The sequence below is a fragment of the Aeromonas popoffii genome, assembly GCF_000820025.1.
GTDB classification, from domain to species: Bacteria; Pseudomonadota; Gammaproteobacteria; order Enterobacterales; family Aeromonadaceae; genus Aeromonas; species Aeromonas popoffii.
Genome location: NZ_CDBI01000074.1, coordinates 57,672 through 115,342 on the forward strand (window position 1 = coordinate 57,672; position 57,671 = coordinate 115,342).

The 57,671-nt window shown below is 59.4% G+C and carries 48 protein-coding genes, 1 pseudogene and 1 other annotated feature (2 of these 50 cut by a window edge); of the genes and pseudogenes, 30 read left to right on the plus strand and 19 right to left on the minus strand.

The window, feature by feature from the left end; genetic code table 11:
• The 5 genes in view from hisH to hisG are tightly spaced (at most 15 nt apart) and all read right to left on the minus strand, a layout consistent with a single transcriptional unit that may run on beyond the window.
• On the minus strand, positions 1-205 hold the 5' portion of the coding sequence (gene hisH, locus BN1129_RS15495; protein ID WP_042037663.1) for an imidazole glycerol phosphate synthase subunit HisH. The gene continues 437 nt to the left of window position 1, outside the view; only the first 205 of its 642 coding nucleotides appear in the window; the start codon lies at positions 203-205; its stop codon lies beyond the left edge, outside the window.
• Positions 205-1,329: a bifunctional histidinol-phosphatase/imidazoleglycerol-phosphate dehydratase HisB gene (hisB, locus tag BN1129_RS15500; RefSeq protein WP_042037665.1), complete on the minus strand. Its 1,125-nt coding sequence runs from the start codon at positions 1,327-1,329 to the stop codon at positions 205-207. The genes hisH and hisB overlap by 1 nt, the downstream gene beginning before the upstream one ends.
• A 15-nt stretch (positions 1,330-1,344) precedes the next feature.
• Positions 1,345-2,415 carry a histidinol-phosphate transaminase gene (gene hisC, locus BN1129_RS15505; RefSeq protein WP_042037666.1) on the minus strand — a complete coding sequence of 357 codons (1,071 nt, stop codon included), beginning with the start codon at positions 2,413-2,415 and terminating at the stop codon, positions 1,345-1,347.
• Positions 2,412-3,737, minus strand: coding sequence for a histidinol dehydrogenase (gene hisD, locus BN1129_RS15510; protein WP_042037669.1), 1,326 nt, complete (start codon positions 3,735-3,737; stop codon positions 2,412-2,414). Before hisD ends, hisC begins: the two co-directional genes overlap by 4 nt.
• 12 nt (positions 3,738-3,749) lie before the next feature.
• Positions 3,750-4,646, minus strand: a complete 897-nt coding sequence (hisG, locus tag BN1129_RS15515) for an ATP phosphoribosyltransferase (RefSeq protein ID WP_042037671.1) — start codon at positions 4,644-4,646, stop codon at positions 3,750-3,752.
• A gap of 25 nt (positions 4,647-4,671) precedes the next feature.
• Positions 4,672-4,800, minus strand: a sequence feature (His leader region).
• A 186-nt stretch (positions 4,801-4,986) separates the two neighbouring features.
• On the opposite strand from hisG, the gene BN1129_RS15520 reads away from it, so the two are divergent.
• From BN1129_RS15520 to rnd, 7 genes are all read left to right on the plus strand, one after another.
• Entirely contained in the window at positions 4,987-5,229 is a 243-nt protein-coding gene (locus tag BN1129_RS15520) for a hypothetical protein (RefSeq protein WP_042037673.1), read from the plus strand.
• 67 nt (positions 5,230-5,296) lie between these two features.
• On the plus strand, positions 5,297-7,207 hold the full coding sequence (yoaA, locus tag BN1129_RS15525) for a DNA repair helicase YoaA (RefSeq protein WP_042037675.1): 1,911 nt from the start codon (positions 5,297-5,299) through the stop codon (positions 7,205-7,207).
• Between the two features lie 90 nt (positions 7,208-7,297).
• The gene (gene tsaB, locus BN1129_RS15530; RefSeq protein ID WP_042037677.1) at positions 7,298-7,999 is read left to right on the plus strand and encodes a tRNA (adenosine(37)-N6)-threonylcarbamoyltransferase complex dimerization subunit type 1 TsaB; all 702 of its coding nucleotides are present in this window, start codon (positions 7,298-7,300) and stop codon (positions 7,997-7,999) included.
• Between the two features lie 107 nt (positions 8,000-8,106).
• On the plus strand, positions 8,107-8,622 hold the full coding sequence (locus tag BN1129_RS15535) for a Slp family lipoprotein (protein ID WP_042037678.1): 516 nt from the start codon (positions 8,107-8,109) through the stop codon (positions 8,620-8,622).
• An 8-nt stretch (positions 8,623-8,630) separates the two neighbouring features.
• The gene (locus BN1129_RS15540; RefSeq protein WP_042037679.1) at positions 8,631-9,482 is read left to right on the plus strand and encodes an alpha/beta fold hydrolase; all 852 of its coding nucleotides are present in this window, start codon (positions 8,631-8,633) and stop codon (positions 9,480-9,482) included.
• 198 nt (positions 9,483-9,680) lie between these two features.
• A complete protein-coding gene (gene fadD / locus BN1129_RS15545) occupies positions 9,681-11,357 on the plus strand; it encodes a long-chain-fatty-acid--CoA ligase FadD (RefSeq protein WP_157013433.1) in 1,677 nt (558 codons plus the stop codon).
• 81 nt (positions 11,358-11,438) lie between these two features.
• On the plus strand, positions 11,439-12,551 hold the full coding sequence (gene rnd, locus BN1129_RS15550; RefSeq protein ID WP_042037843.1) for a ribonuclease D: 1,113 nt from the start codon (positions 11,439-11,441) through the stop codon (positions 12,549-12,551).
• A 47-nt stretch (positions 12,552-12,598) separates the two neighbouring features.
• Here the strand turns inward: rnd and BN1129_RS15555 are convergent, their stop codons facing one another.
• From BN1129_RS15555 to dusC, 3 genes are all read right to left on the minus strand, one after another.
• On the minus strand, positions 12,599-13,330 hold the full coding sequence (locus BN1129_RS15555) for a substrate-binding periplasmic protein (RefSeq protein ID WP_422614020.1): 732 nt from the start codon (positions 13,328-13,330) through the stop codon (positions 12,599-12,601).
• Positions 13,331-13,451: 121 nt separating this feature from the next.
• Positions 13,452-13,820 (minus strand): TraR/DksA family transcriptional regulator, encoded by a 369-nt coding sequence (locus tag BN1129_RS15560; RefSeq protein ID WP_042037682.1) that lies wholly within the window; start codon positions 13,818-13,820, stop codon positions 13,452-13,454.
• A 97-nt stretch (positions 13,821-13,917) separates the two neighbouring features.
• Positions 13,918-14,862 (minus strand): tRNA dihydrouridine(16) synthase DusC, encoded by a 945-nt coding sequence (gene dusC / locus BN1129_RS15565; RefSeq protein WP_042037683.1) that lies wholly within the window; start codon positions 14,860-14,862, stop codon positions 13,918-13,920.
• Between the two features lie 176 nt (positions 14,863-15,038).
• Here dusC and BN1129_RS15570 point away from each other — a divergent pair, with 176 nt between their 5' ends.
• The 4 genes from BN1129_RS15570 to BN1129_RS15585 all read left to right on the plus strand — a co-directional run bounded on the left by BN1129_RS15570 (position 15,039) and on the right by BN1129_RS15585 (position 19,288).
• Positions 15,039-15,416 carry a YbaN family protein gene (locus BN1129_RS15570; protein WP_042037684.1) on the plus strand — a complete coding sequence of 126 codons (378 nt, stop codon included), beginning with the start codon at positions 15,039-15,041 and terminating at the stop codon, positions 15,414-15,416.
• 133 nt (positions 15,417-15,549) lie between these two features.
• Positions 15,550-16,095: an adenine phosphoribosyltransferase gene (apt, locus tag BN1129_RS15575; protein ID WP_042037686.1), complete on the plus strand. Its 546-nt coding sequence runs from the start codon at positions 15,550-15,552 to the stop codon at positions 16,093-16,095.
• Positions 16,096-16,274: 179 nt separating this feature from the next.
• On the plus strand, positions 16,275-18,833 hold the full coding sequence (gene dnaX / locus BN1129_RS15580; RefSeq protein WP_042037687.1) for a DNA polymerase III subunit gamma/tau: 2,559 nt from the start codon (positions 16,275-16,277) through the stop codon (positions 18,831-18,833).
• A 125-nt stretch (positions 18,834-18,958) separates the two neighbouring features.
• Positions 18,959-19,288 carry a YbaB/EbfC family nucleoid-associated protein gene (locus tag BN1129_RS15585; RefSeq protein ID WP_042037688.1) on the plus strand — a complete coding sequence of 110 codons (330 nt, stop codon included), beginning with the start codon at positions 18,959-18,961 and terminating at the stop codon, positions 19,286-19,288.
• Between the two features lie 317 nt (positions 19,289-19,605).
• On the opposite strand, the gene BN1129_RS15590 is transcribed toward BN1129_RS15585, so the two are convergent.
• Entirely contained in the window at positions 19,606-20,928 is a 1,323-nt protein-coding gene (locus BN1129_RS15590) for a YjiH family protein (RefSeq protein WP_042037689.1), read from the minus strand.
• Between the two features lie 598 nt (positions 20,929-21,526).
• Here BN1129_RS15590 and BN1129_RS15595 point away from each other — a divergent pair.
• The 5 genes and pseudogenes from BN1129_RS15595 to rplY all read left to right on the plus strand — a co-directional run bounded on the left by BN1129_RS15595 (position 21,527) and on the right by rplY (position 28,603).
• Positions 21,527-22,597 (plus strand): helix-turn-helix transcriptional regulator, encoded by a 1,071-nt coding sequence (locus tag BN1129_RS15595; RefSeq protein WP_042037691.1) that lies wholly within the window; start codon positions 21,527-21,529, stop codon positions 22,595-22,597.
• An 85-nt stretch (positions 22,598-22,682) separates the two neighbouring features.
• A complete protein-coding gene (locus BN1129_RS15600) occupies positions 22,683-23,093 on the plus strand; it encodes a CBS domain-containing protein (protein ID WP_042037692.1) in 411 nt (136 codons plus the stop codon).
• 222 nt (positions 23,094-23,315) lie between these two features.
• Positions 23,316-27,255: pseudogene (gene hrpA / locus BN1129_RS15605) on the plus strand (ATP-dependent RNA helicase HrpA).
• Positions 27,256-27,351: 96 nt separating this feature from the next.
• Positions 27,352-28,209: a hypothetical protein gene (locus BN1129_RS15610; RefSeq protein WP_042037694.1), complete on the plus strand. Its 858-nt coding sequence runs from the start codon at positions 27,352-27,354 to the stop codon at positions 28,207-28,209.
• A 106-nt stretch (positions 28,210-28,315) separates the two neighbouring features.
• Positions 28,316-28,603, plus strand: coding sequence for a 50S ribosomal protein L25 (gene rplY, locus BN1129_RS15615; RefSeq protein ID WP_042037696.1), 288 nt, complete (start codon positions 28,316-28,318; stop codon positions 28,601-28,603).
• 143 nt (positions 28,604-28,746) lie between these two features.
• Here rplY and BN1129_RS15620 read toward each other — a convergent pair whose 3' ends face one another.
• The 6 genes from BN1129_RS15620 to BN1129_RS15650 form a co-directional block, all read right to left on the minus strand.
• Complete coding sequence (locus tag BN1129_RS15620; RefSeq protein WP_042037698.1) at positions 28,747-29,391, minus strand: MBL fold metallo-hydrolase; 645 nt, start codon at positions 29,389-29,391, stop codon at positions 28,747-28,749.
• 31 nt (positions 29,392-29,422) lie between these two features.
• Positions 29,423-30,538: a tRNA 2-selenouridine(34) synthase MnmH gene (gene mnmH, locus BN1129_RS15625; protein WP_042037700.1), complete on the minus strand. Its 1,116-nt coding sequence runs from the start codon at positions 30,536-30,538 to the stop codon at positions 29,423-29,425.
• A 13-nt stretch (positions 30,539-30,551) separates the two neighbouring features.
• Complete coding sequence (gene selD, locus BN1129_RS15630) at positions 30,552-31,589, minus strand: selenide, water dikinase SelD (RefSeq protein WP_042037702.1); 1,038 nt, start codon at positions 31,587-31,589, stop codon at positions 30,552-30,554.
• Positions 31,590-31,988: 399 nt separating this feature from the next.
• A complete protein-coding gene (locus BN1129_RS15635) occupies positions 31,989-33,173 on the minus strand; it encodes an acyltransferase family protein (RefSeq protein WP_042037706.1) in 1,185 nt (394 codons plus the stop codon).
• 341 nt (positions 33,174-33,514) lie between these two features.
• A complete protein-coding gene (locus BN1129_RS15645) occupies positions 33,515-34,708 on the minus strand; it encodes a class I SAM-dependent methyltransferase (protein WP_042037710.1) in 1,194 nt (397 codons plus the stop codon).
• Positions 34,709-34,822: 114 nt separating this feature from the next.
• Complete coding sequence (locus BN1129_RS15650; protein ID WP_042037713.1) at positions 34,823-36,253, minus strand: methyl-accepting chemotaxis protein; 1,431 nt, start codon at positions 36,251-36,253, stop codon at positions 34,823-34,825.
• A gap of 85 nt (positions 36,254-36,338) precedes the next feature.
• On the opposite strand from BN1129_RS15650, the gene yccX reads away from it, so the two are divergent.
• Positions 36,339-36,611 carry an acylphosphatase gene (gene yccX, locus BN1129_RS15655; RefSeq protein WP_042037715.1) on the plus strand — a complete coding sequence of 91 codons (273 nt, stop codon included), beginning with the start codon at positions 36,339-36,341 and terminating at the stop codon, positions 36,609-36,611.
• A 69-nt stretch (positions 36,612-36,680) separates the two neighbouring features.
• On the opposite strand, the gene BN1129_RS15660 is transcribed toward yccX, so the two are convergent.
• Positions 36,681-37,316, minus strand: a complete 636-nt coding sequence (locus tag BN1129_RS15660; RefSeq protein WP_042037718.1) for a glutathione S-transferase family protein — start codon at positions 37,314-37,316, stop codon at positions 36,681-36,683.
• A 205-nt stretch (positions 37,317-37,521) separates the two neighbouring features.
• Positions 37,522-39,555 (minus strand): methionine--tRNA ligase, encoded by a 2,034-nt coding sequence (gene metG / locus BN1129_RS15665; protein ID WP_042037720.1) that lies wholly within the window; start codon positions 39,553-39,555, stop codon positions 37,522-37,524.
• Positions 39,556-39,741: 186 nt separating this feature from the next.
• On the opposite strand from metG, the gene apbC reads away from it, so the two are divergent.
• The 4 genes from apbC (at position 39,742) to BN1129_RS15685 (ending at position 44,138) form a co-directional block, all read left to right on the plus strand.
• On the plus strand, positions 39,742-40,824 hold the full coding sequence (apbC, locus tag BN1129_RS15670; RefSeq protein WP_042037722.1) for an iron-sulfur cluster carrier protein ApbC: 1,083 nt from the start codon (positions 39,742-39,744) through the stop codon (positions 40,822-40,824).
• Positions 40,825-40,933: 109 nt separating this feature from the next.
• Complete coding sequence (udk, locus tag BN1129_RS15675; protein WP_042037723.1) at positions 40,934-41,578, plus strand: uridine kinase; 645 nt, start codon at positions 40,934-40,936, stop codon at positions 41,576-41,578.
• Between the two features lie 63 nt (positions 41,579-41,641).
• Positions 41,642-42,223, plus strand: coding sequence for a dCTP deaminase (gene dcd / locus BN1129_RS15680; protein ID WP_042037725.1), 582 nt, complete (start codon positions 41,642-41,644; stop codon positions 42,221-42,223).
• A gap of 442 nt (positions 42,224-42,665) precedes the next feature.
• Complete coding sequence (locus tag BN1129_RS15685) at positions 42,666-44,138, plus strand: inorganic phosphate transporter (protein WP_042037726.1); 1,473 nt, start codon at positions 42,666-42,668, stop codon at positions 44,136-44,138.
• Positions 44,139-44,859: 721 nt separating this feature from the next.
• On the opposite strand, the gene rne is transcribed toward BN1129_RS15685, so the two are convergent.
• Complete coding sequence (gene rne / locus BN1129_RS15690; RefSeq protein WP_042037728.1) at positions 44,860-48,027, minus strand: ribonuclease E; 3,168 nt, start codon at positions 48,025-48,027, stop codon at positions 44,860-44,862.
• Positions 48,028-48,440: 413 nt separating this feature from the next.
• Between rne and rluC the strand changes: the two genes are divergently transcribed.
• On the plus strand, positions 48,441-49,385 hold the full coding sequence (gene rluC, locus BN1129_RS15695; RefSeq protein ID WP_209418522.1) for a 23S rRNA pseudouridine(955/2504/2580) synthase RluC: 945 nt from the start codon (positions 48,441-48,443) through the stop codon (positions 49,383-49,385).
• Positions 49,385-50,032, plus strand: a complete 648-nt coding sequence (locus BN1129_RS15700) for an HAD family hydrolase (RefSeq protein ID WP_042037731.1) — start codon at positions 49,385-49,387, stop codon at positions 50,030-50,032. Before rluC ends, BN1129_RS15700 begins: the two co-directional genes overlap by 1 nt.
• A gap of 80 nt (positions 50,033-50,112) precedes the next feature.
• Here the strand turns inward: BN1129_RS15700 and BN1129_RS15705 are convergent, their stop codons facing one another.
• On the minus strand, positions 50,113-50,694 hold the full coding sequence (locus BN1129_RS15705; protein ID WP_042037732.1) for a Maf family protein: 582 nt from the start codon (positions 50,692-50,694) through the stop codon (positions 50,113-50,115).
• A 269-nt stretch (positions 50,695-50,963) separates the two neighbouring features.
• Between BN1129_RS15705 and BN1129_RS15710 the strand changes: the two genes are divergently transcribed.
• The 7 genes from BN1129_RS15710 to BN1129_RS15740 all read left to right on the plus strand — a co-directional run.
• Positions 50,964-52,193: an MdtL family multidrug efflux MFS transporter gene (locus tag BN1129_RS15710; RefSeq protein WP_042037734.1), complete on the plus strand. Its 1,230-nt coding sequence runs from the start codon at positions 50,964-50,966 to the stop codon at positions 52,191-52,193.
• Positions 52,194-52,195: 2 nt separating this feature from the next.
• Complete coding sequence (yidZ, locus tag BN1129_RS15715) at positions 52,196-53,164, plus strand: HTH-type transcriptional regulator YidZ (RefSeq protein WP_042037735.1); 969 nt, start codon at positions 52,196-52,198, stop codon at positions 53,162-53,164.
• A gap of 99 nt (positions 53,165-53,263) precedes the next feature.
• Entirely contained in the window at positions 53,264-53,929 is a 666-nt protein-coding gene (locus BN1129_RS15720; protein WP_042037737.1) for an START domain-containing protein, read from the plus strand.
• A gap of 1,298 nt (positions 53,930-55,227) precedes the next feature.
• Entirely contained in the window at positions 55,228-55,749 is a 522-nt protein-coding gene (gene yceD / locus BN1129_RS15725) for a 23S rRNA accumulation protein YceD (RefSeq protein ID WP_042037738.1), read from the plus strand.
• 19 nt (positions 55,750-55,768) lie between these two features.
• Positions 55,769-55,936: a 50S ribosomal protein L32 gene (rpmF, locus tag BN1129_RS15730; RefSeq protein ID WP_005311492.1), complete on the plus strand. Its 168-nt coding sequence runs from the start codon at positions 55,769-55,771 to the stop codon at positions 55,934-55,936.
• A gap of 9 nt (positions 55,937-55,945) precedes the next feature.
• A complete protein-coding gene (gene plsX, locus BN1129_RS15735; protein ID WP_042037740.1) occupies positions 55,946-56,965 on the plus strand; it encodes a phosphate acyltransferase PlsX in 1,020 nt (339 codons plus the stop codon).
• A gap of 7 nt (positions 56,966-56,972) precedes the next feature.
• Positions 56,973-57,671: the 5' portion of a beta-ketoacyl-ACP synthase III gene (locus BN1129_RS15740; RefSeq protein ID WP_042037741.1), read on the plus strand. It continues 261 nt past the right edge of the window; 699 of the gene's 960 nt are visible here — the first part of the coding sequence; its start codon is at positions 56,973-56,975; the stop codon falls past the right edge of the window.

Consider the following 57,671-nt stretch of genomic DNA (forward strand, 5'->3'; position numbering starts at 1 on the left):
GCACCAGCCCCCGTTCGTTGAGGTTCTTCATGGCGGCCACCGCAGTGCCGACACCGGGCAGGATCAGCTTGTCGGCCTGCTCGATATCAGCCGCTTGGCTGGAGACCAAGGGCCGTACGCCGAGGCGCTCGAACGCCATTCTGACCGAGGCCAGATTTGCACAGCCTGTATCGATAATGACCAGCTTCTGCTTGCTCACCTCCATCACAGCACTCCCTTGCTGGAGGGGAGGTCACTCCCTTCCACCCGAATGGCCTGACGCAGGGCGCGGCCAAAGCCTTTGAACAGCGCCTCCACCTGATGGTGGGTGTTGCCGCTGCCCACCTTCATTTGCAGGGTGATGGCCATGGCGTCCGAGAGAGAGCGGAAGAAATGGGGCACCATCTCGGTGGCCATCTCGCCCACGTTGTCGCGGCCAAAGCCGCTCGGGCAGTCAAACACGAAGTAGGGGCGACCGCTGAGATCCAGCGCTGTGCTCACCTCCTGCTCGGTCAGCGGGCGGGCATCGATCACCGCCTCTACCTCGTCCATCGCCAGCACGAAGCCGAAACGGCCGATACCGCGCTTGTTGCCTAGGGCCTGACGCAGCGCCTGGCCGAGGGCCAGCCCGACGTCTTCTACCGTGTGGTGATCGTCGATATGCAGATCGCCGCTGACGTTCAGCTTGAGCTGAAAACCGGCGTGGGTCGCTATTTGATCCAGCATGTGATCAAAGAAGCCGATGCCGGTGGCGATCTGGTTGCCGCCGCTCTTGTTTGTGGCAGAAGGGTCCAAGTCAACCCCCACCTGAATGCGGGTCTCTTTGGTGTAGCGTTCCACCTCGGCAGTGCGGCCCTTGGACAGTAGCTGATCACGGATGGCGAGCCAGTCGTGATCCTGCGGGTGGTAGCGAATACCGCCAATGCCCATGTTCTCGGCAAGCTGCAGATCGGTCTGGCGATCGCCAATCACGAAGGAGTTGGCAAAGTCGATGCGACCCGAGGCGAGATACGCCTTCACCAGCCCGAGGTGGGGTTTGCGGCAGCTGCAACCGTCGGTGGGGAAGTGCGGGCAGATCAGCACCTGCTCCCATTTCACCCCTTGCGATTCAAATAAATGCATCATCAGGTCGTGGGGTGGCTGGAAGTTCTCCAGCGGCAGGCTGGCGGTGCCCAGCCCATCCTGATTGGTCACCATCACCAGTACGTAACCAGCGGCCTGCAGCTCGCGCAGCACCGGAATGACCATGGGCTCGAAGCGCAGCTTGGCGAGGCTATCCACCTGCTTGTCGGTCACCGGCTCTTCAATCAGGGTGCCGTCGCGGTCGATAAACAAAAACGGGGTCTTCATCGCTACATCCTTGTCTTACAAAGTGGGAGAGGGCAGATCACGCAGTACGGCCAGCACGGCGTCCATCTCGCCCTGATAGCCGATGGTGACGCGAATGCTGTTGTCCAGACCCGGTTTGCTGGAGAAATCCCGCAGTATGATGCCGGCGGCCTTCATGGCGGCAAAGACGGCGGCGCCATCCACAAAGCGCACCAGCACGAAGTTGCCCTTGTCCTCGAATACTTCCTTCACGCAGGCAAGCCTAGCCAGCTCTGCCTTGAAGGCGGCTTTTTGCTTGTTGAGCTCCATCACTCGCTCGCGCATCAGCGCCAGCCCCATGGGGGAGAGGGCCTGCGCCGCGATCTGGGCGATGGGCTCGGGGATGGGATAGGGGGCGATCACCTTGGCCAGCATGGCGATCACCTCGGGATGGCCTAAGGTAAAGCCGCAGCGGATCCCCGCCAGGGCAAAGGCCTTGGAGAGGGTGCGGGTCACCACCAGATTGGGGAAGCGGGCCAGCAGGTCCACCACGGACGCCTCTGGGCAGAATTCGATATAGGCCTCGTCCACCACCACGATGGCGCGATTCCGGGCCTTCTCCAGCAGGGCAATCAGGCCATCGCGACCCACCAGATCCCCGGTGGGGTTGTTGGGGGAGCAGAGAAATACCAGCTTCACGTCGCCGAGGCGATCGGCGATGGCGGGCCAGTCCGGCTGGCGGCTGGTGGTGAGCGGTTGCTCGACGATACCGACGCCACAGGTCTCGGCGCTGATGGCGTACATGCCGTAGGTGGGCGGGCAGATGAGGATCTGATCTTCACCCGCTTCGCAGAAGGTGCGAATAAGCAGCTCGATGGCCTCGTCGGCGCCGCGACTGACCAGCACCTGATCGGGGTTGACTCCGGCGTAGGCGGCATAGCCGCTCACTACCTCGGCCGGTTGGCACTCGGGGTAGCGGTTGAGGCGGCTCCCCTCGATGGTAAAGGGATAAGCCTGCGGCGCCTCGTTGGCGTTGAGCCAGACGTGGCCCTTGCCGCCAATGCGGCGGGCGGATTGATAAGGGGTGAGAGCCCGCACCACGCGGCGCGCCAGATTGGCAATGCTCATGACAAATCCTTCTGCTGTGCTGTTTGTTGGGGCGAGGCGGCCAGGGCGTTCAACCTGAGGGTGACGGCATTTTTGTGGCCATCCAGTCCCTCTGCCTGGGCGATGCGCTGAACGATGGGGCCGAGCCCCTGAATGCCCTCGACGCTCAGCTCCTGCACCGTGTAGCGGCGCTGATAATCCGCAAGGCCCAGGCTGGAGCAGGTGCGTGCGTAGCCATAGGTGGGCAATGTGTGGTTGGTGCCGCTGGCGTAATCGCCGACCGACTCGGGCGTCCACTGGCCAAGAAAGATTGAACCGGCGTTCTCCAGTTTATCCAGCAGATCGCGAGGCGCCTGGGTCTGCACAATCAGGTGCTCCGGCGCGTAAGCGTTGGAGATGGCGCACGCTTCGGCCAGATCGTCACAGAGGATCACCAGACTGCTGCCAAGCGCCTGCGCGGCGATATCCCGGCGGCTCAACTTGGCCAGCTGGCGCTTGATCTCCCCTGCGATGGCATCGGCCAGCAGGGGCGAGGTGGTCACCAGCACCACCTGACTGTCGGGGCCGTGCTCGGCCTGGGAGAGCAGATCTGCCGCCACGAAGGCCGGATTGGCGCTCTCGTCCGCAATCACCAGCACCTCGGAGGGGCCGGCTGGCATGTCGATGGCCGCGCCGCGCCAGTCGCGGGAGACCTGCCCCTTGGCTTCGGTCACAAAGGCGTTGCCCGGGCCAAAGATCTTGTCCACTTTGGGAATGCTTTCTGTGCCGTAAGCCATGGCGGCGATGGCCTGGGCACCGCCGATAGCGAACACCTTTTCGACCCCGCAGGCGCGGGCGGCGAACAGGATCTCGTCGCTGGCGGGGGACGGGGTGCAGAGCACCACTTCACGGCAACCGGCGATAGCAGCCGGAATGGCCAGCATCATCACGGTGGAGGGGAGCGGTGCGCTGCCCCCCGGCACATAGAGACCGACCCGGCTGATGGGTTGGGTGCGCAGCTCGCACACCACCCCGGGCTGGGTTTCCACCCGTACCACTGGCTGCACTTGGGCCGCGTGGAAGGTGCGAATGTTGGCAATCGCCGCTTCGATGGCGCTTTTGATGTCGTCATCCAGCCGCGCGCAGGCAGCTTCAATCTCATCTTCGCTGACGCGCAACCGCTCACGGGGGGCGCGCTCGAAGCGCAGGCTGAGCTCGCGCAGGGCCTCATCGCCACGGCTGCGCACCGCTGCGATGATCTCTTTGACCACGGCGCCGATATCGGCCTCGTCATTGAGGGCGGGGCGGGTCAGCACGTCGGCCTGCTGGGCAGGAGAGAGGGTCTTCCAGATCAGGGTCTGCATGATATCCCTTCCTTATTCCATCATTTTTTCGATGGGCAGCACCAGAATGGAGCTGGCGCCGAGGGCCTTGAGCTGCTCCATGGTCTCCCAGAACAGGGTCTCGCTGGAGACGACGTGCAGGGCCACCTGATTGGTGTCTCCGGCCAGCTGCATGATGGTGGGGCGCTCGGCACCCGGCAGCAGATCGGTGATGGCATCGAGCTTGTCTTTGGGGGCGTGCAGCATGATGTACTTGCTCTCGCGCGCCTGCTGCATCCCCTGAATACGGGGCAGCAGTTTGTCGATAAGCTGCTGCTTGGCATCGGACAAGGGGTTGGGGGCCTGTACCAGTACCGCCTTGGAGCGGTAGATCACCTCGACCTCTTTGAGGCCATTGGCCTCCAGCGTCGCGCCGGTGGAGACCAGATCGCAGATGGCATCGGCCAGCCCGGCACGGGGGGCCACTTCCACCGAACCACCCAGCATGACGCTCTTGAACGCGAGCCCTTTTTCGTCGAAGAAGCGCTTGAGCAGCCCCGGATAAGAGGTGGCGATACGCTTGCCTGCCAGACTCTCTGGCCCTGTATAGGTCACATCATCCGGCACCGCCAGCGAGAGGCGGCAGCCGCCGAAATCGAGCTGCTTGAGGGTTTTGACCTGTGCAGGCAATCCTTGTGAAGCGCGAATAAGCTGTGCCTCTTCCAGCACGTTCTCACCGATGATGCCAAGGTCGACCACCCCTTCCATCACCAGACCCGGGATATCGTCATCACGCACCCGCAGGATATCGATGGGCATGTTTTCCACATGGGCGATAAGACGCTGCTCGCGCAGGTTGATTTTCAGGCCACAGCTCTTGAACAGGGCTTGGGAGTCCTGGCTCAGACGACCGGACTTTTGCATGGCGATACGCAGGCGTTGTGTTTCCATTTGCTCGATTTCCTTCTAGTCAAAAACGAAAAAACCCTCGGAAGTATGTGCTTCCGAGGGTTTATGAATCTTGCGGTCCTTTTGGAAGTCACCAGTTAAGTGTCTTCCAGCAGTCAACCTCCTGAAAGACTAGTCGGGATGATGATGGTGGTGATGAGTCTTCAGGGTGGTGAACTGCATGTAATCAATCCTTTACAAATAAGATGTCGTAGTTGACGCCTGATTTACACTACCTGCCTTGACAGAAAATGCAACCGGAAACTGTAATTTGATCGATTAAAGTTGAGGAAACGGTTTTCTGGTCGATAACTAGACAATACCCCCTACAGGAGTCGCTATCATGCCCAGCCAGGACCTGTTGTTCCCCATTTTGCCGCGGGCGCCAGCGACCCCGAGTCCTGACGACATCAAGCGGGAAGTGACCCAGATCAGTCAGAAGCACCAGCTGCGCAAGACCAGCACCGACAACGGTGAGTCCCAGCAGCGTCAGCAGGCCTATCCCTCTGCCAAGCGTGATCAGTCAAAGCCTAAAGAGGACGATCACAAGCCGGATCCCGAGCACCAGATCGATCTCTTCGTCTGAACGCATTATCAGTCCCGTTTTAACCGCATTTTTGGCATAATGCCCGCTTTTGCTGCGGGACGCCCTTTTGACCATCCAGACCCTGTTCAAGCCAGATGGCCCTCTGGCCAGCCACATCGACGGCTTTGTTGCCCGCGCCCCACAACTGGCCATGGCCGAGGCCGTCTCCAGTGCCATCAAGCGCGGTGGCCGTCTGCTGGTGGAGGCGGGGACTGGCACCGGCAAGACTTATGCCTATCTGGTGCCTGCGCTGGAGTCCGGCAAGCGGGTGGTGATCAGCACCGGCTCCAAGAACCTGCAGGAGCAGCTTTTCTATCGGGATCTCCCGACCATCACGGGGGCGCTCTCATACACCCCGCCAGTGGCCCTGCTCAAGGGGCGCAGCAACTATCTCTGCATCGAGCGGATGAACCGGCTCTTGAGCGAATCCCATCTGCAAAAGCCGGAAGTGCTCAATGATCTGGTGAAGGTCAAATCCTGGTCCACCGCTACCGATAACGGCGATGTGGGGGACATTCCGGGGCTGCAGGAGAACGCCGAGATCCTCACCCACGTCACCAGCACCAACGACAACTGCCTAGGTCGCGATTGCCCCTATTACGACGACTGCCATCTGGTGGTGGCCCGACGCCGCGCCATGGATGCCCAGGTGGTGGTGATCAATCATCACCTCTTCTTCGCCGATATGGCGGTGAAAGACACAGGGTTTGGCGAGTTGGTGCCCGAAGCGCAAGTGTATGTGTTCGACGAGGCGCACCAGTTGGCGGAGATCGCCACCAACTACTTCGGCAAGTCGGTGGGCAGCCGCACCATCCAGGATCTGGCGCAGGATATCCAGCTGGCCTATCGGGCCGAGGCGCACGACATGGCCCAGCTCGGCAAGGCGGCGGACAGGCTCTCCATCGCCAGTCAGGATCTGCGTCTCGCTTTTGGCGTGGATGGCGGTCGTGGCAATACCCGTGACATGCTGCGCCAGCCGCTCTGGGGGCAGGCGTTGGCCCGTCTCAACGACGCCATCGGGCTCTGCTACGAGGTGTTGAAGTTGGCGCTCGGGCGCGGCGAGCAGCTGGATCACGCCTTCGAGCGGATCTGCGAACTGCGCACCCGCCTTGGGGAGGTGCTGACCATTAACCAGACCGGCTTCTCCTATTGGTATGATTGCTCGCGACTGCATTTTTCCCTCAACATCACCCCGCTGTCGGTGGCCGAGCGCTTTGGCGCCGAGGTACTGCGTCCCGAGGTGGCCTGGATCTTTACCTCCGCCACCCTGACGGTGGACATGCGCTTCGATCACTTTGTGGCCGAGCTGGGACTCGCGGGCAGTGCCGAGCTCATTCTCGACAGCCCGTTCGACTATGCCGAGCAGGCGCGACTATGCGTACCCCGTTTTCTGCCCGAGCCCAACGCCTTCGGGCGGGGCGAACAGCTGGCCCAGCTGATGATCCCCCTCATCAACAAGACGCCGGGGGGCTGTTTCTTCCTCTGCACCAGCCATCAGGTGATGCGTCAGGTGGCCGAGGTGCTGCGCCGCGAGATAGGCCGCACTGTGCTGCTACAGGGGGAGGACAACAAGCAGCGGCTACTCAAGGAGTTTGTCGAGAATGGCCGCGCCGTATTGGTGGCCACCAGCAGCTTCTGGGAGGGGATAGACGTGCGGGGGGCTGCGTTGTCGTGTGTTATCATCGACAAGCTGCCGTTTGCCAGCCCAGACGATCCCTTGCTCAAGGCACGGGTCGATGATTGCAAGCTCAAGGGGGGCGATCCCTTCGCCGAGCTGCAGTTGCCCAAGGCAGTGATAGCGCTCAAGCAGGGGGTGGGGCGGCTCATTCGTGATCGCAGTGATCACGGCGTACTGGTCATCTGTGATCCACGCATGGTCAACAAACCCTACGGCGCTACCTTTATCAAGAGTTTGCCCGCCATCCCTCGCACCCGGGAGTTGGGGACGCTGGGGCGCTTTTTCGATCGCGGTGAATAAGTTTGCCGCCAGATAACAGAGTTGAACAACGGGCGAGTACATCTTGCTTGCCGGTTATGTAATTGACTGATTTTATAGAGATTGGAAAGCATGAACGAGTTGAAGATCCTGGCCGTTGATACCGCCACCGAAGCCTGCTCCGCCGCCTTGCAGGTGGGTGACACGCTGTTCTCCCGCTGGGAAGAGGCGCCGCGGGATCACACCCGTAAAATCTTGCCCATGGTTCAGGCTGTGCTGGATGATGCCGGGATAACCTTGGGCGAGCTCGATGCCATCGCGTTCGGGCGTGGCCCGGGCTCCTTTACCGGGGTACGGATCGGCATCAGCGTGGCTCAGGGGCTGGCGTTCGGGGTGGGTGTGCCGCTGATAGGCATCTCGACTCTGGCCGCCATGGCGCAAGGTGCCTATCGTCTCGATGGCGCCAAACAGGTGTTAACCGCCATCGATGCACGGATGAACGAGGTCTATTTTGGCCGCTATGAGCTGATAGATGGCCGTATGCAGCGGGTGGGCGACGAGGTGGTGAGCGATCCCGCGGCACTGGTTGACGCCCGTGGCAAGCTGGCGGGTTGGGTGACCTGCGTCGGCACAGGTTTTGAAACCTATAGCGAGACCTTGAGTGGTCTTGCCGATGAGCTGGCGGTGAGCCAGGTACGCTTCCCGGCGGCCATCGACATGCTGCCACTGGCCCGCGCCGCCTGGCTGGCTGGGGAGGCAGTACCTGTTGAGCAGGCGACGCCGGTCTATTTGCGTGACAAGGTGACCTGGAAAAAATTGCCGGGTCGCGAATAAGGGCAGGAGGCGGCGTTGCATGCCTGTCGCTCTTGCCATAAACCTGCATCCCCCCTGCCGGACAGGGCCTGGTAACAGGTTCGGTATCCGGCAAAAAGGAGAGTGACATGATGAAACGTGCGATCGTGATAGGGGTGGCAGGCTTGCTGCTCGGCGGGTGCAGCACTGTTCCGAAGGAGCTGGCTTATGAGCCGGCAAACCAGCTGGTGGCCTATCAGCCCGCCCTTGGCGGGATGGAGGGCAAACCGGCCCGCTGGAGCGGCGTCATCTCGGCAGTACAGAACAAGGCGGATCAGAGCGTCATCGAGGTAGTTTATCTGCCGCTCAAATCCAACGGTGTTCCGGAGCAGACTGAGCAGAGTCCGGGCCGCTTTCTGGCCATCATGCAGGGCTTCGTCGACCCGACCCTTTACGCCAAGGGGCGCAGCCTGACGGTGCTCGGCACCATAGCCCAGCCGGTAGATGGCCAGATTGGCGAGCACAAATATCGTTTCTCGGTGATCGATGCCACCTCCAGCAAGCTGTGGCCGCCGGTGAAGGAGGTAGAGATCCGCTATATGGATCCTTACTTCTACGACCCCTTCTATGATCCCTTCTGGCCGAGACGGCCGCTGCGTCGCTAAGGTTGCACATGACAATCATCATGCAGGAAAAAATGCTCACCCTGGCCGATGGTCGTCGGGTGGCCTTGCTTGACAACGAGCAGCAGGGCAAGCCGCTGCTGATCGCCTTGCATGGCTGGCTCGACAACAGCGCCAGCTTCTTGCCGCTGGCCCCGTATCTGGGGGACTTTCATCTCATCTGTGTCGATCTGCCAGGTCATGGTCACTCCGATCACAAGACCACCCCCTATGTTTTTGTGGACTGGCTGGATGATCTCTACCAGATCGTTCAGGCGGCAGGCTGGTCGCGTTTCAATCTACTTGGCCACTCCCTCGGGGCATTGATTGCGTCTGCCTATGCCGGCGTCTTTCCCGAGCTGGTGGAGCGGATCATCATGCTGGAGGGGTTGGGCCCGCTCAGCCAGCCCGATGAGGAGGTGCCGGCGCAGTTGCGGCGGGCGATTTTAAATCGCAGTCGCACCCGGGAACGCAGTGCCAACGGTTTTGCCTCGGTTGATGAAGCGGTGGCCGCCCGTTGCAAGGTGGTGGATATCACGCCGCAGGCGGCGCGGCTTATCTGCGAGCGACAACTGGTGGAGCGGGCAGGGCGCTGGCATTGGCGCAGCGATCCCCGTTTGCGGGAATTGTCGCCACTGCGCATGGGTGAGGGGCAGGCCCAGGCGCTGATCCGTGCCATCCGCTGCCCTGCGCTGTTTATCCGGGGCGAGCAGGGCTTTGCCAGCCTGCTGGAGCAGTGGCAGTTGCGTCATGGCGCATTCGAGCAAATAGAAATGGTCGTTTTGGCGGGAAACCATCATTTTCATATGGAAAACTCGGCCGATACCGCCGTTTGTATCGAAAAATTTTGTCAAATTCGCTAGAATCACCGGCTTTCAATCATTCCAGGTTTGTTTTCCCCCTCACACGTATCCGTTGTTAATTCGCTGTTAATTGATGTGGCCCTATGTAAATATGGGTGACATTAGAGCATGAGCTTAAAACGACCGATTGAATTGGATGTGAACAGGGACGGAGGCAATACAGTGAGCGCACAGGTGCTAGTTATGCAGGAGAAGTTCGTGGAAAAAGTCTGGCTGAAGCGTTATCCACAAGGGGTTCCCGCCGAGATCAACCCAGACCAATACAGCTCCCTGGTCGACATGTTTGAGGCATCGGTGACCGAGTTTGCCGATCAGCCTGCCTTCGTCAACATGGGGCAAACCATCACCTACCGCCGACTGGAAGAGCAGTCCCGCGCCTTTGCCGCCTACCTGCAAAGCGAGCTCAAGCTCAGCCAGGGGGATCGGGTGGCTGTGATGATGCCGAACCTGTTGCAATACCCCATCGCCGTGTTCGGCATACTGCGCGCCGGTATGATAGTGGTGAACGTCAATCCGCTCTATACCCCGCGCGAGCTGGAGCATCAGCTCAAGGACTCGGGTGCCAAGGCCATCGTCATCGTCTCCAACTTTGCCCATACCCTGGAAAAAGTGGTCTACGACACCCCAATCAAGCACGTCATCCTGACCCGCATGGGCGACAACCTGGGGCTGGCAAAAGGCACCCTGGTCAACTTCGTGGTGAAATACGTCAAGAAGCTGGTACCCAAATACAACCTGCCCCACGCCAGCACCATGCGTCAGGCCCTCTCCAAGGGGCGCTACCTGCAGTACATCAAGCCCGAGATCACCAATGATGATCTCGCCTTCCTGCAGTACACCGGCGGCACCACTGGCCTCTCCAAGGGGGCCATGCTGACCCATCGCAACATGATTGCCAACGTCGAGCAGTGCCTCGGCGTCTATGGCCCCATGCTGGCGCGGGGCAAGGAGTTCGTGGTCACGGCACTGCCGCTCTATCACGTCTTCGCCCTGACGGTGAACTGCCTGCTGTTCATGCGCCTGGGTGGCTACAACCTGCTCATCAGCAACCCGCGCGACATCCCGGGCTTTGTCAAAGAGATCAGAAAATACCCCTTCACCTGCATCACAGGGGTCAACACCCTGTTCAATGCCCTGGTCAACAACGGCGAATTCCAGTCGATGGATTTTGGCAAGTTGAAGCTGACCATAGGGGGGGGCATGGCGGTGCAACGGGCGGTCGCCGAACAGTGGAAGGGGCTGACCGACACCCCGCTGCTGGAAGGTTATGGCCTGACCGAGTGTTCGCCGCTGGTGAGCGTCTGCCCCTACGATCTGCTCGACTACAACGGCTCCATCGGTCTGCCGGTCTGCTCCACCGACATCCGTCTGGTGGATGACGCCGGTCAGGTGATCACCGAATGTGGCAAGCCCGGCGAGATGCAGGTGCGAGGCCCCCAGGTGATGGTGGGTTACTGGCAGCGTCCCGAGGCCACTGCCGAGGTAATGCAGGATGGCTGGCTCTGTACCGGCGATATCGCCGTGTGTGACGAGCAAGGTTTTTTCAAGATCGTCGATCGCAAGAAGGACATGATCCTGGTCTCGGGTTTCAACGTCTATCCGAACGAGATCGAAGACGTGGTGGCGCTTCACCCCAAGGTGCTGGAAGTGGCTGCGGTTGGCGTGCCGCACAAGGTTTCCGGCGAGCTGGTGAAGATCTTCGTGGTCAAAAAAGATGCAAAACTGCAGGAGGACGAGATTATTGCCCACTGCCGCACACATCTGACTGCCTATAAGGTGCCGAAACTGGTAGAATTTCGCGACGAACTTCCCAAGACCAATGTGGGCAAGATCCTGCGCCGCGTGCTGCGCGACGAGGAAATTGCCAAGCAATAACGGGCGATCCGCCGCTGTCATGCAAAACCGTGGGTCATGCCACGGTTTTTTCTTTTGGCCCTGATCAACGCGCAGGCAAAGATGCACTATCAACTCATTTCACAGCAAGCCGAACTGGAACAGTATCTCGCTTCCCTGGCCGACGTTCCCCTGGCCATCGATACTGAATTCGTCCGCACCCGCACCTATTACCCCCAGCTGGGCCTGTTCCAGATCTATGATGGCGAGCATCTGGCCCTGCTGGATCCCCTGGCTCTGAACCTCGCGCCCCTCTGGCAACGGCTTGGCCGGGCAGGGCAGATCGCCATACTGCACGCCTCCGGCGAAGACCTGGAGCTGATCCAGCACGAGGCTGGCCATCTGCCCAATCAGATGCACGACACTCAGCTGGCGACGGCCTTTCTGGGCTATGGCGTGTCGGTCGGTTTTGGCGCCCTGGCCAAGGATTTTCTCGGCGTGGAGCTGGTCAAGGATCAGGCCCGTACCGATTGGCTGGCTCGTCCGCTCACCGAGCGTCAGCTCGAATACGCGGCGGCTGATGTGTTCTACCTGATGCCGCTCTACGAGAAGGTGATGGCCCAGCTGCACGAGAGCGGCAAGTTTGCCTGGTTCGAGCAGGAGTGCCAGAACCACTCGGCCCGCAAGACCCAGGGCTGCGATCCCCGTCAGGCCTATCTCGACATCATCAATGCCTGGCAACTGGGACGCCGTGAACTGGCCATACTGCGCGAGCTGGCTGCCTGGCGTCAGCAAGAGGCGGTGCGCCGCGATCTGGCCCTTAACTTCGTGGTCAAGGAGCTGCATCTGTTCAAGGTGGCGGAGCGCAAACCCACGTCGCTGCGCGATCTCAATGAGCTGGGGCTGGCTCCCATCGAGATCAAGATCCATGGCAAGCGGATGCTGGACATAGTCGCGACGGCCCAGCAGAGCGACCCTGCGGGCTGGCCTGATCCCATTCGCCGGCTGGTGGATTATCCCCAGTACAAGGCCGAGCTCAAGCGCATCAAGGGGATGGTGGAGGAGAAAGCCAAGGCCAGCAACATCCCGCCGGAACTGGTGGCGAGCAAGAAGATCATTCACCAGTACTTCACCTGGAGCTGGCGTATGAGCGATGAAGAGCGTGCTCGTGCTGACAAGCCCATGCTGCTACAAGGGTGGCGTCATGAGCTGGTGGGGCATCTGCTGGCACAATAAGCGACATAGTCAACAATGGGCCCAGCGGGCCCATTGTTCTATCTGCCTCACGGCTGCGGGTAGTGGTAGCGTGCGAGGATCTGCCTATATTCAGGGCTCTGCAGCAGGGCCCTGATGGCCTCGTCGAGCCGTTGCAACTGCTGTGGCGTGGTGGTGCGGCGGTTCAGCATCAAATGCACGGGTGTCTGCTGGATATAGATCAGGGTGGTCAGCTCATCGAGTGGCATGCCAAAGGGGCTCAGCTCCTCCAGCCCCATGGGGTCCAGGACCACACCCTGGATACGGCCTGCCAGCAGTAATTTCATCAACTGCTCCAGCCGTAGCCTGACGAGCAGGCGATCCTTCAGCTGGGGAGATTGCACGAAGGTGCGAAAGTCAGGGCCGTAGTCAAAGTCGCGCAGCAGGCCTATGGTGAACTCGGTGCGAGGCAGCAGATCGGAGAGCTGAGCAACCCCCTGCCAGCGTGACTTGTCCTGGCGCCTGATGAGAAGCACCGTCTCTTCATTGCGATAGGAAATGGAAAAGCGGGCAAATTGTTCCCGCAGTGGTGTCTTGTTGGCCATCATTGTCATCTGCAAGCTGCCAAATTCCAACTCGCGCAGGATCCGGGCCCAGGGCATTTCGCTGTAACGGGCGTCAAAACCGGCCCTGCTGAAGATGGCCTCCACCAAGTCGATGTCCAGCCCCTGCAACTGCTGCTGTTCATCGCGAAAGCTGAACGGATGCCAGCTTGACCAGCCCACGACCAGTGACTCCTGTGCCCAGGCGGTGCAACACAGACACCATAACAACAAGACTCTGCACACGGATATGTCCCTGTTCAGCGTGGTTGTTATTGATTATTGGATAGAAATGGCAGGCTGACCAGCCTGGAAGCGAGGATGCACACATGTGCATCCCTCAGAGTTCGTGGGCGTGGAATCCCTTGCGATAGCGGGCTTCGCAGCGTGGGCAGCGTTGCAGGGTCGGATCCAGCTCGAGTTGCTCAATGGCAAGCGGCTCTTCGCAATCGGAACAGATGCCATAGAGCCCCAGATCCATTTGACAGAGAGCGGCATCAATCCGCTTGAGGCAGGCCACGCTCTGCTCCACCTTGGGCAAGTCGAGGCGACTGGTCAGCTCTACCAGCTGATCCCGTTCGCAGTGATCTACTTTTTCCGCCCACTCGTCACGCCGACAGGCCTTGAGCTGACCTATCAGCTCTTCTCTTACTTGTGCCCAGTCAGTCAGCAGGCGCTCACGCCACACGGCCAACCGAGCTTGCGTCATTTCACACACACTAGCCCCCAACAGACGAATTACGAATCCAGGGCAGTATAGGGAGACAACAGGATTATCAAGATGATATGCGTCAAGTAAAAGACGGTTAGATCACAGCTTTCGAGGCTTGCAGCAAGGCCTCCCGAATGGGAGCCGTCTCCTTGAACAGCCTGATATCGCGAAACAGCAGGTCGGCTTGCGGGTATTCCCGCTTGAGGTAGCTGAACCACTGCTTGATGCGGCTGGGGTAATAGTCCGCTTTCTCGCTGGCCAGATCCTGCTCGGTGTAGCTCACCATCAGCTGCAACACCTGTGCCCAGCTCATGTGGGCGCAGCCTGTCTTCATCACGTTGGCCAGGTTGGGCAGGGAGATGGCACCGCGCCCCACCATGAGAGCATCACAGCCGGAGACGCTGGCGCAGGTGAGGGCATCTTTATGATCCCAGATCTCGCCGTTGGCCGTGACAGGGATGGGCAGGGCGCGGCGGATGGCGTCCACATACTCCCAGTGGGCCGGGGCTTTGTAGCCTTCGCGCTTGGTGCGGGCATGCACCGCCAGCTCGTTGGCGCCCGCCTGATAGACGGCCTGGGCGTTCTCCAGGTAGAGATCCTTGTCATCGTATCCGAGGCGGATCTTGGCGCTCACCGGCAGATGGGCTGGCACCGCCTCCCGCACCGCCTTGACGATGCGGTAGATGGTGTCGGGCTCTTTGAGCAAGACGGCGCCGCCCTTGCTCTTGTTCACCGTGGGGGCAGGGCAGCCAAAGTTGAGATCGACCCCGGGGGAGCCAAGCTCGATGGCGCGTGCCGCGTTCTCGGCCAGCCATTCGGGGTGTTGCCCCAGCAGTTGCACCCTTACCGGGGTGCCGGCGCGGGTCTTGCCACCCTGCTTGAGTTCGGGCACGAGCCGATAAAACACCTTGGCAGGCAGCAACTGATCGACCACGCGGATAAACTCGCTGACGCAGAGGTCGTAGTCGTTGACGGAGGTGAGTACCTCCCGCATCAGGTGATCCAGCACCCCCTGCATGGGGGCCAAAATAACGCGCATAGCTGCTTCCGAAGACAAGGGGAGAAAAAAGAGCGCAGATTGTAGTGGCAATGGCCGGCGTTGTCAGCCGTCAGCCCACTCATTGAGCCTCATCAGCCGGCGCTCGCAGGTCTGGGTTGTCAGCTTTTGGGTCAACTCTGTTACGCTAAGCAGAGCTGAATTGAAGAGGAGCTGCCATGAAACGTTGGTGTCTGATGGGATTGGGCTGGTTGGCATTCGTCACCGGCATCATAGGAATCGTGCTGCCCCTGTTGCCGACCACCCCCTTCATGTTGTTGGCAGCGGCGCTGTTTGCCCGTTCGTCCCCCCGCTTTCACCGCTGGCTGCTGGCTCACCCCTGGTTTGGCCCGCCCATCGTCGATTGGCAGCAGTATCGCGGTATTCGTCGTCATGCCCGTCGGCGGGCCATCATCTTCATTCTGCTCACTTTCTCGGTATCGCTGGCGGTGGTGCCGCTGCTCTGGGTCAAGGGGCTGCTGGTGGTCATAATGGTGATCCTGCTCACCTGGTTAATGCGTCTGCCGGTACTGGAGCCAGTTGCAATGGCGAAGTGAAGTCCCTAAGCTATTGCGGCAATAATGCTATGGAGTCGGCCTGTCATTTTTGCGTGACGGGCCTTTTTATTTCCCGCTGGCGGGAATCGAGAAATACGGCCACGCCTGGGCTCAAAAAATAAGCGGTCAAACAATGAATCCGGATACCCTGAAATTTATCGAAGCGAGCATCAAGACCATCCCCGACTATCCGAAGCCGGGCATTCTGTTTCGTGACATCACCAGCCTGATAGAGAACGCGGAGGCCTTCAAAGCCACTATCGATCTGTTGGCTGGGCATTATCGTGATCAAGGGATCACCAAGATCGTCGGCACCGAGGCCCGCGGCTTCATCTTCGGTGCACCGGTCGCCTTCGCCATGGGCCTGGGGTTTGTGCCGGTGCGCAAGCCGGGCAAGTTGCCCCGTGCAGTGATCGAGGAGTCCTATGCCCTCGAATACGGTACCGACACCCTGCAACTGCACACTGATGCCATCGTGCCGGGTGACAAGGTGCTGGTCGTCGATGATTTGCTGGCCACCGGCGGTACCGTCGATGCGACCGTCAAGCTCATCCGCCGGGCCGGTGGTGATGTGGCCGATGCGGCCTTCATTATCTCCCTGCCATCTCTGGGCGGCGATGCCCGCCTGACGGCGGCCGGCATCAAGGTCGTCTCACTGGTCGAATTGGCTGGCGAGTAATCCCCCCGGATGCAACGTAGGCCTCGTCAGCCTGTTGCGTGTCCCGAAACCGATGCCCATCCGGGCATCGGTTTGAAATTCAAGCGATCCCTCCCGCCCTCGCCGATAGCCGATACAGCCCGCCTGGCATTTGTGTTAGCATTCTGTCTCAATGCCTTGTCATCCCTGCATCGAGACTTATGAGCTATCAGGTTCTGGCGCGTAAATGGCGCCCCCATACGTTTGAACAAGTGGTAGGCCAGCATCATGTGCTGACCGCCTTGACCAACGCCCTGGATCAGGGACGGCTGCATCATGCCTATCTGCTGAGCGGTACCCGTGGGGTTGGCAAGACCACCATAGCCCGCATTCTGGCCAAGAGTCTCAATTGTGAGCAGGGGATCAGCAGCCATCCGTGCGGTGTGTGCGACACCTGCCGCGAGATCGATCAGGGCAACTTTGTCGATCTGCTGGAGATTGATGCGGCGTCCCGCACCAAGGTGGAAGACACCCGCGAGCTGCTCGACAACGTGCAGTATCGCCCGGCCCGCGGCCGCTTCAAGGTCTACCTCATCGATGAAGTGCACATGTTGTCGCGCCACAGCTTCAACGCTTTGCTCAAAACCCTGGAAGAGCCGCCCCCCTATGTGAAGTTCCTGCTGGCCACCACGGATCCGCAGAAGCTGCCAATTACCATCCTCTCCCGCTGCCTGCAGTTTCATCTCAAGAGTCTGGATCAGACCCAGATCGCCAAGCAGCTCGAATGGGTGCTGGATCAGGAGGGGCAACCGTTCGAGCCGCGCGCTTTGCAAGCCTTGGCCAAATCGGCTGACGGCAGCATGCGCGATGCCCTGAGCCTGACCGATCAGGCGCTGGCTCACGGCAATGGCAGTGTGCGTCTCGAGAGTGTGCTGGCCATGCTGGGGACGCTCGATCACCGCCACCTGCACCAGTTGCTGGAGGCCATCTTGCGCCAGGATGCTCCGGCGGCCATGGCCAAGATCACCGAGATCGCCACTCTGGGCCCTGATTTTGATCAGCTCCATGCCGAGCTGGAAGGGCTGCTGCATCGCATCGCCATGGCGCAGTTACTGCCCGCCACAGTGCAGGAGCAGGGGGCGGATGCCGACGCCCTGTTGCAGCTGGCTCAGGCCATGAGCCCGGAAGAGGTGCAGCTCTGCTACCAGATCGTGCTGGGGGGGCGTAAGGATCTGCCCTGGGCCCCCGATGGCCGCACCGCGCTCGAGATGACCTGCCTGCGCATGCTCGCCTTCTCCCCGCGCCGTGAGGCCGTGCACCCGGCCAACCTTGCCGCTCCGTCGCCCGTGGCTGGTGTGAGGACTGCACCGGCCCTGCCGGGAAAGCCTCAGGGGGTTGAGCCAGCCCCCGCTTCGGCCACCGCGACTGTGGCCCCACCGGCTGTCTCTACTGATGCTCCAACCCTCACGCCGGGGGTGCCCTCCCTTGTGCAGGCTGAGCCTGTCATCCCTCGCTCTGTGGATGAGCAAGAGAATGCCAGCGACGCGCTGAGCGCGCCGCTGTTTGCCGAGCAGGACGAGCTGCTGCGTGAAGCGCAGCAGATGGGCTATGAGGGATCCTCTGGCGCGAGTGAGCCAATGGCTCCCGTCAGCAGGCGTGACGACGCGCAGCAGGACGCCTCATTGACAGCACAGTTATCCCCTGAGCCTCATATAGAGGCAGCTCCCGTTGCCGAGCCGGAAGCTGCCCCCTCTGCTGCGTCCAGCATGCAGAGCCTGCTGGGCAAGCGCAATCTGCTGCGCAGCCGCCTGCGTGGTGAGCCAGGGGCAACCGCCGTTGCGTCTGCACCACCTCGTGTTGCGCCCACCAGGCCGGTGACGGCCCCCGAGGCCAGCCCGATCGTGCCGCCGGTTGCTGCGCCAGCATCCCCCGGCTGGCCACCCGCTGCCGTGGCGCCGCTCCAGAGTACTGCGGTAGCGGGCTATGAGGATCTGCCGCCGCTCGACGCCTATGACGACAGTGGCTGCGATTACGAGGAGTACCTGAGCCAGGGCTTTAGCGATGCGGTTGCCAGTGCGCCCATGCCGAACCGGTTGCCGGCGGCTCCTGCGGCCAGCGCCGGGCCTGCCTATGCTCCCGTTCCCGCCAGCGCTCGTCCCAACCCCGACGATCTGCCGCCCTGGGATCTGGACGGTACGTCGGCCGCGAGGGTACAGGTCGCGCCTGCCGTCTCCAGCCCCGCACCCGCGATGCCCCAGGTTGCTGCTGCCAGCGCACCTCAGCCGACGGCGACCTCCGTGATGGAGGCCATCGACTGGGATGAGCTGGAGAGCGACAGTCAATCCGAGGAGGGGGAAGCGGTCGCCAGATTGATCCCGTCCTCCTTGCTGGTCAACTGCGGGGATCCCTGGGCCGAGCTGATTGCCCGCACCGGGGTCGGCGGTCGGCTGCGTCAGCTGGCGATCAACGCAGTCATGAGCCAGCAGGGAGAGACAGTGCAGCTGATCCTCAAGCCTGAGCAGCGCCACCTGATCAGCGATCGGGCCCGCGCCGATCTGGCCGAGATCATAGGCCCGGAGCTGGGTCAGGCCGTGCAGGTGGAGGTGACCCTGGGCCTGGTGCCCGATAAGGAGACGCCCCTTGAGATAGAGCACCGCCTCTATTTGGGTGTGCGCGAGCAGGTAAGCCGGGATCTGGAGTTGGATCCCAATGTGCAGTTTTTAGTTCAGCGGTTTGGTGCCATGCTCCACCACGAGAGCATAGAGCCGCTAAGCAATTGAATTCGATGTTTAACACCCATGCCGGGCTCAGTGCCCGGTTGAAAAGCGGTTTGCTTGTCCCCATCTAGGACAGACAAGCCCACAGCCCGGCGCTGGATGCCGGATTTCAAGACGAGAGACGACATATGTTTGGTAAAGGTGGAATGGGGAACCTGATGAAGCAGGCCCAACAGATGCAAGAGCGCATGCAGAAGATGCAAGAGCAGCTTGCCCAGATGGAAGTGGTCGGCGAAGCCGGTGCTGGTATGGTCAAGGTCACCATGGCCGGCAGCCACAGTGTGCGTCGCATCGAGATCGACCCGAGCCTGATGGAAGATGACAAAGAGATGATCGAAGATCTGGTCGCTGCCGCCGTCAACGATGCCGTTCGTCGTGTGGAAGAGCAAAACAAGACCAAGATGGGTGAACTGACCGGCGGCATGCAACTGCCCCCGGGCATGAAGCTGCCCTTCTAAGCATGTCGACGTAAATCCAATGCTTCGATAGGGCAGCGCGGGCTAAGGGCCAGGCAGGTCTGATGTTCTCGCGATGTGACGCAGGGTGGGTGTTTCGTACGTTCCCCATCTGGCATGGCAAGCCTCATCAAGCATGACCAGGACGCAGTTGATGCAGGCACTCTGTATCAGCTGCGTTTTTTTATGGCGTGCGTGCCAAATCAGCCCCTGTTGCGGCGGGCGTTACGGCTGCTGTGCCAAAAAGTGAAGGCGCCCTCGGGCGCCTTCTTGGTTGGTGCACGTGCTTGCGCTTCATCGCCAGGGTGTTGCCACCTCGCTTAACTCAGCCAGCCGGCCGCTATGGCCAGCTTGCCGCAGAGTGCTGCCAGCACTATGCCGAGCAGGGTGCGCAAGAGCCAGATCACCACCAGCTGGCTCACGCTCACCGGGATCCTGGTGGCCAGGATGCAGGGGATGGAGGCGGAGAAGAAGAGGACTGAGCTGACCGAGATCACGGCGGTGACATAGCGCACCAGCAGATCCGCATCTTTGAGCAGGATGGCGGGCAGGAACATCTCTGCCAGCCCGGCCGAGAGCGATCTGGCGGTCTCCAGTGGCTCGCCCAGATCAAGCAACCAGGTCAGGGGCCACAGTAGCCAGCCCAACAGGTCGAACAAGGGGGTGTGCTGCGCCAGCAACAGGCCGAGCAGGCCGACCGACAATATGGTGGGCACCACGGCGGCCGCCATGCTGAGGCCATCCTTGAGGTTGTCTTGCAACTGGCGCAGCAGGGGGTCTGCCTGACTGGATTGGCTCAGCCCGGATGCCAGTGCAGCTTGCCAGCGGCGCATGCCGGCTGGCAGTGGCTCATCGGTTTCCCCGTGATGGGCCATGTTGGAGATGGGGGGCACGCGCGCCAGAATGGCGGTGATGACAAAGGTGATCACCAGGGTGGACCAGAAATAGAAGTTCCAGTGTTCCATCAGGTTGAGGGTCTTGGCCACAATGATCATGAAGGCGGCCGACACGGTGGAAAACCCGGTGGCTATGATGACGGCTTCCCGCACCGTGTATTTGCCGGCGAGGAAGACCCGGTTGGTGATGAGCAGCCCAACCGAATAGCTGCCGACGAACGAGGCTACCGCATCAATGGCGGAGTGTCCCGGTGTGCGCCATAACGGCCGCATCACGGGCTGCATCAGTACCCCGATCAGTTCCAGCAGACCGAAGCCGAGCAGGAAGGTGAGGGCCATGGCACCGATGGGCACGATGAGGCCGACCGACATGGCCAGCTTGTCGAACAGAAAGGGCAGGCGATCCGGGGTCATCAGCCAGGCCGGTCCCAGCTCGGCGACATACATCAACGCCAGACCAAGACCGAGCAGCTTGAACAGGCTCAGGAGTCTGTCGATGGGACGCGCGCGCCAGCGGCCATCCAGCAGCGGAGTCACGGCCCCATAAGCGATCAGTAACAGGATCAATCCCAAAGCCAATGGCCGCTGTGCCATCAGCAAGCCAGCCAGGTGATCCACCAGTATGGTGCTGCGTCCTGCCAGCTCGAACGGGATGAAAAAAATGGCGATGCCAAGCAGGCTGGTCAGCAACAGCTTGATGCCGGCGCCTGATTTCGTGGGGGCGATGAGCACATTATCCTGTTCCATCTCGTCATTTCTCCTTGTGGTGTAACGCCTGCCCGACATCTGACCGAGTAAATTGTATATACATTACCGTCTATGGCTCACAAATCAAACATAAAATTAACCAAAATGAAACATTGGCGCATTGGATCTGGCGTGAGATGGCGATCTGCGCGTATGGGAGGCAAAGGGGGATGAGTGGCGATAACAGCGTGGCTGGATAGATGGGCAGTAAAGGGGATGAGTGCAGTCAGGCAGATGTGGCGCTATGGTGCTGGCATCGTCAGACCCAAAATAACTAGGCCAGGGGAGGCAGGGGGCGGGAACTTTATTGGAGCCCGGTCGGTTGTTGGGGCCAAAGGGGAAAAAATGCGAGGTTTGTCATGGGATCAGGATCTCACCGTGGTGGTAACCCCGATGACGATAAAAATATCCATAGCGACAAAAATCATATAAAACATTAACTTGGATTTAAGATTTTCGCTTTCACCCATCCTTATGTACTTTTATCATTCCTATTTATTGATCAGTTATAAAACCTTTGTTCATTTGACTACTTTTCGGGTTTCTCATTGCAGAGTAAGATGCCACCTCAATAAAAATAAGAATTAGGAGTTCGGGAGTGAAGGCATTAGCAAAAGAAAGGGTATCACCCTATATAAGCCAGTTATATGAGTGCGGTATTAATGATTCTGACATTAAGTTGGTGGTGGATCAGTTCCGCTCCGATGTGTCAGGCAGTTCTTCGCTGTTTCTGTTACGGGATGATGACAAGAGCGACGGGATAAAACTCTTCTCCAGCGGGCTGACAGAGGCACAGCAGCAGTTCTATGTACAGCACCATCGCCAGGATGTGTGGTTCAATCACTATCTGGACAAGGGCTGTCAGGGCATAGTCAATGCCACGACACTGTCCAATTCGACGGGGCTGCTTGCCAGTTTCGGTGCGCAATATGCGGCCGGGGGGGTCTGCCGGGTAAAGGGGCGGGGTCTTAGCAGCCTGTGCACCTATCGTGGTGCCAGCCAGGAAGATTTCAGCGCTCAGGATATCTCCTCGCTGGCAGAGGTTTATTCTGGTTTTGCGGCCTGGAGTAACCATTATTGGAACTTGCTGGCGCTGGAAACCCAGAACTATCAGCTGCAGCAACTGGTTAAAAACCATAATAAGCCCAGCGCCATCGTCGATGACAAAGGCCATATCCATTATTCCAATGTGGCCTTCAATCGTATCTCCGATGAGAATGTTGAGTTACGGGCCGTTAATGGTATGTTTTCGCTGCACAATAAGGAGCAACAACGCCAGTTCAAGGAGATCCTGAATGGCTTTGCTTACTTGTTGCCAGGAGCGAGCGCGTATATGTCTATTTCCCGTCAGGCCAATTTAAGGCCGCTGCTGATCCAGTGTACGCTGATGAGCGGGCTCAGCCGGTTCGAGCGCTATGTGGAAGTTGTGCTGCGCGATCCCGAGCACTCTTTCAATCCCGACATAGAGGCGCTGGCCAGCCTCTATCCGCTGACCATAGGCGAGAAGGAGCTGCTGGTGCTGATGAGCAAGGGTTACAGCAGCAACGACATCGCCGAGCTGCGTGGGGTCAAGGTGGAAACCGTCCGCTCGACCCTCAAGGGGGTGTTCAAGAAGACCGACTGCCACAGTCAGAACGAGCTGCTGCTGTTGCTGCAATCCATCTCCTGATCGGGTGCGAGCTATGCTTGGAGTGAGCCGGACATAGTGTCCGGCTTGCGCCTCCCGCCCGGGAGGCTGGTTGGGGGAACGCACAATGGAATCACTCAAGGCAAAGGATTATATGCAGACCCGGCCCATCACGTTCAGCGCTGACATGATGGTGCAGTCTGCGGTCGAAAAGTTTCTCAACAGTCACCAACTTGGTGGCCCTGTGGTGGATGCGCTGGGTCATCTGATCGGCTGGGTTTCCGAGCAGGACTGCATCGCTGTCATGCTCAAGGAGGCCTATCACTGCGAGCAGGTGGCCCAAGTCAAGGATGTGATGCGCAAGGAGGTGCTGGCGGTCGGGCCCGACACCAGCATTCTGGAGCTGGCCGAGATGATGATGGGGCAAAAGCCCAAGATCTATCCTGTGGTGGAGGAGGGGCATCTGCTCGGGGTGATCAGTCGTCATAATGTGATGCTGGCGATCCACGCCCAGCTGGCTACCTGTTTCGTACACTAGGCCCGTGCCTGATCGGATTGAGTGTCATGAGTCATCGGGAGCAGGCCGCGGCCTGCTCTTTTTATTCAGGTCATTCAGATACTTCTGTCCAAACGCCCGTTATTCCGGTTTTCATCGCCATCCCAATCGCTTAAAGGCTTGCACCGCTCTTCCTCGCTCTTTAGGATCTCCCGAAGCTTGTCGATATGGCCCCTCTGGGCACTCATTTAAGGAATTCGTACCTTGTCTCTCTCTATCGAGGCGCTGCGCCGCCGTCTTTCTGCCTGTATGAATCTCGATGCCCGCCGTCTTTCCAGTCGTCTGCACGGGGTCAAAAAGCTGCCTGAGGGCAAGCAGGCTGCCGTGCTTGAGACCATAGTTGCGGATCTGGATGTTGCACAGGCGCGTTACCAGTCTCGTCTGGCGGGCGTGCCCAAGGTCACCTATCCGGCCAATTTACCGGTCAGCCAGAAGCAGGCGGAGATCGCCAAGGCGATCAGTGAACATCAGGTGGTGATCATCGCCGGTGAAACCGGCTCGGGCAAGACCACCCAGATCCCCAAGATTTGTCTCTCGCTCGGGCGCGGGGTGAAAGGCTTCATCGGCCACACCCAGCCGCGGCGCCTCGCGGCCCGTACCGTGGCGGCCCGTATTGCCGAGGAGATGGAGTCCGAGCTCGGCCACTACGTGGGTTATAAGGTGCGCTTTACCGATCAGGTGAGCGAGCAGACCCACATCAAGCTGATGACAGACGGTATTTTGCTGGCGGAGATCCAGAACGACCGTATGCTCACCCAGTACGACACCATCATCATCGATGAGGCCCACGAGCGCAGCCTCAACATCGACTTCATCTTGGGCTACTTGAAGCAGCTGCTGCCAAGGCGCCCCGATCTCAAGGTGATCATCACCTCGGCCACCATAGACCCGCAGCGTTTCTCACGCCATTTCAACAAGGCGCCGGTGATCGAGGTTTCCGGCCGCACCTATCCCGTGGAGGTGCGTTATCGCCCCCTGTTTGTCGATAAAAAAACCGGCGACAAGAGTGAAGGGCTGGAGGAGCGCGACGAGCTGCAGGGCATCTTCGATGCGGTGGAGGAGCTGGCCCGCGAAGGGCTGGGGGATATCCTCATCTTCATGAATGGCGAGCGGGAGATCCGTGATACCACGGAGGCTCTGCGCAAGCTCAACCTGCGCGATACCGAGGTGCTGCCGCTCTATGCCCGTCTCTCCAACGCCGAGCAGAACAAGGTGTTCCAGCAGCATGCCGGACGGCGTATCGTGCTCGCCACCAACGTGGCGGAGACCTCGTTGACGGTGCCGGGTATTCGCTATGTCATCGATCCGGGTACTGCCCGTATCAGCCGCTACTCCTGGCGCACCAAGGTGCAGCGCCTGCCTATCGAGCCTGTCTCCCAGGCCAGTGCCAACCAGCGCAAGGGGCGTTGCGGCCGGGTGGCGGACGGTATCTGTATCCGCCTCTACTCGGAGGAGGATTTCAACGGCCGTCCGGCCTTTACCGATCCCGAGATCCTGCGCACCAACCTGGCCTCCGTCATTCTGCAGATGCTGGCGCTGGGGCTTGGCAACATGGAGGCTTTCCCCTTCGTCGAGCCGCCCGAGTCACGCCACATCAAGGATGGCCTGAGCCTGCTCAAGGAGCTGGAGGCGGTGCGTGAACTGCCAGCTCGTCACCTCGCCGCCCAGCAAGCCGGCCAGGATCAGGAGCCCAAGTTACAGCTGACCGACATTGGTCGTCAGCTGTCGCGCATCCCCCTTGATCCGCGTCTGGCGAAGATGGTGATCACGGCGGCGCAAACCGGCTGCTTGAGCGAAGTCATGGTGATCACGGCGGGCCTCAGTATTCAGGATCCCCGCGAGCGGCCCATGGAGAAGAAGCAGGCCGCCGATGAGCAGCACAGACGCTTTGAAGACAAGGATTCTGACTTCCTCGCCTTCGTTAATCTGTGGAACTACCTGAAAGAGCAGCAGGATACGCTCGGCAGCAACCCGTTCCGCCGCATGTGCCAGAAGGAGTTTCTCTCTTACCTGCGGGTGCGCGAGTGGCAGGATATCCACTTTCAGCTGCGCCAGACGGTGAAAGAGTTGGGTTTCAAGGCCAACCATGAACCGGCAGATTTCAAGACGGTGCACTGCGCGCTGCTGACCGGTCTCTTGAGCCATATTGGCAACAAGGATCTGGAGAAACCCGAGTTTCTCGGTGCCCGCAACGGCCGCTTCCACCTCTTCCCGGCGTCGGGCCTGTTCAAGAAGCCGCCCAAGTGGGTGATGGCCGCAGAATTGGTAGAGACCTCGCGTCTCTACGCCCGGGTCAACGCCAAGATCGAACCGGAATGGGTGGAGCCGCTGGCGGCCCATCTCATCAAGCTGCACCACAGCGACCCGCACTGGTCGAACAAAAAATGGCGCCGTGATGGCCAAGGAGAAGGTGACCCTCTATGGCCTGACCCTGGTCAATGAGCGCACCATCAACTTCAGCCGCCTCGATCCGGCCCTGTGCCGCGAGCTGTTTATTCGCCGCGCGCTGGTGGAGGGGGATTTCGAGACCCGTCACCGTTTCTTTGGCGAAAACCGCAAGTTGCTGGCCGAAGTAGAGGCGCTGGAGCACAAATCCCGCCGCCGCGACATCCTGGTGGATGACGAGGATCTGTTCCGCTTCTACGATGCCCGTTTGCCGGAGGAGGTGATATCAAGCCGCCACTTCGACAAGTGGTGGAAGGAGGCGCAAAAGCAGGATCCCGAGCGGCTCAACTTCGAAAAAGAGATGTTGATGAAGGGGGATGCGGCTCACATCAGCGATCTCGACTACCCCAACTTCTGGCAGCAGGGGCGCCTCAAGCTCAAGCTGACCTATCAGTTCGAGCCGGGGGAGGCGGCGGACGGCGTTACCCTGCACATTCCGCTGCCGCTGCTCAATCAGGTGGAAGTGAAAGGGTTTGAGTGGTTGATCCCCGGGCTGCGCCATGAGCTGCTGGTGGCCCTTATCAAGTCGATGCCAAAGCCGATGCGCAAGAACTTCGTGCCGGCGCCCAACTATGCCGATGCGCTGCTCGCCAGCCTCAACCCCGAGCAGGGGCCGCTGCTGGACGAGATGGAGCGCCAGCTACGGCGGATGACCGGGGTCACAGTGCCTCGCGAGTCGTGGGACTGGAATGCGGTGCCCGATCACCTGAAGCTCACCTTTCGGGTAGTGGATGACAAGCACAAGCAGGTGGCGGAAGGGAAAGATCTGGAGGCGTTGAAAGAATCCCTGCGTGGCAAGGTGCAGGAGACCTTGTCGCAAGTGGCGGATGACGACATCGAGCAATCCGGCCTGACCCTGTGGAGCTTTGGCGAGCTGCCCCAGGAGTACAGCCAGAAGCGGGGTGGCTTCGAAGTGAAGGCCTATCCGGCGCTGGTGGATGAGAAGGACTCTGTTTCCATCCAGCTGGTGGAGAGTCCGGTGGCCCAGCAGCAACTGATGTGGGCGGGTCAGCGCCGGTTGGTGCTGCTCAACGTGCCATCCCCCATCAAGTACCTGCAGGAGAAGCTGCCCAACAAAGCCAAGCTCGGGCTCTACTTCAACCCGTTTGGCAAGGTGGCGGAGCTGATCGATGACTGCATCGCCTGCGGCTGCGACAAGCTCATCGAGCGCCACGGCGGCCTGGCATGGGACGAGGCGGGGTTCGAGGCGCTCAAGGAGTATGTCCGCGCCGAGCTCAACGATGCCGTGGTGGAGGTGGCCAAGCAGGTAGAGGCAGTGCTGACCCTCTCCCATGAGATCAAGAAGCGGCTCAAGGGCAAGATGCAGCTCGATACCGCGTTCGCCATGTCAGATATTCAGCTCCAGCTCGACAAACTGATCCATAAAGGCTTTGTGACCGAGACCGGCTGGCAGCGTCTGCCGGACTTGTTGCGTTACTTGCGCGCCATTGAGCGCAGGATGGAAAAGTTGGCCATCGATCCCAACCGGGATCGGGTCTACATGCTCAAGGTGCAGAGCGTGGAGGCCGATTACAAGGGGCTGCTGGCCAAGATCCCAACATCCCAGCTGATCCCCGCCGAGGTGGCCAATATCCGCTGGATGATCGAGGAGCTGCGGGTGTCATTTTTTGCCCAGAATCTGGGGACCCCCTATCCGGTGTCAGATAAACGGGTGCTTAACGCCATCGCCCAGTGCTAAGCTGCTATCTGTCTGTTTTAACAGCGTGATATCGTTTTATGAGGAGGGGCTGGCCAGTCAGCTGGCCCCTTCAAACCACAAGTCAGGGAGGCAAGGATGCTGGGGATCTGGTTGAGTGTGGCGCAGGTGGTGATCAGCGGTTACCAGCCTATTGCAGAGCAAACCTGGGTGCAGTTGAACCCGGAATATTACCCGCTGCATCGCTCCCCGCCGGCCATCTTCGTGGCCTGGCGGGGCAATCAGTTCCCCCTGCTCGAACTCAAGCAGAAGAAGGGGCGCTGGCAGGTGCTGTTTCCGGCCCGGCTGGTGCCGCCCTTCGATCTGTTTGAGGGGGAGGCGCAGCTCTCCAAGGCGTATCTTGCCAGGCTCAGGCGCATCGATGAGGCCGCTTATGGCTTGGCACCCATCGCGCCCGTCACGTCACCGCATTATGGCGAGCAGGAGGTGGCCAGTCTGGGGGTCCCCTTCATGGCTGAATTCACGCCGCCAGCGATGCCGGGTCAGCCGCGCGCCGCCAGCTTGGGCGCAGAGCCGCAGGGTATGAGCCTGGCCCTGAACGCAGCCTGGCGCGCACCGGATACCCTGCTGGTCCATGTTGCCCATGGCGAGGTGACGCCTGCGGTGAACGCATCTCCCAGCGGTGAGACGCTGACGCTCTCGGCGCCAGCGGTCGGCAATGGCAAGCGGGTCTGTCATCAGGTGGCATCCGGAGAGACACTGTGGCGCATCGCCGCCACCCTGGCCCAAAATGGCACTGTCACTGGGGCGGCGGGAGACACTTACAGCTATCTGTTGGCCATCGTAGATGACAATCGCCCGCTGATGGGCAACAGCATCCGGGTCAAGGCGGGGGATACCCTCTACTGTCCGGCTCCCCAGACCCTGGCCCGCTTCGATGCCCTGAGTGCGGCAGAGCGACAACAGCGGTTTGTTCGGCTGGAGCAGGGGCGTTAAGGTCTCTTGTTACTGTTCTGGGCCCGTGCTAGTATGCGCCCTCGTTTTGCGAGGTGCTGACCGGTCGCAGTCAGCACCATAAATTCATCTATATGAGATAACCACTATGTCTTTCGTATTCCAAGCTGAAGTCCGTTCTGACCTGGGGAAAGGTGCGAGCCGCCGCCTGCGTCACGCTGACCAAGTTCCTGCCATCATCTACGGTGCCGGCAAAGAAGCTCAGTCCATCACTGTTGACCACAAAAAATTCATCATTGCCCAAGAGAAGCCGGAATTCTACGAATCCGTGCTGACCCTGGTCATCAACGGTGAAGAAGTCAGCGTTAAAGTGAAGGCTATCCAGCGTCACCCGGTTAAGCCGAAGCTGGTTCACCTGGACTTCGTTCGCGTTTAATCGCGAGCTATCCAGTTGAAAAAAGCCACTCTCAGGAGTGGCTTTTTGCTGTCTGGCGTTTGATGCAACGCGCAGCAAACCATGAAAAAGAGGGCAACCCCGGGGTTGCCCTCTTTTTTTGCGTGGCTGGCCCTCTGCGCCCGTTACCAGAGAGGCTGGGTCAGGTAGGGGTTGCTTGCTTTCTCACGACCGAAGGTGGAACTGGGGCCGTGGCCCGGAATAAAGACGATCTCGTCACCCAGTGGCAGCAGGGTCTCGGTGATCGACTTAATCAGGGTGGCGTGATCGCCCCGGGGGAAGTCGGTACGGCCAATGCTGCCGGCAAAGAGCACATCGCCAACCCAGGCAAGTTTTTCGGCCTGGCTCAGCAGCACGATATGGCCCGGGGTGTGGCCGGGGCAGAAATGGACCTCCAGCTCGCAGTTGCCCAGCGTCACCTTGTCACCCTGCGCGAGCCACTGGTCGGGGGCGAAGGCGGGGGTATGGGCGAAGCCGAACATCTGGCTCTGCTGGGGCAGCATGTCGAGCCAGAAGGCGTCTTCTTTGTGGGGCCCGGTAATGGTGACGCCGGTCTTTTCCCGCAGCTCAGCCGCCGCGCCCACGTGATCCAGATGACCGTGGGTCAGCAGTATGTGGGTCAGGGTCAGCCCGCGCTTGGCGATGGCGGCCAGCAGTTTGTCCGCTTCGCCACCCGGGTCGATCAACGCCGCCTGACGGGTTTCATCACACCAGATAAGGGAGCAGTTCTGGGCGAACTGGGTGACCGGGATCACCTCGAATGTCAACATGTGGGGTCCTCTTGTTAGAAAGGGGATGAGGTCAGCCTTGTTGCGCGTTGGTGCGCTGCTCGGCGAAGTAGTCGAGACAGGCCTGCTTGTCACCCCGGAACACGATGCGCTCCTGCTTGTTGCCAAGCTGGTAGAGATACATGGGGTCGTAGTAGCGGGTCAGCAGCAGGGTGATCCAGGCCAGATGCGGCTCGGTCGCGCCACTGCTGGCCTGCTCGGTGAGGGCTGTCTGCATCAGCGCATCCAGCTCGCGGTGAGCCTGATCGCCGAGGCGACGCTTGAGACGGGCCAGTGCATCGGTGAGGTAGGCGGCAAACAGCGGCCAGCCCTCTTGTGCGCCGAACATGGCCTGATAACGCAGCCAGAGATCGTGCACATAGTCCTGGCGGATCTGTTCGGCCCTCTCTCCCTGCGGCACATCCACCACCACCAGCGGGGCCTTGCACATGGAATCGAACAGCGTGTTAGGCAGGCAGCAGCGGCCAATCAGCCGGCTCTCATCCTCCACCACGAAGGCTTGTTCGCCCTTGTGGCGGCGCTTGAGCAGCTCGATGGCCATGTTGTTTTCAAAGTTGATGTTGCTGGGCTGGCCGCCGGGCAGCTGGCCAAACGACGAGCCCCTGTGGCGGGCATGGCCTTCCAGGTCGAGCGCCTGGGCCACATGGCCCAGCATATGGGTCTTGCCGGAGCCGGTCATGCCGGTCAGCACGCTCCACTGGCACTCGGCCGCGGCCTTGTCCAGGGTATCGATCAGAAAACGGCGCAGCTCCTTGTAGCCACCGGCGACGCGAGGGCGGGTGATCCCGGCATCAGCCAGCCACTGTTGAACGGTTTGTGAGCGCAGGCCACCGCGAAAGCAATAGATCAATGCCTCGGGCTGCTGGTGCAACTGTGCCAGCCAGCCTTCGACTCGCTCGGCGCGTACCGCTCCCCCCACCAGGGTGTGACCAAGCTCAATGGCGGCGGCCTGACCCTGCTTCTTGAAGCAGGTCCCCACCTGGGCGCGCTCATCGTCTGTCATCAAGGGCAGACTGGTCGAGCAGGGGAAGGCCCCCTCCTTGAACTCGATGGGGGCGCGCACGTCTATCAAGGGCACATCGCCTAAAAATATGTGGGCGTAGTCGGTGGCCAGCGGCAATTCACTCATTGGGCTATCTCACTCATTGGACAATCTCGATAAAGCGGGTGCCCTCAAGGGGCTTGATCTGGCCGATGGGCGAGAGCGCAAGGCCTGCTTCCCGCGCGATGGCGAGCAGCTCGGCTTCGCTATCCTTGCCCACGGCGACCAGCAGGCCACCGCTGGTTTGCGGATCGCACATGATGTTGCGGGTGCGATCATCCATGGCATCCAGCTTGTGGCCGTAGGAGTCGTGGTTACGCAGGGTGCCGCCCGGTACGCAGCCCTCGGAGAGGTAGTAATCCACCTCGTCCAGCAGCGGCAGCGCTTCGAAGTCGAGGCGGGCACTGACTTTGGAGCCTTCGCACATCTCCAGCAGGTGACCGGCCAGACCAAAACCGGTGACGTCGGTCATGGCGTGAACCCCCGGCAGCTCGGCAAAACGCTGGCCAATCTTGTTGAGGGTGCACATGGCGTTGGGGGCCAACTGCTCGTGCTCGGGCTTGAGCTTGCTCTTCTTCTGGGCGGTGGTGAGGATGCCGATGCCAAGGGGCTTGGTCAGATAGAGGGTGTCACCCACCTTGGCGGTGTCGTTCTGCTTGATGGCATCCAGAGGCACGATACCGGTTACCGCGAGGCCGAAGATGGGCTCGGGGGCGTCGATGCTGTGGCCACCGGCCAGCGAGATCCCCGCTTCATGGCACACCTGACGGCCACCGTCGATCACCTGCTGCGCAATCTCGGGAGCGAGCGTGTTGATTGGCCAGCCGAGAATGGCGATGGCGACGATGGGCTTGCCGCCCATGGCGTAGATGTCGCTGATGGCGTTAGTGGCGGCGATGCGGCCAAAGGTAAAGGGATCGTCGACGATGGGCATGAAGAAGTCGGTGGTGGAGACGATACCCTGACCGTTGCCGATATCGACCACGGCCGCGTCATCCTTGCTGCTGTTGCCCACCACTAGGGTCGGGTCGTCAAAGCCCGGGATCTGGCTCTTGAGAATGGTGTCGAGCACCTTGGGAGAAATTTTGCAGCCGCAGCCAGCACCGTGGCTGTATTGGGTCAGACGAATGGAAGACATACTTACCCCTTATGCAGAGGCTCTGTGGAGCCGTCTTGGTCAATGGGCGGTCATCCGCCGCCTTGTAGACAGGCAGACAAGATACCGCAAAAAATGGGTGGCCTCGGTGCCAACGGGGGCAGCGATTTCAGGCAGCCATGGGAAGGCCACCAAGCCGGACGGGGAGGAGGGGCGACATGGTGCGCCAGAGCAGCCCCGCCAAGGGCCACAGGACGGGGCATTATGCCACAAATGCCCTCTCTGGTTCGAACTGGAATTCATACAAAGCGCAGGGGATTGGTGGGAAAAATGAGAGAGGGGACAGCCTTCGCCATACGCTGGCCGTGAGGCATATCCCCCTGTGTTGTCCCGATGAGGCTGAGCCTGTCTCGCTTCGGGGCCATGTTTGGGCGGCGGACCTTACCCGGCTCGCTCCAGCGCCGGTTGCCGTGACTTGCCCCAGCGGCGCAGACGCCGTTGCAGTGGCCGCTCCAGCAGGTTGTAGCTTAACGCCGAGAGGCCGATCAGCACCGCCAGCATCAGCAAGGTCGCCACCACGCCCAACAGCGGGTGGGTCTGGGCATACCACCACGCGGTGAGCTCCGGCGCCAGATAGTGGATCAGTTCGCAACCCGTGAGCAATACCAGCGCATGCAGCAGGTAGACGGAGTAGGAGAGATCCCCCAGCCAGTTGGTGAATCGGTTGTCCAGCAGGCGCAGCAGCGGACTCTGGCGCGCCCCCTGTGCGGCGGCAATCCAGATCAGCAGCACGTAGGCACCAATGAGCAGCAAAGTCAGTGGCGGCGTCATGGTGAACTGCATCAGCGCGAAGGGCAGCACAAAGGCGATCAGCAGCGGCAGATCCCGTTGCATCATGGGCAAGCGTTGCGCGGCTTTTACCCTGGGCAGCAGCCAGAGCCAGAGCACAAATTCACTCACCCCGCGCCACACAGCCAGCGCCCCGCTGGTGACATCCAGAGTGCCGCGACTGTGCACGATAAACGCCAGCACCGTCAGCGCGAACAGGGGCGCGAGATGGCTCCAGCGACTGCGGGATACCGCGAGCGGAATAAGCAGCGGGAACAGCAGGTAGCTTATCCACTCCACGCTGAGCGACCAGGCGGCGAAGTTCCAGGTCAGTCCGTGATCCGTCACCACCTGTAGCAGCAGGAAGGCGCTTGGCAGTGCCTCGGCCGGGGTGAAGGGGGAGCCGAAGGGGGGCATACCTTCCCACTCCCACATCTTGAACAAGGGGCCTGCATAGAAGCCCACCCCGTGCTGCGCCTTGTAAAGCTCCCAGCCAACCAGCAGCACCAGGGTCATAAAGTAGAGGGGGTAGACGCGGGTCAGCCGCAGCCAGAGAAAGCGGCCATAGCCCAGGGTGCGGGGCGTGCGGGTGAAGGCCTCCCCGTAGACGTGGGCCAGCACCAGTCCGCTCAAAATAAAGAACAGATCGACCCAGAGGTAGCCGTTCTCGATGAGTTGCGTGTGGCCTGCGATCGACTCCATCCACTGGGGAAAGAGCACTAATCGGGCATGGAACAGCACCACCATCAGGGCAGCGATGCCCCGCAGCGGCGTTAACAGCGGCAATGATTGATTCATATCGGGATCCCTTGTGATGTTCAGCTTGGCCTGACATCGTTTTTTGTTGTTGTGCCGCCCATCAATCCTGACGGGGCGGCGGCCCCGGCTTGGCTGCCGCAGGCGGGATCACACTACAAAAAAGAGATTCATACGGGTGTGATTTAAGTCATAAATGTGCAGGGATTGTGCAAAAAAGTTAAACAGAGAAACAGTGGAGAACCGGCAGGGAAAGAGGAGCAGGGCGGAGAGGGTAGTCATCGGGATGGGGGGCGAGTTTCAGGCTCAGGTCTATACACAGCGACGCAAAACAATCAGGCCCGCAAGGGGCCTGATTGATCACAAGGGAAGATGACGGCCGATCAGCGGGCGCGCACCACCAGACCCTTGAGGTAGAAACCTTCCGGATAGGCGGTGCCGATGGGGTGATCGGAGGCTTGTGACAACAGCTCCAGGATCTGGGCATCGCGACCGGCATCGAGCGCCGCATCGGCCACTATCTTCTGGAACAGGCTCTGCTCCATCAAGCCAGAGCAGGAGTAGGTCAAGAGCACACCACCCGGCGCCAGCAGCTGGAACGCCAACATGTTGATGTCCTTGTAACCACGGCAGGCACCCAGCAGTTGGGCCTTGCTCTCGGCAAATTTGGGTGGATCCAGCACGATGACATCGAACTTCTCGCCCTTCTCACGGTATTCGCGCAGCAGCTTGAACACATCGTGGCGGACGAACTGGGTGTTGCTGATATCGAGCCCGTTCAGCTCGGCATTCTGGCGAGCGATATCCAGCGCATTCTGAGAGAGATCGACGTTGACCACCTCTTTAGCGCCACCCTTGAGGGCATAAATGCCAAAACCACCGGTGTAGCTGAAGCAGTTAAGGACACGTTTGCCTTCGGTGTACTTGGAGACCGCCTGACGGTTGTCGCGCTGATCCAGATAGAAGCCGGTTTTGTGGCCGTTGCGAATATCCACCAGGATCTTCACGCCGCCGTTCTCTTCGATCACGACCGGTTCGGTCGGGGCTTCGCCATGGATGACACCGGTGCGCTCTTTCAGCCCCTCTTTTTTACGTACTGCTACGTCGGAGCGCTCATAGATGTTGCACTCTGGGTAGAGGGTTCGCAGGGCTTGCGTTATCAGCTCACGCTGGAACTCGGCACCAGCGGAGAGGATCTGGCACACCAGAAAATCGGCATAACGGTCGATGGTCAGGCCCGGCAGGCCGTCAGATTCGGCGGCGCACAGGCGATAGCCGGTGAGACCCTGACGCTTGATCAGCGGATCGCGAGACTCCTGCGCATATTTGAGGCGGCGGATAAAGAAGTCGAGATCGATTGTCTCTTCTTTATTGAAGGTCCAGACCCGAGCACGGATCTGGGAGCTGCCTGACCAGGCACCACGGGCGAGCCATTTGCCATCGTTGGCGTAAATCTCGACGGTATCGCCGTCAACGGGGTTGCCTTCAACCCGCTCAATCCCCTTGGAGAAGATCCAGGGGTGACGGCGCAGCAGGGATTTTTCGCGGCCTTTGACGAGATAGATGAAAACGCTCATGGGTGTTTGCCGATGGTAAAAAGAAAAGGGGCCACATTCTATGTGGCCCGCTGGTAAAACTCAAACAACCTTGGCAAGAGAGCCCGGTTTGTCTGATCTGGCATCGGGCTCAGATCAGCTCTTGATCCCCTTCAATGCTTGGGCCAGCTCGGTTGCCGTGCCTTTGAGCCCGGCAGTGCCGGCCACCGAAGCGCTGGCGGATTCCTCCACCTGACCCGCTTCGTGGCGCACCTGGTCCAGGTTGCGGGTGATCTCCTCGGCGACCGAACTCTGCTCTTCGCTGGAGGTGGCGATCTGGGTACTCATCTCCAGCACTGCATCGCTGTGATGGCTGAGCTTGTCGATGTCGAGCCCCACTTCGCTGATCAGCGCCTGGCTGCTGGCAGCGCGGTCAACGGTTTTCTCCATGATGTCGTTGAGGGCACCGGTACCGGTCTGCAGCTCTTCGATCATCTGCTGGATCTCGACGGTGGCCTGCTGGGTGCGGCTGGCGAGGGTACGTACCTCGTCGGCCACCACCGCAAAGCCGCGTCCCTGCTCACCGGCCCGTGCCGCCTCGATGGCGGCGTTGAGCGCTAGCAGGTTGGTCTGCTGGGAGATGGCGTTGATGACGTTGACCACCTCGTTGATCCGGTTAGCATTGTCGGTGAGCCGCTCTACCGCGCCGGAGGCATTGCCTATCTCGTCGGCCAGGGTGCGGATGGTGGCGATGGTAAGGGATACCCGGGCGGCGCCATTGGCCGCCTCTTCGCTCGACTGACGGGTCTGTTGCAGGGTGTCGTTGGCGTTGCGCGCCACTTCGCGGATGGCGGCCGACATCTGCTCCATGGCGGCGGCCAGGGAGTCCATGTGCTGGCGCTGGGAGCGGGCCATGGTTTCCCCTTCGCTGGCGTGATCGCGAAACTCGTCGGCGGCCATGGTGAGCGCCTCGGCAGACTCCTCCACCAGTTGTACTATCTTGTGCTGGCGGTCGGTGAATCTGTCTATGCTGCCCGCGAGGATGGAGAACTCGTCCCGCACCGGGAAGAAATTGAGGCGGAAGGTGAGATCCCCGTCAGCCACTGTCTGTAACGCCTTGTTGGTGGAGTAGAGGGCACCGGAGACAAAGGTCATCAGATAGTGGGTGATGAGGGCCAGCAAGGCCGCCAGCACGGCGATGATGGTGAGGGTGGTACCTTGTCCTTCCCACATGGAGTAGCGACCGGCATCCAGGCTGCCGGTCACGAAACCGGCCTGGCCTGCGCTGGCGCTGAAACGGTAGTTGTCGCCCTGCTGGCTCAGGCCGGCACTGCCGGTCGGGCTGACGGTAAGATCGGCGGGCAGGGTGAGGGTGGCTTGCTGGCTTACCAGTTGGGCGCTGGTCTCGACCCGTTGTTTGAGTTGATCCAGCCGGATCTGCATCTGCTGATCATGACCGTCAGCCAGCAGGTACCCGGTGAGCAGGGCGATGAACAACAAAGGGCACCAGAAGGTGATGAGAAATTTTTCGCTGATCGTGAGGTGAATGAGATAACGGTCAACCCACCGGAATTTTACTTCTTTCATAATGGCATTGCGTCCTGCAAGGGGAAGAGAGTGTCGCGCTCATTATCGCCTTGGGGGAGAATTTCTTAAGGGGAAGGTGTGAGAAATGAGAGAGCAATCGTTTGTCGTACGAGTCTGGGGTCAGGTGCAAGGGGTTGGATTTCGCTACTTCACCCGAGAACAGGCGCTGCAACTGGGGCTGCGCGGCCACGCCTATAACCTGGAGGACGGGTCGGTGGAGATCCTGATCTGTGGGCCCGAGCACAGGGTGCAGATGATGCTGGGCTGGCTGGAACACGGGCCGCGCACCGCCGAAGTGACCCGGATGGAGTATACGGAGGCGCCGCCGCCCAAAGGGAGTGGCTTTCATACCAATTGAGCGCAGCGAAACCGCCATGTCACGCATGAAAACGGGAGCCATCGGGGCTCCCGTTTGCACATGTTGGCGTCAGCTGGCCTGGGCGGCGTCGGCGATGGCCTGGGTCTTGGCCAGCACGGCCTGCAGAGCCGGGCGTTTGGCCAGACGATCCCGATAGGCGGCCAGCTTGGATGGAATGGTCTGCTCGAAGCGGGTTGCCCACATCAGGGTATGGGCCAGCAGCAGATCCGCCAGGGTGATCTGCTCGCCCAGCAGGTAGCCGTGCGCCGGCACCCAGGACTCGGCGATGGCTGCCGCCTTGTCAAACTCCCACTTGGCGGTGGGGAAGATGGCCGGCAGGCGCTGTGGTTCGGGCAGTGCAAACTTGTGCTTGCCGATGGTCCACAAGGGTTGCTCCAGCTCACAGGTGATGAAGCTGACCCACTGGGCATGCAGCGCCGATGCCTGCGTTCCTCTGGCTGGCAGCCAATCTGCACCATAGTTTTCTGCCAGGTACTGCATGATGGCGGCAGATTCGGTCAGCACAAAATCCCCATCTTTGAGCACCGGCATCTTGCCGCTCGGGTTCAGCGCCAGAAACCAGTCGCTGCGATTCTCGCCCTTGGCGAAATCGAGAAACTGAAATTGCCACGCCACGCCCAACTCTTCCAGTAACCAGGAGATGCGCAGGGCTCGACTGACAGGGGTTCCGTATAAGGTGATCATGCTTGCTCCTTGCCTGATGGAGGGGGTCGATGTGCGACCCGAAGTGAACAGGCAGTCTAGGCAAATTGCGCGGCGGCAACAAGCCGATATGGGAGTGGTGGCGATGGGAGGCCGCTGCCATGCCGTGTAAAATGCCGTGTAAAAAGGGGGATCAAAAAAGAGAGGCCAAATGGCCTCTCTTCTCATGGGGGGTGAGCAAGCGTGCTTATTTGACGCGCATGCCAGGCTGAGCGCCTTCCTGCGGCTCCAGGATCCAGAGATCCTTGCCGCCCGGGCCTGCGGCCAGCACCATGCCTTCGGACATGCCAAAGCGCATCTTGCGTGGCGCCAGGTTGGCCACCATCACGGTCAGCTTGCCTTCCAGATCTTCCGGGTTGTAGGCGGATTTGATGCCGGCAAACACCTGACGGGTTTCACCGCCCAGATCCAGCTGCAGCTTGAGCAGCTTGTCGGCCTCCGGTACCGCTTCGGCCTTCTTGATCAGTGCGACCCGCAGGTCAAGCTTGGCGAAATCATCAAAAGAGATGGTTTCGCTGATAGGATCATCTGCCAGCGGGCCGGTGATCTTGGGGGCTTGCTCCTTGGCAAGGTCCTCCTTGGAGGCCTCGATCATGGCTTCAATCTTGGCGGGCTCGATGCGGGAGAAGAGTGCCTTGAACGGAGTCAGCTGATGGTTGGTCAGTGGCAGTGCCACACCATCCCAAGTGAGGGTTTCACCCAGGAAGGCTTCGGCACGTTCGGCCAAGAGCGGCATGACCGGCTTGAGGTAGGCCATCAGCACACGGAACAGGTTGATACCGACTGAGCAGACCGCTTGCAGCTCGGCGTCAGCCCCTTCTTGCTTGGCCAGTACCCAGGGCGCCTTCTCATCCACATAGCGGTTAGCCTTGTCGGCCAGCGCCATGATCTCGCGGATGGCACGGCTGAACTCGCGCGCTTCATAGGCCTCGCTGATGGAGGTGCTGGCATTGGCGAACTCGGCGTAGAGCTCGGGCTCGGCGCAGGTGGCGGCCAGTTTGCCGTCGAAACGCTTGGCGATGAAGCCGGCGTTGCGGGAGGCGAGGTTGACCAGCTTGTTGACCACGTCGGCGTTGACCCGCGCCACGAAGTCATCCAGGTTCAAGTCCAGATCGTCGATGCGGCTGTTGAGCTTGGCGGCGTAGTAGTAACGCAGGCACTCCGGATCCAGGTGGTTCAGATAAGTGGATGCCTTGATGAAGGTGCCCTTGGATTTGGACATCTTGGCGCCGTTGACGGTCACATAGCCGTGCACGTTGACCTTGGTCGGCTTGCGGAAGTTGGCACCTTCCAGCATGGCTGGCCAGAACAGGCAGTGGAAGTAGGCGATGTCTTTACCGATGAAGTGGTAGAGCTCGGCGCTGGAGTCTTTGTTCCAGTAGCTGTCAAAGTCGATGTCGCCGCGCTTGTTACAGAGGTTCTTGAACGACGCCATGTAGCCGATGGGGGCATCCAGCCAGACGTAGAAGAACTTACCCGGAGCACCCGGGATCTCGAAACCGAAGTAGGGGGCATCGCGGGTGATGTCCCACTGCTGCAGGCCGCTCTCGAACCACTCCTGCATCTTGTTGGCCATCTCTTCCTGAATGGCGCCAGAACCGCGCACCCAGCCGGCCAGCCAGGTTTCAAACTGCGGCAGGTCGAAGAAGAAATGCTCTGAGTCTTTCATGACTGGCGTGGCGCCTGAGACGGCGGATTTCGGATCGATCAGCTCGGTCGGGCTGTAGGTAGCGCCGCAGCTGTCACAGTTGTCGCCGTATTGCTCCGGAGACTTGCACTTGGGGCAGGTGCCCTTGACGAAGCGGTCCGGCAGGAACATGGATTTTTCCGGATCGAACAGCTGGGTGATGGTGCGACCCTTGATAAAGCCACCGGCTTTCAGACGACCGTAAATCAGCTCCGCCAGCTCGCGGTTCTCGTCGCTGTGGGTGGAGTGATAGTTGTCAAAGCTGATGTTGAACCCGGCGAAGTCTGTCTGGTGCTCTTTGGATACGGCCGCAATCATCTCTTCCGGGGTGATCCCCATCTGTTGCGCTTTGAGCATGATGGGGGTGCCATGGGCATCATCGGCACAGATGAAGTGCACCTGATGACCGCGCATTCGCTGATAACGAACCCAGATATCGGCCTGGATGTGTTCCAGCATGTGGCCAAGATGGATGGAGCCATTGGCATAAGGGAGGGCGCAGGTTACCAGCATTGTACGAGGATCAGTTGCCATATAGTCGTTCTTGATGTGCTTGTTGGGATGATACAGTGCCGTGCATGTTACCCGAATTGGGGGTAGCCTGCCTAGGGTTGTGGCGCTGTCCGCCCTGGTGCTCGCGCTGGTTGGCAAGCAGGCAAGCCACTGATTTGTGTGCGGTAACCGTTCACCTCAAGATAATGACAAGATAATGAGGAGTTAATGGTGATTGATTCAGTAAAACAGATCCTGGCCGAATTTAAACCGACAGGGTGGGGCAAGGATCTGGTTGCGGCCGGGTTTGTGCGCAGCGCAGCGTTGCAGGGGAAAAGCCTGACCATAGCGCTGGTGTTGCCCTTTGCCGGGCGTTCCCTGTTTGAGCAGATCAAGCAGGACTTCGATGTCCGGCTGCGCGGCGCCACCGGCGCTACTCGCATCGACTGGGTGTGTGACATCGAGGTGGCCAGCTTGCCGCGGGCGCAAGGGCTGGCAGCGGTGCAGGGGATCCGCAACATCCTGGTGGTCGCCTCCGGCAAGGGCGGGGTGGGCAAGTCCACCACGGCCGTCAACCTGGCGCTGGCGTTGCAAAAGGAGGGGGCGCGAGTCGCCATTCTGGATGCGGATATCTATGGACCCTCCATTCCGACCATGATGGGGACGGTCAAGGAGCGCCCCAGCAGCCGTGACGGCAAGCTGATGGAGCCCGTGATGGCCTGCGGCCTCAAGAGCAACAGCATCGGCTATCTGGTGGATGAGCAGGACGCCACCATCTGGCGTGGCCCCATGGCGAGCAAGGCACTGGCCCAGATCCTGCACGAGACCCGCTGGGGCGAGGTGGATTATCTGGTGGTGGACATGCCGCCAGGCACGGGTGACATCCAGCTCACCATGGCCCAGCAGGTGCCGACCTCGGCGGCGGTGATCGTGACCACGCCGCAGGACGTGGCGCTGGCGGATGCCCGCAAGGGAGTCGCCATGTTCAACAAGGTCAATGTGCCCGTGCTCGGCATCATAGAAAACATGAGCTATCACCTCTGCAGTGCCTGCGGTCATCACGAGCCCCTGTTTGGGACCGGCGGCGGCCAGAAGATGGCTGAGCAGTATCATGTGGCACTGCTTGGTCAGCTGCCGTTGCACATTGATATCCGCCAGCACATGGATGATGGACGCCCGACCGTGTTCGGTGCACCGGAAGGGAGCCTGGCTCAGGCCTATATGAAACTGGCTCGGCGGGTGGGGGCTGAACTCTATTTCAGCGGTAAACCGATTGCGACCCCTCTCTATACGGTGGCGCTGGATGAATAATCGGCTGTCGTGTGGTTGAGGTGGATTTGAGGGTGGGCATGGCTCACCCTTTTTTATATAATGGATCGGTTTAAACAATCCCCACTGCTCTTCTCTTTAGGTATTTTCAATGTCTGATACTCAACATTCGTGTGTGATCATCGGTATTGCTGGCGCATCCGCGTCTGGCAAGAGCCTTATAGCCCAAACCATTTATGAAGAGCTGGTGGCCGAACTGGGCGCGGGGGAAATCGGTGTCATCTCCGAAGATTGCTACTACAAGGATCAATCCCATCTGACAATGGAAGAGCGGGTCAAGACCAACTATGACCATCCCAGCTCAATGGACCACAGCTTGCTGGTTGAGCATCTTGGCTCTTTGCTCAAGGGGGAAGGGGTAGACCTCCCGCAATATTCCTATTCCGAGCATACTCGGATGGCAGAAGTAAGCCATTTTGCCCCACGCAAGGTGATCATTCTTGAAGGGATCCTGCTGCTGACCGACAGCCGCTTGCGTGATCTGATGGATGCCTCCATCTTCATGGATACCCCGCTGGATATCTGCCTGCTGCGCCGTCTGGTGCGTGATGTGCAAGAGCGTGGTCGTACCATGGATTCCGTGCTTAAGCAGTATCAGAAGACGGTACGTCCCATGTTCCTGCAGTTTATCGAGCCTTCCAAGCAGTACGCGGACGTGATCGTACCCCGTGGTGGCAAGAACCGCATCGCCATCGACATGCTCAAGGCGCGTATCCGCCACATGTTGATTGGTTGAGATGAAACAAGCCGGGTGATGCCCGGCTTTTTTAAATGAACATTTTGTCAGGAGAGTCGCCCAATGCGTCTTTGTGATACCGATATTGAACGCCATCTGGATGAAGGCAAGATCGTCATTGAGCCAAGACCCGGTGTTGAGCGGATCAGCGGCGTCAGCGTCGATGTACTGCTGGGCAACGAGTTTAGAGTGTTTCGCGATCACACTGCCCCCTATATCGACTTGAGCGGCCCGAGTGGCGAGATGGCTGATGCCATCGATCGGGTGATGAGCGACGAGATCCACATTGCAGATGGGGAAGCCTTCTATCTGCACCCGGGCCAACTGGCGTTGGCGGTAACTTATGAATCCGTTACTTTGCCGGCCGACATCGTCGGTTGGCTGGATGGCCGCTCCTCCCTGGCCCGTCTAGGGTTGATGGTGCACGTCACCGCACACCGGATCGATCCGGGTTGGTCCGGTCGCATCGTGCTGGAGTTCTACAACGGCGGCAAGTTGCCGCTGGCGCTGCGTCCCAAGATGAAGATAGGCGCACTGAACTTCGAGATGCTCTCCGGGGCAGCGGCACGTCCCTATAACAAGCGGGAAAATGCCAAGTACAAGAGCCAGCAGGGCGCTGTTGCCAGCCGTATGAATCAGGATTGACCATCGGTGTTGCATGATCCGGTCGACAGCCGAACCGGTGGCAAGGTGTTAACGAAGGGTGCCATTGGCGCCCTTTTTTTCGGGTTTGGCACGGATTGGGGCGACAGGGCAGCATGGGACGGGTGTAAAGGGGTAGGGGAGTGGCTTGCTTTCGCATGCCCTGTGTACAGATGTCGCGATTCTGTCGGTCGAAATCTGACGGTTAAGGTGAGCTAAACACAGTGTTGCCGTGCAAGATTGTGATGAATTGTCCCCATTTGGGGACTTTTTTTGTCAGCGTGGGTCTGTTTAATTAATCGCAGACAAGCCTTGTGGTGACTGGCTTTAAGTTATTTTTTGATAGAATGCTCTTTTTTTTTCTTACTGAAATATTTCAACAGCGGGTATGGCACAACCAGCCTTCTGGCATAATCCGCCGCAACTCATAAACAGGTTCGTTTTTATGTTTGAAATGTTTAGTGGTTTGGGTTTGTGGTGGTCAATCGGTTTGGTATTGGCCGTTTTTTTTGTGTTGGCCTATGAGTTCATCAACGGTTTTCACGATACCGCCAATGCGGTAGCAACGGTTATCTATACCAAGGCGATGCCGGCTCACCTGGCGGTAGTCTCATCGGGGATCTTCAACTTTTTGGGTGTCATGTTCGGTGGTCTGGGGGTGGCCTATGCCATTGTCCACTTGCTGCCGATTGATTTGCTGTTGGGCATGGATTCCACCCAGGGTTTAATCATGGTGTTCTCCCTGCTGTTTTCCGCCATTGTCTGGAATCTGGGGACTTGGTTCCTGGGCATTCCGGCCTCCAGTTCTCACACACTGATCGGTTCCATTCTGGGGGTGGGCGGTGCCTATGCCTGGCTCAACCATCAGCCGCTCACTCAGGGTATCAACGTCGCCAAAGCGATCGACATTATGCTTTCCCTGATCATCTCCCCAACCGTTGGTTTTATCGTGGCAGCCCTGTTGTTGTTTGCCATGAAGCGAGTCTGGCTGGGCAGCAAGATCCACAAGACTCCGCAAGAGCGACTACTGGTGGATGGCAAGAAGCATCCGCCGTTCTGGGCCCGTCTCACTCTGGTCGCCTCCGCCATGGGGGTGAGCTTCGTGCACGGCTCCAACGATGGTCAGAAGGGCATTGGTCTGGTGATGCTGGTGTTGATCTGCATGGCCCCGGCCTATTTCGCACTGAACATGAACAGCCGTTCCTACGAGCTGGATCGCACTCAGGATGCCAACCAGCGCATCATGGAGATCTACCAGCGCAACCAGTCCGCGCTCTCTGGTGTTATCAACTTCTCTGCGCCGGCAACGGCTCAGGAAGAGCTGATGACCCACTGCTCCGCCGATGGCGTGCTGCAGGCGATGGCAACGCTGGATGCCCGTCTTGGCGCTGTGCGCACCTATGAAGAGATGGACCTGACCAATCGTCGGGAAGTGCGTCGCCTGCTGCTGTGTATTGACGACACCGCCCGCAAGGTGTCCAAGCTGCCGTTGCCGGCCAAGGAGTTGACCGATCTGGCCAAATGGCGCAAGGATCTGACTGCGACCGCCGAGTATGCACCGACCTGGGTGATCGTCTCCATCGCACTGGCGCTGGGTTGCGGGACCATGGTGGGTTGGCGTCGTATCGTCTACACAGTCGGCGAGAAGATTGGCTCCACTGGCATGACTTACAGCCAGGGCATCGCCGCCCAGATCACGGCTGCCGCTTCTATCGGTGTTGCCAGTTTGACCGGTATGCCTGTCTCCACCACCCATATCCTCTCCTCTGCGGTAGCGGGGACCATGGTGGCGAACAAGTCAGGCCTGCAGAGCCAGACCATCAAGACCATATTGATGGCCTGGGTGCTGACCCTGCCGCTCACCATGCTGCTCTCTGGTGGCCTGTTTCTTATCAGCCACCGCCTGTTTGGCGGCTGATAACAGCGCACATCCCAGACATTGACGAAGGGCCTACGGGCCCTTTTTTCATGTCTGCGGATTTGAATGGGGGAGTGCAAGGCACTTGCTTGGGCAGACTGAGGGGATGAGAGCCGATGACTTGTTTCTGATGTTTTTGACTCTTTATATGCCATCAAACTAGATGTGTTAAAGACATAGCAACACAAATGGACCAGCATGGATAATCCTGCCTATTCAACAATCTTCTATAGGCGTCATGGAATCCAACCTGATGCGCCATGCTGTCTAGCTTGCCATCCGCTGAAAGGCATAGGTGGGGGCCAGGAGCGCGGCAACCTGTCACTCTGATGTTTGTGCTTGGCTCAGCGCGCGGGAGCGCTGTCGCCTGGGGCAAGCCGAGGTGATGGGGCGATCAGGACATCTCTCCAGGTCATGGTGCTATTAATTGACGGATACTAGGCACAGAGGGTGACTCATAATCGCTGGCTAGGAATGGCAGGGTACGTGGCAAAAGGGGTCACTAGGCGTTGCAGCTTATTGGGCCGTACAGAGGCGACTATTTTCGCGTATTGGCAGACTTGCGAGGAGAAGGCGTGGCTTTGGCGTGACAGAGTGCTTGATGAGCAAAGTGAAAAACTATGGGGAAAGGCAGGGGGTCAGTGACACCAGAGTCCACACTGAAGATAAAAAAGAGCCACACAGTGTGTGGCTCTTTTCCATCAGGCTAGCTGGTTGGCAATCAAGGACGACCAGCCGGGCTGGTTGCCACGTTGACAGCAGCCGTGCTGCCGCCATGACGGCCAGAGCTTGCCACATCATTGCGCACCAGCGGTGCCTGCTCGACAGGCGCACGCTCAGGCACGGCAGGGGCCGCCGCCGGCGTTGCCATCGGGGCAGAAGCCTTGCGGGCACCCGCCAGCAGACCGGCACCTTTCTTAGCCTGGTTGACCACGGGCGCAGCAACGGCAGCGGGTGCTACCGGTTCTGCCTGGGCGACCACGGCTACGACTGGCTCGGCAACAACAGGTTCAACAACCTGGGGCGCGGGTTCAGTTGCAGGTGCAGCTTCCGCGACAACGGGTGCAACAACCTCGGCAGCCACCTCGATGACAGGTGCGACTGTGGCAACGACGTCGTCAGGTGTGGCAACGACGTCGTCAGCAGGTGTGACAACGACGCTCACTTCGGCAACCACAGGCGTGGCCACCACGTCAGCGACAACCGGCTTGGCAGCAACAACAGGGGCTGCTTCCGGCTGGGTGTCGGTCACAACAGGGGCGGCGGTTACCACGGCTTCTGCTTGCTCACGGGCTTCTTCGGCAACAGCTTCCACCACCACATGCTCGGTCAGTGCAGCAGAGGCTTGTACGGCGGCAGCAATGGCTTCGGCGCTCGGGATTGTGATGACGGGCACTGCCGGCTCTTCCACTTTCACCTGAGCCGCATCAGCCTGCGCGGCCGTGGTCAGGATAGTGGAGTCTGCTTGCTGCTCGTCATCATCGCGCTGACTGCGGGCATCTTCGTTGATGCGCTTGCGACGCTGACCTTCGATACGCTGGCTGCGCGGCGTACGACGGGAACGACGCTGGCTGTCGGCCTGTTCGTCACTCTGTTCCACTGTGTCAGCGGTATTGGCCACGGTAGCAACCGGCTCATCAGTCGGCTGGGTAGCAGGTACATCGGCACGGATCTGCTTGCGCAGTTGACGACGCTCGCGGCGTTCGGCGACTTTCTGCTCTTTCTCCTGCTGAGGCTCGGCACTGACCACGGCAGTTTCAACGGCGTCGACCGCTTCAACGACCAGCTCTGCACGGGGCTCACGCGGTGCGCGGGGCTCACGAGCAGGACGCGGGGCACGCGGTTCGCGTTCCTGGCGAGGTTCGCGGGGCTCACGTTCCAGGCGCTGTTCTGTGCGGACTTCACCGCGGGCTTCACGTTCCTGACGGGGCTCACGCTCTTGACGCGGTTCGCGTTCTTTACGCGGACGACGATTGCGGTTTTCACCACCCTCGCGATTGGCCGCGCCTTCGCGCTTCTCGCCAGCTTCTGCCGTGTTGCGGTTGCTGCGGTTGTCGTCACGACGGGGGCGCTGACCACGGCCACGGTTTTCATCACGCTGATGACGGTGACCTTCATCCTTGCGCGCTTCCCGCGGCGCAGCCGGTTTCTCGGCAGGCGCCTTGACATCGCTCGGGGCGGCATCGCCAGTAAACAGACCCGAAATGGCCTTGAACAGCTTGCCAAACAGACCCGCTTCGGCGGCAACCTGTGGCTGTGCTGTGACGGGCGCAGGTGCAGCAGGGGCGGCCGGTTGAGGAGCCTGGACGAAGCCTTGCAGCAGCGGTTGCTCGCGCTCGATCACCTGAGCCTGCTTCGGCTGGTAGACCGGCTTGGCAATCTCGGTTTTGAGCTCGTAGCTGGCCGCTTCCGGGATCTCGTTCTGACGAATACGGGTCACTTCATAGTGCGGGGTTTCCAGATGCTGGTTCGGAATGATGTACAGACGTACTTCATTACGCTGTTCCAGACTGGCGATGGAGGCGCGCTTCTCGTTGAGCAGATAGGCGGCAACATCGACCGGCACCTGAGCATGAACCTGCTCTGTGTTGTCCTTCATGGCCTCTTCTTCGATGAGACGCAGGATGGACAAGGCCAGTGATTCGTTGTCACGGATGACGCCCTGACCCTGGCAACGGGGGCAGATGTGGCTGCTTGACTCGTTGAGGGAGGGACGCAGACGCTGGCGGGACATCTCCAGCAGACCGAAACGGGAGATCCGGCCCAGCTGGATGCGGGCGCGGTCCTGATGTACGGCTTCACGCAGACGGTTTTCCACTTCGCGCTGATGGCGAACCGGCGTCATGTCGATGAAGTCGATCACGATCAGACCACCCAAGTCACGCAGACGCAATTGACGGGCAATTTCGTCGGCCGCTTCCAGGTTGGTTTGCAGCGCAGTCTCTTCGATATCGCCGCCCTTGGTGGCGCGGGAGGAGTTGATATCGATGGAGGTCAGCGCTTCGGTCGGGTCGATGACGATGCTACCGCCGGAGGGCAGGCGTACTTCGCGCTGGAAAGCCGACTCGATTTGGCTCTCAATCTGGAAGTGGTTGAACAGGGCGACTTCACCCTTGTACAGCTTCACGCGGTTGAGGAAATCGGGACGAACCAGCTCGATGTGAGCACGGGCACGTTCAAAGATGACAGGGTCGTCGATCAGGATCTCGCCGACATCGCGACGCAGGTAGTCACGAATGGCGCGCACGATCACGTTGCTTTCCTGGTGGATAAGCACGGGAGCGGTACGGTCCTGTGACGCCTTGTGGATGGAGTCCCAGTGGTTAAGCAGAACGTTCAGATCCCATTCCAGCTCTTCCGGGGATTTGCCCACACCGGCGGTACGCACGATGAGGCCCATGCCGTCCGGCACTGTCAGTCCGTTCAGGGCTTCTTTCAGTTCAGTCCGTTCATCACCCTCGATGCGGCGGGAGATACCACCGGCACGGGGGTTGTTCGGCATCAGCACCAGGTAGCTACCGGCCAGGCTGATAAAGGTAGTGAGGGCTGCACCCTTGGTGCCACGCTCTTCCTTATCGATCTGGACGATCACTTCCTGGCCTTCGCGGACCACTTCTTTGATGTTGGGACGACCCTGATAGGAGTAACCGGAGGGGAAGTAATTGCGGGCGATCTCCTTCAATGGCAGGAAACCGTGACGCTCAGCGCCATAGTCGACAAAAGCAGCTTCGAGACTGGGTTCTACACGGGTGATTTTACCCTTGTAGATGTTCGCTTTTTTCTGCTCGTGTCCCGGACTTTCAATATCCAAATCGTAGAGCTGTTGTCCGTCAACAAGCGCTACGCGCAACTCTTCTTCCTGAGTCGCGTTGATTAGCATTCTTTTCATTGAGTTCTCGTTATTTTGTCATTTTGATTTCCTCCACAGGATCCTGCCGGCGCCGGCCTCGGGTCTTCAGCATACTTGGGCAACCTCCCGGTTGGGGTATGCATGAGGCGCAAACTAAGGGCGCTCTGGTTCGGCCTTCTCGAGAAGGCATGAATTAAGGATGCCGGTGTGGAGACAAATAATCGGTTCTGTTTGTGTTCTCCATGCGCTGTACCTCGCACCCGGGAACCGTCATGTTCTTGTATACACGGTGTTTCGGGATTGGGTGGCATAAATTTTGGCCACTTAGTACAAGGCTTGAACACAATGACAAAACCTTGTTTATTATCCCATTTAAACCACTTTTATAGCAAGGTGCCATTTTTCAACAAAGCATGCAGCCAAGGGCCGCCGGCGGTGTTAAAATCCGCGCCATGACACAGATACAACAACAAGTGCGGCTGCTCACCATCGAAGCTGAGCATGAAGGGCAGCGCATCGACAATTTTCTCAAGACTCAGCTAAAGGGCGTCCCCAAGAGCCTGATCTATCGCATCCTTCGAAAGGGGGAAGTGCGCGTTAACAAAAAGCGCATCAAACCGGAATACAAACTCTGCCCAGGCGACGAGGTGCGGGTCCCCCCCGTGCGGGTTGCCGAGAAAAACGAACTGCCCTCAGCCAACCTCGGCAGCATTCAGCGTCTGGAGAGCCAGATCCTGTTTGAAGACGACGCCATGATAGTGCTCAATAAACCGTCCGGCATGGCTGTGCACGGTGGCAGCGGCCTGAGCTTCGGTGTCATCGAGGGGCTGCGCGCTCTGCGCCCGGATGCCCGTTTCCTGGAGCTGGTACACAGGCTCGATCGAGATACCTCCGGCGTGTTACTGGTTGCCAAGAAGCGCAGTGCCCTGCGCAGCCTGCATGAGCAGTTGCGAGTCAAGACCATGCGCAAACAGTATCTGGCGCTGGTGCGCGGCCAATGGCAGCCCCACGTCAAGGTGGTCAATGCGCCGCTGCGCAAGAATGATCTGCAATCCGGTGAACGGGTGGTGCGGGTCAGCAGTGATGGCAAGCCATCTGAAACCCGTTTCCGCATCGCCCGTCAATTTGCCGAGGCGACCCTGGTCGAGTGCAGCCCAATCACGGGTCGTACCCACCAGATCCGGGTGCATACCCAGCATGCCGGTCATCCGATCGCCTGTGATGACAAGTATGGGGAAGCGGCCTTTGACGAGAAAATGCGTAGCCAAGGGCTGAAACGGTTGTTTTTGCATGCCTGGAAGCTGAGCTTTACCCACCCGGTCGATGGTCGCGAGATGCAGGTGGAAGCCCCGCTCGCACCAGAACTCGACAACTTCCTGAACAAGCTGGCTCGCTGATGAAAGAGGTCCGACTCGCCATTTTCGACTGGGACGGTACCCTGATGGACTCGGTGGGGCGGATTGTGGCCTGCGTCGCGGGGGCGGCTCGCGATTGCGGCGAGCCGGTGCCCACTGCGATAGAGACACATCAGATCATAGGGCTCAGCCTGGAGGTCGGCATTCCACAGCTGTTTGCGCTGGCGCCGGGTGGCGAGCGGGCCTACGCCCTGATCGCCCGCTATCGTCACCATTATGTGCATGATGGCACGCCCAGCCCGTTGTTTGCCGGGGCGAGTGCGCTGCTGCACCACTGGCACGGGCAGGGGATTGCGCTGGCGGTGGCCACCGGTAAGTCTCGCCGTGGCCTGGATCGGGTGCTGGATGATACCGGACTGCGGCCGCTGTTTGCCGCCAGCCGTGGCGCGGACGAGGCCAACTCCAAACCCGATCCCCTGATGCTGACGCAAATTCTGGATGAGCTGGGCTTAGCGGCGCACCAGGCGGTGATGATTGGCGACTCCATCCATGACATGGCGATGGCAGAGGCGCTGGGCATGCCGCGGATCGGGGTGAGCTGGGGCGTGCACGACAAGCGCCGGTTGCAGGCACATGATCCGCTTGCCGTCGTCGATACCATGGATGAGCTCAAGCGGTTGCTGGGCTAGCGCCTTGCCACATGTCTGATGAAAAGATGAAAAACGGGAGCCTTGGCTCCCGTTTTTCATTGCTGGGCATATCGTTCCCCTCAGGGGAGGGTGAGGCCATGGCGTTCCAGCAGCTCGATCAGACCGATCAGTGGCAGGCCGATCAGAGCGTTGGGATCGCGCCCCTCCAGCCCCTTGAACAGCACTATCCCCATACCTTCACATTTGAAACTGCCCGCGCAATCAAGGGGCAGCTCAGCCTCTACATAGCGGCGAAGGGCGGCTTCATCCAGCGTGCGAAAGTGCACAGTGAAAGGTTCTACCAGCTGTTCAGTCCGGCCGCTGGCGGCATCCAGCACGCACAGGCCGGTATAAAAGGTGACGCTGCGGCCCTGTGCAGCCATCAGTTGTGCCACCGCCTTCTCCACCGTGCCCGGTTTGCCCAGAATCTGACCGTCGCAGACACACACCTGATCGGACCCTATGATCAGCCCTTGATCAAATCGGTCGGCAATGGCGTTTGCTTTGGCATGGGCCAGCCGCGCTACCAGCGCTTCGGCAGATTCGCCGGGCAGGGGAGACTCATCTACCTCGGGGGCCGCACATTCAAAAGGAAGGCCGAGTTTTTCCAGCAGGGCTTTGCGGTAGCGGGAGGTGGAGGCGAGGATCAGCTCTGTTGGCATTGTGATGTCCTGGTTCTATGCAGTCAGGCGCCGATGGTATCGCCCCGCCGTGAGCCGGGCAAATACCTGATGGGATTTTCGTGTTTGACATGATCTGCCGGTATCGCCGGATGGAGTCCGTGTGCTTGCAGTGAGCAGGGAGCATGACGCCCCTCGGTTTCCAAATTGGAAAGTGCCGTTATCGACTCTTTCATCGGCCTCTTCCCTATAGTGACAGGCTTATCCGACTGTCATGCCTTGGGTGACAGTCCGCTACTGCTGGAGTTGTCATGCGTCCCTACCTTGTTTGCAGTTTTTTGATGATCACCCTCTACCCGGTGGGCATAGATCTCTACCTGGTCGCGCTCCCCCAAATCGGGGGCGCGCTAGCGGCCAGCGCGGCACAGCTGCATACCGCGTTTTCAGCCTATCTGTTTGGCATGGCTGCTACCGTGTTGGTCGGCGGACTGCTGGCTGACCGATATGGTCGCAAGCCGGTGATCCTGGCGGGCGCCCTGATCTTTGTGCTGGCCTCGCTGGCGGCCGGCAATGCCGACTCGATCACAGTATTTCTACTGGGCCGCATCGGTCAGGGGATAGGGGCAGGCACCCTCTATATCATGACCTTTACCGTGCTGCGCGATGTGCTGGCGCCGGCCCGGCTGGCGGCTGTCCTGTCAATGATCAACGGCATCATTTGTGTGATCCCCGTGCTGGCGCCTCTGCTCGGTTATCTCATTCTGGCCCGCTTCGACTGGCCAGCCATCTTTCAGGCCATGGCCCTGCTCGGCGCCGTGGTGGGATTGGTGACTCTGCTCTGGCTGCGGGAGACCCGCCCAGAGGAGGGCAGGCAGGCCACTGGCCATCCTGCCGATCGCCTCGGGTTTCTGCGTTCGAAGCAGTATTTGTGGATGTGCGGCCTGACCAGTACCGGCATGACCTGCATCCTGACCTATGTCAGTACCTCGCCCATGATATTGATGACGGAGATGGGGCTGGATACCGCCGGCTACGCCGAGATCATGATGGCGATGGCCGTGATCAGCATGATCACCTCCTTTCTCAATCCGGTGTTGATCCGCCGGTGGGGCAAGGAGAGGGTGCTGGCCTGGGCCCACGGCGCCTTGGGGTTGGCACTGCTGTTGCTACTGGCTTCCCGGCAGGAGGCGCTGTTGATGGCGCTGGCCCATGATGGTTCATCGCAGCTGTGGGCGCTCTGGCTGATCCGTTTTGGCTTTGCCTTCGTTTGCATCGGTTTTTCCGCCAGCTTCGGCATCGCGATGGGTGAGGCCCTCGCCAGTTGCCAGCGCCATATTGCTCTGGCCAGTGCAACCCTGTGCATTATTCAGATAGCCAGTTCAGCGCTCTATATCTGGCTGATGGGCTGGCTTGGTCTGGCACCCCTCTTGTTACTGGCTTATTCGCTCCTGCTTGCCGTGCTACTCTACCTCGCCTTTCGCATCATGGGGCCTGTTGTCGACCAGGCGCCCTGCGATCCCCAGCCCGTGGAGAACATCTGATCATGCGCCCCCTGGTCGAACTCGATCTCAATTTGTTGGTGGTATTCAGGCTGTTGCTGCAAGAGCGCAGCGCGACCAAGGCGGCCAAACGGCTCAATGTGACGGCGCCGACGGTCAGCAAGGCGCTGGCTCGCCTGCGCGACTGGTTTGATGATCCGCTCTTTATCCGCACGCAGCGGGGGCTGGAACCCACCAACCTGTCGCTGAGACTGGAAGAGGAGCTCAAGGAGTGGTTTCAGCTGTCGGGCAACATAGCCTCCCTCTGCGGCAACGCGATTCCGGAAGGCGCAGCCTTCAGGCTGGTGTTGGAATCTCCCTTTTACACCAGTTTTCTCAACAGCTTGCCCATGGTTATCTACGAGAAGTACTGCAAGTCGACCATCAAGGTGATGAACTGGGATCACCACTCCCTCAGCGACATCATCAATGGCGATGCCGATCTCGGTTTCTGTGCCCGCGAGACGCACCCTGGCTCCTTGGCCCGTGTCAACCGCCTGCCTTATTACATTGATCACGAGGTGTTGTTCGAAGACAGACCCGTGGTGTTCTTGCGCAAAGATCACCCTCTGCTGGCCCGCACGTGGAGCCTGGACAATGTTCTCGCCTACCCCCATGTGAGCGTGGTGTGGGAGGCCAGCGATGCCTGGGCGCTCGACAGCCTGCTTGATGATGAGGGACTCAGCCGACGGGTACCGATCCGGGTCTCCAGCTTCGAACAGGCGCTGCACATTGCCGCCCAATCGGCTCACGAGCTGATCGCGGTCGTGCCGTCCTATTGTGCCAGCTATGCCAGCTTGCATCACGACAACCTGATCTCCTTGCCACTGCCGCTGGAGGAAACGCTGTATTGCCAGCTCGACATCGCTTTTATCCTGCTCTGGCACAAGCGCAACAACCACAATACCAAGGTGCTCTGGCTGCGAGACGAGATAAAGCGGCTCTACCATGAGCACGTGGAGAAGCCCGGCTAGCCACCATCTTCCCGGGACATGTCGGCCCGCCAGCAGACAGACCTCCCTGTCAGTCGAAAAGCGGCTATAAGCATAAGCAGGATCAGGAGAGGGCATCAGATGACAAAACATGGAATATGGTTGCTGTGGCTGCTCTGTTTACCGGCATGGGGACAAGGGTGGCAACTGCAGACGGGGGAGGCCGGCATCTTGCTATGGACCCGCGCTCACCCACCGGGGGCATTTGTGGCCCTGCGCCTGGAAATGAACGTAGCGGCGCCCCCATCCGCCTTGCTGGCCGTGCTGCGCGATACTAGCCGTCATCAGGAGTGGCTGCCACATAGCCTGGAGGTGCGTGTGCTGGCAAAACCAGCGCCCGATGAAGATTTGGTGTATACCCGCTTGTCAGCACCCTGGCCTGTGCAGGAGCGAGAGCTGATCACACACTCTCGCCTGCTGCGCAACGCCGATTGCAGCCTGCAACTGACGGTCTGGGCGGTACCCGATGCACTGCCGCCCCATCTGGGGCGAGTGCGGATCCAAGCCAGTGAAGGGCGCTGGGAGGCATTGCCACAACTCAATGGCACCACCCTGGTGCGTCTTGAAACCTACACCAACCCGGGCGACAGCCTGCCGAGCTGGATCATCAATCCAATTGCTACCGAAGCGGCGCTGGACAGCTTTCGAGCCATTCGCCGGCTGATGGAAGCCATGCCACCCCAGCCCTGTGCGTGTGCGCTGCAACATCCGGCGGGCAAGTGGCAGTCATGCCAGGTCATTCCTTGACGACGGTCTTTGTTCAGGCTTGCGTCTTGATGTGTATTCTCCAGGTTTAAGCCGGAGGCACCATTCAGATGTTGTTTATCAAGAGCTCGCCTTTATCTTTTCACTGCCCGGTCATCCGGGTAAATAGTCGGTAGCTCCTATCCATTTTTCATGAGGGACAGTATATAGCGGCAAACTCATGATATTTATCATGCTTCGTTTATTCCCTGCCTTTATCGTCACAGTGGCATATAAGCGCTTGTCAGCTGTGTTGACCGAGGGTGGCCACATTAAAGATCTCGTTCATTTTCAGATCAGGTTTTAACGACTCTTTTGCTTGGTCGTCGTTTCTGGCACCAGCCTCTTCATCCATCAGATTTGAATTGCGGTGATAGTTACTATCTGACCTTATCAGGAAATATCATGAAGCCATCACATATTCTTGCGGCCCTGTTGTGCTGGTCACAGGACGTGATGGACGCCGTCGTAGCTGATTAGACGCCCAGAGACCTTGTGAGCCTGACGCTGATGAAACGGGGTGCCCGTGCAGGCGCCCACATTGAAATCATAGGGGAGGGTATTGATACCCAGTGATGGTGGTGGTCACACGCCAGCAATGCTGGTGCATTGAATTGGCGGTGGAGGTTTTCAACCATTATCTTATGCCAGATATGTCATGTCATCAGAATGCTGTATATAAACTATTTCCCATCACATTTATATGTGCATGTTAATGCTGTTTCACCTTCGCCAGTTATTCATTGTGCCTTGATGAGCGTGATAAAGGCACCCGTGCCCAGCAAGGTTCAATTTGCTTCATCAGTGGCTGGAGATAAGATCCTGATGGTAACGACAGGAGCGGCCTGAATGAAAGACGGTCATGAGCTGTCGCATGAAAGATCGCCCTCCCTTGTATCTGTGAGCCGGCATCCTCTCACTGTTACATCAAGGGGGGTTGGATTGAGATGGAAGAATCGGCCCTCATGACGAGCGCTACCGCCAGATAAACATGATCAGTTGCCAACAGGCATTACCCGCGGCGGATGAAGGGGGCTGGACCATGTGCCGGTCATGTGACGACAAGACTTCGGACCCGCACACCTGAGTTGGCAACAAGAAACCAGATCAGTGAGGCCGAGGCACACGCGATATGTGCCGAATGCAGGCAGGATCCTGTGTAGGATCCTCAGGTTTATGGCATAATCAGCCACCGATGAGAACAAATCCCGGCATCTCAGGGACTTGTATGGTTAAAATCATCGGCGGTAAGGACTTTTTCCTTTGACTATCAGTTGTTGGACCTATAATATTCGCGCCCTATGCAAAAGGTGAAGTTGCCCGTTAAGGTTGATCCAGTCCGTAATGCCTTGAAGCTGCTCGACTATGTCGGGATAGTGGAAAAGTCGCAGATGCCCAGGCTGGAGGCATCAACCGCAGGCTTGCAGAGTGATGTCGATGTATCACTGCACTTTGGCAAAGATGTCCAGAAGTTGACCGTTATGAAAGGCACTGCCCATGCCAAGGTTGACCTGGTTTGCCAGCGTTGTGGAGATACATTCGAACACCTTTGTGAAGCTGATTTTATCTACACTCCGCTGTTTGAAAAAACAAACGAGGAAGAACTGCCGGAAGCTTATGAGCCCATTGAGTTGGACGAAAACGGCGAGATAGATCTTCATCAAATCCTGGAGGATGAACTCATCCTCTCGTTGCCTCAGGTGGCGATGCATCCGGTGGATGCTTGTCCGCGCGGTAACATGGAGATGACTTGGGGTGATATCAAACCTGCTGATGAGCGGCCGAATCCCTTTGCAGTTCTTGAAGAGCTTAAACGTAAGTGAATCTAGGAGTTAGCCTACAATGGCCGTACAACAGAACCGTAAAACCCGTGCCAAGCGTGGCATGCGTCGTTCACACGATGCGCTGACCAGTGCAGCTCTGACTGTTGATCAGACCAGTGGTGAAATTCATCGTCGTCACCACGTGACTGCCGATGGTTTCTACCGCGGTAAAAAGGTAATCGCTTAAGGATTGCCTTTGTCTACGCAAACTGTCGCGCTAGACATAATGGGGGGAGATATTGGCCCCTCGGAAACAGTGCCTGCCGCCGTGCAGGCACTGTCTCTTTTGCCCCAGTTAAAACTGATCCTGGTCGGTGATCAGCACCAGACTACCTCCTTGTTGCAGCAACATGGCTTGCTGACTCATCCTCGCGTTCGTTTCGTACATGCATCCCAAGTGGTTGGCATGGGCGACAAGCCGATCGTGGCGCTGCGTACCCTGAAAGATTCCTCCATGCGGGTCGTGCTCAATCTGGTGAAAGCGGGTGAGGCCGATGCCTGCGTCAGTGCTGGCAATACCGGCGCCCTGATGGCCATGGCCAAGTGCGTGCTCAAGTCCCTGCCCGGCGTCGACAGACCCGCGCTCATCAAGGCGCTGCCGACCTTGAGCGGCAAGCGTACCGTGATGCTGGATCTGGGGGCCAATGTCAGCTGCGATGCTGACACCCTGCTGCAATTTGCGGTGATGGGCTCAGTGGTGGCCGAGAAGGTGGAAGGCATTGCCTTTCCCCGGGTCGCCTTGCTCAACGTCGGGGAGGAGGAGATCAAGGGCAACGATCTGGTGCGTCACAGCGCCGAGCTGCTGCGTCAGTGCAGTGCGCTCAATTTCGTCGGCTTCGTCGAGGGGGATCGCATCTTTAGTGGCGAGTGCGACGTGATTGTCTGTGACGGTTTTGTCGGTAATGTTGCCCTCAAAACGGCGGAAGGTGTGGTACGGATGATGGCCCAGTTGGCCGGATATCCCCGCAAGAAACACAGTTTTCTTGGCCGTATCGCCGGATTTATGTTCAAACGGCGTTTTTCTTACCTGAACCCCGACCAGTATAACGGCGCAAGTCTGTTAGGATTGCGCGGCATTGTGGTAAAAAGCCATGGGCGAGCCGAACGGCGCGCTCTGTGTAATGCGATCCTGCTGGCCGCACAAGAGGCCAAGCATCAACTTCCATTGCAAATAGCAGATCGCCTTGAATCTGTCTTTTCCGACAGGGATCTATAAGAACTCTATGCATAGCAAAATTCTGGGTACTGGCAGTTATCTGCCGAGTTCAGTGCGTACCAACGCCGATCTCGAGCAAATGGTTGAAACCAGTGATGAGTGGATCGTGGAACGTACCGGGATCCATGAACGCCGTATTGCCGGTGCCGACGAAACCGTCGCCACCTTGTCTCACCAGGCCGCCCTGCGCGCCCTGGATGCTGCAGGTCTGACCGCAGCCGATCTCGACATGATAGTGCTGGCCACCACCAGCGCAGAGAACGCCTTTCCGGCCGCAGCTTGCGAGCTGCAGGGGCTGCTCGGCGTGCCTGGCATCCCCGCATTTGATGTGGCGGCCGCCTGCGCAGGTTTCACCTACGCACTCTCCATTGCCGATCAATTCGTCAAATCCGGCGCAGCCCGCCATGTGCTGGTCGTCGGTGCCGATGTGCTGTCCCGCATGTGCGATCCGCAAGATCGCGGCACCATCATCATTTTCGGGGATGGTGCCGGCGCTGTGGTGATTGGTGCCAGCGAGACGCCTGGGATACTGTCGACCCATCTCCATGCCGATGGCCGTTATGGCGATCTGCTCAAGCTGCCACACCCTCGTCGTGGCATGCCGGGAGCCGAACTCGAAGCCTACATGTATATGAAGGGCAACGATGTGTTCAAGGTGGCGGTCACCCGTCTGAGCGAGCTGGTGACTGAAACCCTGGCCGCAGCC

What these genes read in the sequence shown, in the direction of transcription:
- BN1129_RS15660 (WP_042037718.1), bottom strand. Translation starts at nt 37,316, where the DNA reads ATGATCACCTTATACGGAACCCCTGTCAGTCGAGCCCTGCGCATCTCC.
- BN1129_RS15705 (WP_042037732.1), bottom strand. Translation starts at nt 50,694, where the DNA reads ATGCCAACAGAGCTGATCCTCGCCTCCACCTCCCGCTACCGCAAAGCC.
- dnaX (WP_042037687.1), top strand. Translation starts at nt 16,275, where the DNA reads ATGAGCTATCAGGTTCTGGCGCGTAAATGGCGCCCCCATACGTTTGAA.
- dusC (WP_042037683.1), bottom strand. Translation starts at nt 14,862, where the DNA reads ATGCGCGTTATTTTGGCCCCCATGCAGGGGGTGCTGGATCACCTGATG.
- BN1129_RS15610 (WP_042037694.1), top strand. Translation starts at nt 27,352, where the DNA reads ATGCTGGGGATCTGGTTGAGTGTGGCGCAGGTGGTGATCAGCGGTTAC.
- BN1129_RS15650 (WP_042037713.1), bottom strand. Translation starts at nt 36,253, where the DNA reads ATGAAAGAAGTAAAATTCCGGTGGGTTGACCGTTATCTCATTCACCTC.
- BN1129_RS15710 (WP_042037734.1), top strand. Translation starts at nt 50,964, where the DNA reads ATGCGTCCCTACCTTGTTTGCAGTTTTTTGATGATCACCCTCTACCCG.
- yccX (WP_042037715.1), top strand. Translation starts at nt 36,339, where the DNA reads ATGAGAGAGCAATCGTTTGTCGTACGAGTCTGGGGTCAGGTGCAAGGG.
- BN1129_RS15620 (WP_042037698.1), bottom strand. Translation starts at nt 29,391, where the DNA reads ATGTTGACATTCGAGGTGATCCCGGTCACCCAGTTCGCCCAGAACTGC.
- BN1129_RS15590 (WP_042037689.1), bottom strand. Translation starts at nt 20,928, where the DNA reads ATGGAACAGGATAATGTGCTCATCGCCCCCACGAAATCAGGCGCCGGC.
- apt (WP_042037686.1), top strand. Translation starts at nt 15,550, where the DNA reads ATGAATCCGGATACCCTGAAATTTATCGAAGCGAGCATCAAGACCATC.
- yceD (WP_042037738.1), top strand. Translation starts at nt 55,228, where the DNA reads ATGCAAAAGGTGAAGTTGCCCGTTAAGGTTGATCCAGTCCGTAATGCC.
- BN1129_RS15635 (WP_042037706.1), bottom strand. Translation starts at nt 33,173, where the DNA reads ATGAATCAATCATTGCCGCTGTTAACGCCGCTGCGGGGCATCGCTGCC.
- tsaB (WP_042037677.1), top strand. Translation starts at nt 7,298, where the DNA reads ATGAACGAGTTGAAGATCCTGGCCGTTGATACCGCCACCGAAGCCTGC.
- BN1129_RS15685 (WP_042037726.1), top strand. Translation starts at nt 42,666, where the DNA reads ATGTTTGAAATGTTTAGTGGTTTGGGTTTGTGGTGGTCAATCGGTTTG.
- rplY (WP_042037696.1), top strand. Translation starts at nt 28,316, where the DNA reads ATGTCTTTCGTATTCCAAGCTGAAGTCCGTTCTGACCTGGGGAAAGGT.
- BN1129_RS15645 (WP_042037710.1), bottom strand. Translation starts at nt 34,708, where the DNA reads ATGAGCGTTTTCATCTATCTCGTCAAAGGCCGCGAAAAATCCCTGCTG.
- BN1129_RS15570 (WP_042037684.1), top strand. Translation starts at nt 15,039, where the DNA reads ATGAAACGTTGGTGTCTGATGGGATTGGGCTGGTTGGCATTCGTCACC.
- udk (WP_042037723.1), top strand. Translation starts at nt 40,934, where the DNA reads ATGTCTGATACTCAACATTCGTGTGTGATCATCGGTATTGCTGGCGCA.
- rpmF (WP_005311492.1), top strand. Translation starts at nt 55,769, where the DNA reads ATGGCCGTACAACAGAACCGTAAAACCCGTGCCAAGCGTGGCATGCGT.
- rne (WP_042037728.1), bottom strand. Translation starts at nt 48,027, where the DNA reads ATGAAAAGAATGCTAATCAACGCGACTCAGGAAGAAGAGTTGCGCGTA.
- BN1129_RS15585 (WP_042037688.1), top strand. Translation starts at nt 18,959, where the DNA reads ATGTTTGGTAAAGGTGGAATGGGGAACCTGATGAAGCAGGCCCAACAG.
- hisD (WP_042037669.1), bottom strand. Translation starts at nt 3,737, where the DNA reads ATGCAGACCCTGATCTGGAAGACCCTCTCTCCTGCCCAGCAGGCCGAC.
- rluC (WP_209418522.1), top strand. Translation starts at nt 48,441, where the DNA reads ATGACACAGATACAACAACAAGTGCGGCTGCTCACCATCGAAGCTGAG.
- BN1129_RS15560 (WP_042037682.1), bottom strand. Translation starts at nt 13,820, where the DNA reads ATGACGCAAGCTCGGTTGGCCGTGTGGCGTGAGCGCCTGCTGACTGAC.
- dcd (WP_042037725.1), top strand. Translation starts at nt 41,642, where the DNA reads ATGCGTCTTTGTGATACCGATATTGAACGCCATCTGGATGAAGGCAAG.
- rnd (WP_042037843.1), top strand. Translation starts at nt 11,439, where the DNA reads ATGCACTATCAACTCATTTCACAGCAAGCCGAACTGGAACAGTATCTC.
- BN1129_RS15535 (WP_042037678.1), top strand. Translation starts at nt 8,107, where the DNA reads ATGATGAAACGTGCGATCGTGATAGGGGTGGCAGGCTTGCTGCTCGGC.
- hisG (WP_042037671.1), bottom strand. Translation starts at nt 4,646, where the DNA reads ATGGAAACACAACGCCTGCGTATCGCCATGCAAAAGTCCGGTCGTCTG.
- BN1129_RS15700 (WP_042037731.1), top strand. Translation starts at nt 49,385, where the DNA reads ATGAAAGAGGTCCGACTCGCCATTTTCGACTGGGACGGTACCCTGATG.
- hisB (WP_042037665.1), bottom strand. Translation starts at nt 1,329, where the DNA reads ATGAAGACCCCGTTTTTGTTTATCGACCGCGACGGCACCCTGATTGAA.
- yidZ (WP_042037735.1), top strand. Translation starts at nt 52,196, where the DNA reads ATGCGCCCCCTGGTCGAACTCGATCTCAATTTGTTGGTGGTATTCAGG.
- metG (WP_042037720.1), bottom strand. Translation starts at nt 39,555, where the DNA reads ATGGCAACTGATCCTCGTACAATGCTGGTAACCTGCGCCCTCCCTTAT.
- mnmH (WP_042037700.1), bottom strand. Translation starts at nt 30,538, where the DNA reads ATGAGTGAATTGCCGCTGGCCACCGACTACGCCCACATATTTTTAGGC.
- apbC (WP_042037722.1), top strand. Translation starts at nt 39,742, where the DNA reads ATGGTGATTGATTCAGTAAAACAGATCCTGGCCGAATTTAAACCGACA.
- BN1129_RS15600 (WP_042037692.1), top strand. Translation starts at nt 22,683, where the DNA reads ATGGAATCACTCAAGGCAAAGGATTATATGCAGACCCGGCCCATCACG.
- BN1129_RS15720 (WP_042037737.1), top strand. Translation starts at nt 53,264, where the DNA reads ATGACAAAACATGGAATATGGTTGCTGTGGCTGCTCTGTTTACCGGCA.
- selD (WP_042037702.1), bottom strand. Translation starts at nt 31,589, where the DNA reads ATGTCTTCCATTCGTCTGACCCAATACAGCCACGGTGCTGGCTGCGGC.
- BN1129_RS15520 (WP_042037673.1), top strand. Translation starts at nt 4,987, where the DNA reads ATGCCCAGCCAGGACCTGTTGTTCCCCATTTTGCCGCGGGCGCCAGCG.
- BN1129_RS15540 (WP_042037679.1), top strand. Translation starts at nt 8,631, where the DNA reads ATGACAATCATCATGCAGGAAAAAATGCTCACCCTGGCCGATGGTCGT.
- hisC (WP_042037666.1), bottom strand. Translation starts at nt 2,415, where the DNA reads ATGAGCATTGCCAATCTGGCGCGCCGCGTGGTGCGGGCTCTCACCCCT.